This is a genomic window from Streptosporangium sp. NPDC023963 (assembly GCF_040639135.1).
Classification (GTDB): Bacteria; Actinomycetota; Actinomycetes; order Streptosporangiales; family Streptosporangiaceae; genus Streptosporangium.
Genome location: NZ_JBEZZK010000002.1, coordinates 299235 through 356905, shown reverse-complemented (window position 1 = coordinate 356905; position 57671 = coordinate 299235). Strand labels below are relative to the sequence as shown.

The 57671-nt window shown below is 72.0% G+C and carries 46 protein-coding genes (1 of these 46 only partly in view); 16 read left to right on the top strand and 30 right to left on the bottom strand.

What is annotated here, in order from left to right; genetic code table 11:
• Positions 1-9: 9 nt before the first annotated feature.
• A complete protein-coding gene (locus AB0F88_RS07735) occupies positions 10-1137 on the top strand; it encodes a glycosyltransferase (RefSeq protein WP_362678604.1) in 1128 nt (375 codons plus the stop codon).
• A gap of 34 nt (positions 1138-1171) precedes the next feature.
• Here AB0F88_RS07735 and AB0F88_RS07730 read toward each other — a convergent pair whose 3' ends face one another.
• Positions 1172-2623 (bottom strand): hypothetical protein, encoded by a 1452-nt coding sequence (locus tag AB0F88_RS07730; RefSeq protein WP_362678601.1) that lies wholly within the window; start codon positions 2621-2623, stop codon positions 1172-1174.
• Between the two features lie 291 nt (positions 2624-2914).
• Here AB0F88_RS07730 and AB0F88_RS07725 point away from each other — a divergent pair, with 291 nt between their 5' ends.
• Complete coding sequence (locus AB0F88_RS07725) at positions 2915-3751, top strand: polysaccharide deacetylase family protein (RefSeq protein WP_362678598.1); 837 nt, start codon at positions 2915-2917, stop codon at positions 3749-3751.
• Here AB0F88_RS07725 and AB0F88_RS07720 read toward each other — a convergent pair.
• From AB0F88_RS07720 to AB0F88_RS07710, 3 genes are all read right to left on the bottom strand, one after another.
• Entirely contained in the window at positions 3721-4977 is a 1257-nt protein-coding gene (locus AB0F88_RS07720; protein WP_362678595.1) for an acyltransferase, read from the bottom strand. The genes AB0F88_RS07725 and AB0F88_RS07720 overlap by 31 nt on opposite strands.
• A 211-nt stretch (positions 4978-5188) precedes the next feature.
• Positions 5189-6739 carry a glutamine-hydrolyzing GMP synthase gene (gene guaA, locus AB0F88_RS07715; RefSeq protein WP_362678592.1) on the bottom strand — a complete coding sequence of 517 codons (1551 nt, stop codon included), beginning with the start codon at positions 6737-6739 and terminating at the stop codon, positions 5189-5191.
• A 49-nt stretch (positions 6740-6788) separates the two neighbouring features.
• Positions 6789-7673, bottom strand: a complete 885-nt coding sequence (locus AB0F88_RS07710) for an SDR family NAD(P)-dependent oxidoreductase (RefSeq protein WP_362678589.1) — start codon at positions 7671-7673, stop codon at positions 6789-6791.
• A gap of 298 nt (positions 7674-7971) precedes the next feature.
• On the opposite strand from AB0F88_RS07710, the gene AB0F88_RS07705 reads away from it, so the two are divergent.
• Positions 7972-8718, top strand: coding sequence for an SDR family oxidoreductase (locus tag AB0F88_RS07705; RefSeq protein WP_362678585.1), 747 nt, complete (start codon positions 7972-7974; stop codon positions 8716-8718).
• Positions 8719-8963: 245 nt separating this feature from the next.
• On the opposite strand, the gene AB0F88_RS07700 is transcribed toward AB0F88_RS07705, so the two are convergent.
• Positions 8964-10499, bottom strand: coding sequence for a DUF885 family protein (locus tag AB0F88_RS07700; RefSeq protein ID WP_362678582.1), 1536 nt, complete (start codon positions 10497-10499; stop codon positions 8964-8966).
• A gap of 504 nt (positions 10500-11003) precedes the next feature.
• Between AB0F88_RS07700 and lanL the strand changes: the two genes are divergently transcribed.
• Positions 11004-13961 carry a class IV lanthionine synthetase LanL gene (gene lanL, locus AB0F88_RS07695; RefSeq protein ID WP_362678579.1) on the top strand — a complete coding sequence of 986 codons (2958 nt, stop codon included), beginning with the start codon at positions 11004-11006 and terminating at the stop codon, positions 13959-13961.
• 215 nt (positions 13962-14176) lie between these two features.
• Here the strand turns inward: lanL and AB0F88_RS07690 are convergent, their stop codons facing one another.
• A complete protein-coding gene (locus AB0F88_RS07690) occupies positions 14177-15016 on the bottom strand; it encodes an NAD(P)H-binding protein (protein ID WP_362678576.1) in 840 nt (279 codons plus the stop codon).
• An 84-nt stretch (positions 15017-15100) separates the two neighbouring features.
• On the opposite strand from AB0F88_RS07690, the gene AB0F88_RS07685 reads away from it, so the two are divergent.
• Positions 15101-15508, top strand: coding sequence for a helix-turn-helix domain-containing protein (locus AB0F88_RS07685; protein ID WP_362678573.1), 408 nt, complete (start codon positions 15101-15103; stop codon positions 15506-15508).
• Positions 15509-15522: 14 nt separating this feature from the next.
• Here AB0F88_RS07685 and AB0F88_RS07680 read toward each other — a convergent pair whose 3' ends face one another.
• Entirely contained in the window at positions 15523-16917 is a 1395-nt protein-coding gene (locus AB0F88_RS07680; protein WP_362678570.1) for a pyridoxal-dependent decarboxylase, read from the bottom strand.
• A 65-nt stretch (positions 16918-16982) separates the two neighbouring features.
• On the opposite strand from AB0F88_RS07680, the gene AB0F88_RS07675 reads away from it, so the two are divergent.
• The 3 genes from AB0F88_RS07675 (at position 16983) to AB0F88_RS07665 (ending at position 19603) form a co-directional block, all read left to right on the top strand.
• Entirely contained in the window at positions 16983-17450 is a 468-nt protein-coding gene (locus AB0F88_RS07675) for an Lrp/AsnC family transcriptional regulator (protein ID WP_362678567.1), read from the top strand.
• Positions 17451-17839: 389 nt separating this feature from the next.
• Positions 17840-18325 (top strand): hypothetical protein, encoded by a 486-nt coding sequence (locus tag AB0F88_RS07670; RefSeq protein ID WP_362678564.1) that lies wholly within the window; start codon positions 17840-17842, stop codon positions 18323-18325.
• A gap of 534 nt (positions 18326-18859) precedes the next feature.
• Complete coding sequence (locus AB0F88_RS07665; RefSeq protein WP_362678561.1) at positions 18860-19603, top strand: MerR family transcriptional regulator; 744 nt, start codon at positions 18860-18862, stop codon at positions 19601-19603.
• A gap of 107 nt (positions 19604-19710) precedes the next feature.
• Here AB0F88_RS07665 and AB0F88_RS07660 read toward each other — a convergent pair whose 3' ends face one another.
• Positions 19711-21402 (bottom strand): GMC family oxidoreductase, encoded by a 1692-nt coding sequence (locus AB0F88_RS07660; protein WP_362678558.1) that lies wholly within the window; start codon positions 21400-21402, stop codon positions 19711-19713.
• A gap of 122 nt (positions 21403-21524) precedes the next feature.
• Entirely contained in the window at positions 21525-23072 is a 1548-nt protein-coding gene (locus AB0F88_RS07655; RefSeq protein ID WP_362680566.1) for a succinic semialdehyde dehydrogenase, read from the bottom strand.
• Between the two features lie 122 nt (positions 23073-23194).
• On the opposite strand from AB0F88_RS07655, the gene AB0F88_RS07650 reads away from it, so the two are divergent.
• Together AB0F88_RS07650 and AB0F88_RS07645 are read left to right on the top strand one after the other, a co-directional pair.
• On the top strand, positions 23195-25468 hold the full coding sequence (locus tag AB0F88_RS07650; RefSeq protein ID WP_362678555.1) for a beta-propeller domain-containing protein: 2274 nt from the start codon (positions 23195-23197) through the stop codon (positions 25466-25468).
• 210 nt (positions 25469-25678) lie between these two features.
• Positions 25679-28591, top strand: coding sequence for a M36 family metallopeptidase (locus tag AB0F88_RS07645; RefSeq protein WP_362678552.1), 2913 nt, complete (start codon positions 25679-25681; stop codon positions 28589-28591).
• A gap of 168 nt (positions 28592-28759) precedes the next feature.
• Here AB0F88_RS07645 and AB0F88_RS07640 read toward each other — a convergent pair whose 3' ends face one another.
• Positions 28760-30502: a glycerol-3-phosphate dehydrogenase/oxidase gene (locus tag AB0F88_RS07640; protein WP_362678549.1), complete on the bottom strand. Its 1743-nt coding sequence runs from the start codon at positions 30500-30502 to the stop codon at positions 28760-28762.
• A gap of 346 nt (positions 30503-30848) precedes the next feature.
• Between AB0F88_RS07640 and nagA the strand changes: the two genes are divergently transcribed.
• Positions 30849-31985 (top strand): N-acetylglucosamine-6-phosphate deacetylase, encoded by a 1137-nt coding sequence (gene nagA, locus AB0F88_RS07635; RefSeq protein WP_362678546.1) that lies wholly within the window; start codon positions 30849-30851, stop codon positions 31983-31985.
• Between the two features lie 22 nt (positions 31986-32007).
• Here the strand turns inward: nagA and AB0F88_RS07630 are convergent, their stop codons facing one another.
• From AB0F88_RS07630 to guaB, 3 genes are all read right to left on the bottom strand, one after another.
• Positions 32008-32940 carry a hypothetical protein gene (locus AB0F88_RS07630; protein ID WP_362678543.1) on the bottom strand — a complete coding sequence of 311 codons (933 nt, stop codon included), beginning with the start codon at positions 32938-32940 and terminating at the stop codon, positions 32008-32010.
• 97 nt (positions 32941-33037) lie between these two features.
• On the bottom strand, positions 33038-34156 hold the full coding sequence (locus AB0F88_RS07625; protein WP_362678540.1) for a GuaB3 family IMP dehydrogenase-related protein: 1119 nt from the start codon (positions 34154-34156) through the stop codon (positions 33038-33040).
• A gap of 154 nt (positions 34157-34310) precedes the next feature.
• Positions 34311-35792 carry an IMP dehydrogenase gene (gene guaB / locus AB0F88_RS07620; protein WP_362678537.1) on the bottom strand — a complete coding sequence of 494 codons (1482 nt, stop codon included), beginning with the start codon at positions 35790-35792 and terminating at the stop codon, positions 34311-34313.
• Positions 35793-36263: 471 nt separating this feature from the next.
• Here guaB and AB0F88_RS07615 point away from each other — a divergent pair, with 471 nt between their 5' ends.
• Positions 36264-37274 (top strand): helix-turn-helix transcriptional regulator, encoded by a 1011-nt coding sequence (locus AB0F88_RS07615; protein ID WP_362678534.1) that lies wholly within the window; start codon positions 36264-36266, stop codon positions 37272-37274.
• Between the two features lie 117 nt (positions 37275-37391).
• Positions 37392-37769, top strand: a complete 378-nt coding sequence (locus AB0F88_RS07610; protein ID WP_326635634.1) for a DUF5319 family protein — start codon at positions 37392-37394, stop codon at positions 37767-37769.
• On the opposite strand, the gene AB0F88_RS07605 is transcribed toward AB0F88_RS07610, so the two are convergent.
• From AB0F88_RS07605 to groES, 4 genes are all read right to left on the bottom strand, one after another.
• Entirely contained in the window at positions 37730-37933 is a 204-nt protein-coding gene (locus AB0F88_RS07605) for an anti-sigma-D factor RsdA (protein WP_362678531.1), read from the bottom strand. The two genes, AB0F88_RS07610 and AB0F88_RS07605, sit on opposite strands and share 40 nt — an antisense overlap.
• Before the next feature lie 82 nt (positions 37934-38015).
• The gene (locus AB0F88_RS07600) at positions 38016-38654 is read right to left on the bottom strand and encodes a sigma-70 family RNA polymerase sigma factor (protein WP_329090055.1); all 639 of its coding nucleotides are present in this window, start codon (positions 38652-38654) and stop codon (positions 38016-38018) included.
• 314 nt (positions 38655-38968) lie between these two features.
• Entirely contained in the window at positions 38969-40591 is a 1623-nt protein-coding gene (gene groL / locus AB0F88_RS07595; protein WP_362678527.1) for a chaperonin GroEL, read from the bottom strand.
• A gap of 90 nt (positions 40592-40681) precedes the next feature.
• On the bottom strand, positions 40682-40993 hold the full coding sequence (groES, locus tag AB0F88_RS07590) for a co-chaperone GroES (RefSeq protein ID WP_362678524.1): 312 nt from the start codon (positions 40991-40993) through the stop codon (positions 40682-40684).
• 243 nt (positions 40994-41236) lie between these two features.
• On the opposite strand from groES, the gene AB0F88_RS07585 reads away from it, so the two are divergent.
• Both AB0F88_RS07585 and AB0F88_RS07580 read left to right on the top strand, forming a co-directional pair.
• Positions 41237-42403: a class I SAM-dependent methyltransferase gene (locus AB0F88_RS07585; RefSeq protein ID WP_362678521.1), complete on the top strand. Its 1167-nt coding sequence runs from the start codon at positions 41237-41239 to the stop codon at positions 42401-42403.
• Positions 42404-42642: 239 nt separating this feature from the next.
• Positions 42643-43932, top strand: a complete 1290-nt coding sequence (locus tag AB0F88_RS07580; RefSeq protein WP_362678518.1) for a hypothetical protein — start codon at positions 42643-42645, stop codon at positions 43930-43932.
• 69 nt (positions 43933-44001) lie between these two features.
• Here the strand turns inward: AB0F88_RS07580 and AB0F88_RS07575 are convergent, their stop codons facing one another.
• Complete coding sequence (locus AB0F88_RS07575) at positions 44002-44595, bottom strand: MarR family transcriptional regulator (protein ID WP_362678515.1); 594 nt, start codon at positions 44593-44595, stop codon at positions 44002-44004.
• A gap of 106 nt (positions 44596-44701) precedes the next feature.
• On the opposite strand from AB0F88_RS07575, the gene AB0F88_RS07570 reads away from it, so the two are divergent.
• Positions 44702-45760 carry an alkene reductase gene (locus AB0F88_RS07570; protein ID WP_362678512.1) on the top strand — a complete coding sequence of 353 codons (1059 nt, stop codon included), beginning with the start codon at positions 44702-44704 and terminating at the stop codon, positions 45758-45760.
• A gap of 214 nt (positions 45761-45974) precedes the next feature.
• Here AB0F88_RS07570 and tsaD read toward each other — a convergent pair whose 3' ends face one another.
• The 12 genes from tsaD to glmS all read right to left on the bottom strand — a co-directional run.
• A complete protein-coding gene (tsaD, locus tag AB0F88_RS07565) occupies positions 45975-47006 on the bottom strand; it encodes a tRNA (adenosine(37)-N6)-threonylcarbamoyltransferase complex transferase subunit TsaD (RefSeq protein ID WP_362678509.1) in 1032 nt (343 codons plus the stop codon).
• Positions 46999-47451 (bottom strand): ribosomal protein S18-alanine N-acetyltransferase, encoded by a 453-nt coding sequence (gene rimI, locus AB0F88_RS07560; protein WP_362678506.1) that lies wholly within the window; start codon positions 47449-47451, stop codon positions 46999-47001. The genes tsaD and rimI overlap by 8 nt, the downstream gene beginning before the upstream one ends.
• Positions 47448-48131: a tRNA (adenosine(37)-N6)-threonylcarbamoyltransferase complex dimerization subunit type 1 TsaB gene (gene tsaB / locus AB0F88_RS07555; protein WP_362678503.1), complete on the bottom strand. Its 684-nt coding sequence runs from the start codon at positions 48129-48131 to the stop codon at positions 47448-47450. The genes rimI and tsaB overlap by 4 nt, the downstream gene beginning before the upstream one ends.
• Before the next feature lie 77 nt (positions 48132-48208).
• Positions 48209-48769 (bottom strand): class F sortase, encoded by a 561-nt coding sequence (locus tag AB0F88_RS07550; RefSeq protein ID WP_362678500.1) that lies wholly within the window; start codon positions 48767-48769, stop codon positions 48209-48211.
• Positions 48770-48775: 6 nt separating this feature from the next.
• The gene (locus AB0F88_RS07545; protein ID WP_362678497.1) at positions 48776-49441 is read right to left on the bottom strand and encodes a hypothetical protein; all 666 of its coding nucleotides are present in this window, start codon (positions 49439-49441) and stop codon (positions 48776-48778) included.
• 183 nt (positions 49442-49624) lie between these two features.
• The gene (gene tsaE / locus AB0F88_RS07540; RefSeq protein WP_362678494.1) at positions 49625-50077 is read right to left on the bottom strand and encodes a tRNA (adenosine(37)-N6)-threonylcarbamoyltransferase complex ATPase subunit type 1 TsaE; all 453 of its coding nucleotides are present in this window, start codon (positions 50075-50077) and stop codon (positions 49625-49627) included.
• Positions 50078-50249: 172 nt separating this feature from the next.
• Complete coding sequence (locus AB0F88_RS07535; RefSeq protein WP_362678491.1) at positions 50250-51341, bottom strand: alpha/beta hydrolase; 1092 nt, start codon at positions 51339-51341, stop codon at positions 50250-50252.
• Positions 51342-51361: 20 nt separating this feature from the next.
• Positions 51362-52489 (bottom strand): alanine racemase, encoded by a 1128-nt coding sequence (alr, locus tag AB0F88_RS07530; protein WP_362678488.1) that lies wholly within the window; start codon positions 52487-52489, stop codon positions 51362-51364.
• Complete coding sequence (locus tag AB0F88_RS07525) at positions 52486-54006, bottom strand: NAD(P)H-hydrate dehydratase (protein ID WP_362678485.1); 1521 nt, start codon at positions 54004-54006, stop codon at positions 52486-52488. The genes alr and AB0F88_RS07525 overlap by 4 nt, the downstream gene beginning before the upstream one ends.
• Positions 54007-54016: 10 nt before the next feature.
• A complete protein-coding gene (locus tag AB0F88_RS07520) occupies positions 54017-54367 on the bottom strand; it encodes a holo-ACP synthase (RefSeq protein ID WP_362678482.1) in 351 nt (116 codons plus the stop codon).
• A 46-nt stretch (positions 54368-54413) separates the two neighbouring features.
• On the bottom strand, positions 54414-55829 hold the full coding sequence (locus tag AB0F88_RS07515) for an alkaline phosphatase PhoX (protein ID WP_362678479.1): 1416 nt from the start codon (positions 55827-55829) through the stop codon (positions 54414-54416).
• Positions 55830-56018: 189 nt separating this feature from the next.
• Positions 56019-57671, bottom strand: partial view of a glutamine--fructose-6-phosphate transaminase (isomerizing) gene (gene glmS, locus AB0F88_RS07510; RefSeq protein WP_362680563.1) — the 3' portion only. It continues 195 nt past the right edge of the window; 1653 of the gene's 1848 nt are visible here — the last part of the coding sequence; its start codon lies off the right edge, out of view; the stop codon is at positions 56019-56021.

The following is a 57671-nucleotide window of genomic DNA, read 5'->3' as shown; positions in this document are numbered from 1 at the left end:
GGTCACGCGGTGAGATCGCGCAATGTCTTCTTCCTCAGCACCGACGGCGACTCGATGGGCGGGTCCCAGCGGGTCATCCACACCCTCGCCCAGGGCCTCGGCTCGCGCGGGCACAAGGTCACCCTGATCAGCATCAACCCCTCCCGGCAGCCGCAGACCTACGTCGCCGACCCCGTCTACCGGCACACCACGCTGTACGACACGCCCGCCCCCGAGTCCACCACCCGTTCGCTCCCGTGGCGCAGGGCCAGGCAGAGAAGGACCCCGGAGGAGGTCGCCGCCGCCCGGCGGAAGCTGCTGCGGCTGACGGACCGGACCGGCGACGGCTACATGGTCATCGCCTCGCCCTGGGCCGCCCACTGGATCGCCGACCTGCCCATGCCGCACATCGCCAAGGTCGGCCAGTACCACCAGTCGTACGCCGAGGCGGTGGACTCCCCGAACCTCAGGCTGATCAAGAAGCACTACGCGCACCTCGACAAGGCGCTGTTCCTCTGCGACGACTACGCCGCGTCCTTCACCGGACACCGGCTCGCCAACTGCGGGACCATGCTGAACCCGGTCAGCGTCTTCCCCGAGCAGGCTGCCCCGCTGCGCAACCCGCGGATCGTCTCGGCGGGCCGGCTGGTCAGGGTGAAGCGGATCGACCTGCTGATCGACGCCTTCGCCGCCGCGGCCCCGGCCGTCGCCGAGCCGTGGGAGCTGCACATCATCGGCGACGGGCCGCTCCGGGCGGTCCTGGAGGCGCAGGCCGCGCAGACGGGGCTCGGCGACCGGATCGTCTTCCGCGGGCAGGTCGAGAACGTCGAGGCCGAGTACCTGGACGCCTCCATCGTCACCCTGAGCAGCGACTTCGAGGGGTGGGGGCTGGTCCTCGCCGAGGGCGCGGCCTGCGGCCTGCCCGCCGTGGCCTGCGACGCCTCGGCGGGGGTGAGGACCCTGGTCGAGGACGGGGACAACGGCATGCTCACCGAGCCGGGCAACACCGGGAGCTTCGCCGCCGCGCTGGAGCGCCTCATGTCCGACGCCGAGCTGCGCCGGAGGATGGGGGCCAGGGGCAGGGAACGGATGAGGGAGTACCGGCTGCCCCGCGTCCTGGACCGGTGGGAGGCGCTGTTCGACGAGCTCGACCGCTGACGGGCGGGCTCCGGGGCCCGCTCATCGACCCCGCTCATCGACGGGGTGCCAGGGCCCCCGCCTCCCGCAGGAGCAGCGGGACGAACAGGACCCCGACGAAGATCGGTGACACCATGAACCGGAAGTCCGGCGCGGTGTTGGTGAGGATCACCCCGATCTGCTGCCCCGCGACCACGGCCGCCCCGGCGAGCGCCGCCCGGCTCCCCGTCCGCCACCACACGAGCGCGGCGGCGGCGTAGGCGAGGTAACACCAGAAGGGCGCCCGCCAGAGCAGCCATTCGAGCTGCCTGACCGTGCTCGCGTCCAGCGCGAACAGCCCGGCGGCCAGCAGTCCGGCGGAGATCGGCCGCTGCCGCATCACCGAGGCCGCCGGGGTGCCCTGCCAGCCTTCGGGGAGCCGGGGATCCCTCAGCGAGAAGCGGTAGAGCTCACCGCCGGGTTCGTCCGACGTGGAAGCGACCTGCCAGGCGAGCGCGGCGCGGCAGACCCGGGTGCTCAGCATCATGCCGGGGGCGCGGACCAGCAGGTCCCGCCAGAGCTCCAGGACGTCGGAGATCCGCCGCTCGGCCCGCGCGTGGCCGAACCCGGGGTCGAAGAAGACGCCCGCCATGGTCTGGCAGGTCGCCCCCCGACGCCAGGCGTCGAGCGGGGCGATCCCCGCCAAGAGCGCCCGCTGCTCGTGGTCGAAGAGCCGGGGTCTCCGGCCGTACGCCACGGCGAGGTCGCCGAACACCGTCTGGTAGGCGAACGAGCGGGACGGCGGCGCGATGCCCATCGCCGGGTAGCCGACGCCCAGCAGGAGCAGGGGCGCCGCCACCGCTCCGGCCGCCAGCGCCGCGACCCACCGGCGCGCCCCCGGGCGGCCGGGCAGGAGCGCGACCAGCAGGGCGGCGGCGATCGACGCCACGAGGAAGCCGTTGTTGCGGAAGAGCCCCAGCCCGAGCAGTTCCGCCCCGAGGGCGGCGAAGCGCGGGTCCCAGGCCCACCCGCCGCCCCCGCGCCCGCCCCGGGCCGCGAGCCGCACGGCGGTGCCCGCGGCCAGTACGGCGCACACGGTGAACGGCACGTCCTTCCACATCGACACCGTGAAGGCGCCGAGCGGCGGCGACAGCGCCGCGCACCCCACCGCCACGAGCAGCGGGCGCCCCCGTACCCCCAGCGACCGGATCGCGCCCGCGAGGTGGGCCAGCGCGGCGGCCATCGCCGCCGTCTGCAGGAGGGTGACCGGGGACAGGTCGCCGGTCACCCTCAGGGAGAGCCCGAGCAGGGCGTCGTAGGCGACCGACTGCCCGGCCACCCAGGGACCCGTCGTGACGTGCGCGACGTAGGTGACGGAGTCGGGACTCATCAGTCCCGGATGGAAGGCGAGCCACCAGCCGAGCAGCGCGAGCTGGGCGGTCGCGTAACAGGCGAGGGTGAACCACCGGTCGCGGGCCGGCGCCCCGCCGGTCTCCCCCCGCTCCTCCTTGACCGGTTTCGGGCTCACCGTACTGATCATCATGGTTTTCCCAGCGTGCTCCGGCAGGGGGCCGATGCCCATCATCGGGCACGCACGAGGTCGGCCCGGCCCGTTATACGCACCCATGACCTGGGGAAACGTCAAGTTTGCGCGGAGCACGGCAGCACGCGCGACACCGTGGCCCGATCACGGGAGAGCGGATCTCTCACAGCACATTGTGACACTTCAGTCCCGGAAGGCATCAGACACCTCGATAGGATGCCCACTCGACCGACGTCGATTTGACCCGGAGCTCCCCTCATGAAGTCTCCTGTCCGAATGTTGCTGGCCGCATCCTGCGCGCTGGCCATGATTGCCATCCCGACCACCGCGTGGAGTGCGGACCAGCCCAAAACGACGGCCACGACGGCGGGCAAGGCCAAGCCCGCTCCCAAGGCCACGCCCACGCCGAAGCCCGTGCCCGTGGACTGCGCGAAGGTGAAGTGCATCGCGCTCACCTTCGACGACGGCCCCGGCAAGTACGCGGACAAGCTGCTCGACACCTTCAAGAAGTACAAGTCCAAGGCGACGTTCTTCCTCGAGGGCCAGTACGTGAAGTCCCGCCCCGCGTTCGCCAAGCGGATGGTCACCGAGGGCCATGACATCGGTAACCACAGCTACAGCCACCCTCACCTGCGGGAACTGTCGGAAGACAAGATCCGCGAGGAGCTGACCAAGACCCAGGACATCGTCAAGAAGTCCACCGGGAAGTACCCGACGACGATTCGCCCGCCCTACGGCGAGTTCGACGGGCGGGTCGCGGCGATCGCCGCCGAGATGGGCATGCCGATCGTCCTGTGGAACGGCGGCTCGCGGGACTGGGCGACCAAGAACGAGAAGGCCATCTACGACGAGGTGCTCAAGAACGCCAAGCGTGACGGGGTCATCCTCATGCACGACTGGGTGCTGCAGACCGTCACGGTGATGCCGAAGCTGCTGGCCGCCCTGCAGAAGCAGGGATACCACGTGGTGGCGGTCTCCTCGCTGCGCGGCGCCAAGACCGCCAAGGCCGGGGACGTCTACCCGGTCGGCTCCGAGAAGGACGAGGACCTGTCCTCCGATTCGCCGACCGGCGACCCGGACACCTACGCCCAGTCCCCCGAGGACGGCCTCTGAGCCGCAGCCTCACGGGAGGAAGCGGCTGGGGAGGCGCCCGGCCCGCGGGCCAGCCGCCTGCCCAGCCGCTGCATGGGAAGCTCGACGTAGCGGTGGGTGAGCAGGCTCAGGCCGAGCACCACCAGCACGAACGCTGCCGACAGTGACAGCTGCACCACCTGCCCCGCGTCCCGTACGTCGCCGACGACGGCGTGCATGAGCCGCAGCAGCGGGTGGTGCAGCAGGTAGATCGAGTAGCTGACCAGGCCCAGCCAGACGAGGAACCGGGGCAGCCGGCGCTCGCGCAGGGCCATCGCGACCGCGAACGTCACCCCGGCCAGCGCCATGGTCGCGAACCACGGCCCCGGTCGCACCCACCACCAGCCCGCCTGCTCCGACCAGACCGGGGCCAGTGCCACCAGCACGGTCGCCGCCGCCACCGGCCAGAGCCCGCCCGTGCCCTGCTCCCAGCGGCGGATCGCGGTCCCGGCGAACATCACCGCGAGGATCGCCGCCCCCAGCCACGGCACGAAGCCCGAGAAGATCAGCAGCACCAGCGCCATCGCGCCGAGGACGTACGCGGCGGCCTTCCGGAACCGGCCGCCGATCAGGCACGCCAGGCCCGCGAAGAACACCACGCCGGACACGTACGCGGGCCAGGGCCCCTGCAGCAGCGGTCCCGTCAGCAGCAGCCCCGCCACGACCGCGACGGCGCCGAAGCCCACCGCGTAGGTCCCGCTCGCGCGGTGCGCCCCGCCGACGAACAGCGCGGTGACGACCAGGTAGAAGACCATCTCGTAGGAGAGCGTCCACATGGTGTCGGCCAGGCCGCCCAGGTGCACCACGTCCAGCAGCATCGTGGCGTGCGCGGACACCGACGACAGATCCCTGGGCACCTGCTCGCGGACGGGCATCCAGATCGCCATGACCAGGACGGCCGCCGCGACCAGCAGGTAGATCGGGTAGAGCCGGAACACGCGGCTGATCCAGAAGGCCCTGACGTCACCGCGCCTCTCCAGCGAGACCGGGATGATGTAGCCGCTGACCAGGAAGAACACCAGGACGCCGTACATCCCGAGGTTGAACCAGTACGGTCTCAGCGCGGGCATGAACCAGGGCAGCAGGTGCTCCAGCAACACGGCGACCGCGCCGATGCCGCGCAGCGCGTCGAGCCACGCCAGGCGGGCGCCGGAGGTCGGGGGGGAGTCTGCGCCGCCGGGGATGCCGATGGGGGTGGTGGAGGACACCCGCCCCAACTTACCGCCCGGCACCTCGCGAAACCGCGCTGTCGGCGCCAACCGGCCTGAGCGACCCGCCCCCGCGGATCACTTCTCGCGGATCGCTTCCGCGGTTCGGCCCTCGCGGCTCACCCCCGTGGCTCATCCTCGGGCGGCTCGCTCTCCGGTCGCGACCTCCCGCGGGATCCCGGGACGCCCCCGCCCCCGCCTCCCGGGGCGCCTACTCCCACTCGATGGTGCCCGGGGGCTTGCTGGTCACGTCGAGCACCACCCTGTTGACCTCGCGGACCTCGTTGGTGATGCGGGTGGAGATGCGGGCGAGCACGTCGTACGGGACGCGCGACCAGTCGGCGGTCATGGCGTCCTCGCTGGAGACCGGGCGCAGCACGACCGGGTGGCCGTAGGTGCGGCCGTCGCCCTGGACGCCCACCGAACGGACGTCGGCGAGCAGGACGACCGGGCACTGCCAGATCTCCCGGTCGAGACCGGCGCGGGAGAGCTCCTCGCGGGCGATGGCGTCGGCCTCGCGGAGGATCTCCAGGCGCTCGCGGCTGACCGCGCCGACGATGCGGATGCCCAGCCCGGGGCCGGGGAACGGCTGGCGCCAGACCATGGCGGCGGGCAGGCCCAGCTCCTCACCGGCCCGGCGCACCTCGTCCTTGAACAGCGCGCGGAGCGGCTCCACCAGCGAGAACTGGAGATCGTCGGGGAGGCCGCCGACGTTGTGGTGGGACTTGATGTTGGCGGTGCCGGTGCCGCCGCCCGACTCGACCACGTCCGGGTAAAGGGTGCCCTGGACGAGGAAGTCGACGGGGCCGTCGGCGATGATGGCGCGCTGCTCGTCCTCGAAGACCCTGATGAACTCACGGCCGATGATCTTGCGCTTCTCCTCGGGGTCGGTGACCCCGTCGAGCGCCTTCAGGAAGCGCTCCTGGGCGTCGACCACGCGGAGCTTGACGCCGGTGACGGCCACGAAGTCGCGCTCGACCTGCTCGGCCTCGCCCTTGCGCAGCAGCCCGTGGTCGACGAAGACGCAGGTCAGCCGGTCACCGATGGCCCGCTGGACCATGGCGGCGGCCACCGCGGAGTCGACTCCCCCGGACAGGCCGCAGATGGCGCGGCCCTCGGGGCCGATCTGGGCGCGGATCGCCTCGACCGCGTCCTCGACGATGTTGAGCATCGTCCAGGAGGGGCGGCAGCCCGCGGCGTCGAGGAAGTGCTTCAGTACGGCCTGGCCGTGCTCGGAGTGCAGGACCTCGGGGTGGAACTGGACGCCGTACAGGCCCCGATCGGGGTGCTCGAAGGCGGCGACGGGCGTCTCGGCGGTCGCGGCGGTGACGGTGAAGCCCTCGGGGGCGGCGGAGACGCTGTCGCCGTGGGACATCCAGACCGACTGCGTGGCGGGCAGCCCCGCGAAGAGCACGCCCTGCTGCCCGACGTCGAGGTGGGTGCCGCCGTACTCGGCGGTGCCGGTCCTGGCCACCTCCCCGCCGAGCTCCTGGGCCATGATCTGGAAGCCGTAGCAGATGCCGAAGGTCGGCACACCGGTCTGGAACAGGCCCGCGGGGGCGGCGGGGGCGCCCTCGGCGTACACCGACGAGGGGCCGCCGGACAGGATGATCGCCTTGGGCTTCTTGGCCATCATCTCCTCGACCGGCATCGTCGAGGGGACGATCTCGGAGTAGACGTGGCATTCACGCACCCTTCGCGCGATCAGCTGCGCGTACTGCGCGCCGAAGTCGACGACCAGGACCGTGTCGAACTCAGACACCAAGACCCCCAAAAGGAACAGAGCGGTGGCCCCAGTCTATCGGCGCCCGTCAGCGCGCCTGGTCGTAGCCGGGAAACGAGGGCAGCGCGCCCGAGATCAGGGCCTCGGTCTGCTCGCGCAGGGCGTCCGCGTGGCCGGGGTGGGTGAGGACCAGGAAACGCTCCTCGCGGATGGCGGCCACCGCGGCGAGCGCCACCTCGGCCGGGTCGATGCCCCCCTCCACCAGGCCGTCGATGATCGCGGAGGAGACCGCCTCGTCCTCGGTGCGCTCGGCGGCCACGTGGTTCTCCGGCCGGTGGCGGCTGGAGCGGTTGAGGCCGGTGCGCACCCCGCCGGGGCACAGCGCGCTCACCCGGAGCTTGGAACCGGCCGTCGCGAGGTCCTGGGCGAGGGACTGCGAGGCGGCGAGCGCGGCGTACTTCGAGACCGTGTAGGGGCCGAGGTAGGGGACGGCGAACAGTCCCGCGGCGGAGACGGTGTTGAGGATGTGGCCCTCGGTGTCCTGGTCGATCATGCGGGGCACGAAGGCCCGGATCCCGTGGAGCACGCCCCACAGGTTCACCCCGAGCATCCAGGCGAAGTCCTCCGGCTCCCGCGTCCACATCCGGCCGCCCTGGAAGACCCCCGCGTTGTTGCACAGGACGTGGACCGCGCCCAGCTCGCCGAACGTACGGTCGGCGAGGTGATCCACGGCCACCGGGTCGGAGACGTCGGTGATCTCGGTGAGCACCTTGCCCCCGAGGATCCTGCCCTCCGCCGCGCTTCCCCTCGCCGCGCTCCCCTCGACCAGCGAGGCGGTCTCCGCGAGGTCTCCCGGATCGACGTCGGCGAGCATGAGGGACATCCCCTCCGCGGCCAGTCCCAGCGCGAGTGCCCTCCCGATCCCGCTGCCCGCCCCCGTGACGACCGCGATCTTGCCCGACAGTTCACGCATGGCGCTTCCTCCAGCATCGTGGTTCACGCATCGTGTTACCTCCGGACCGGCGGTTCACACCTCGCGCCGCCTCCGGTTCGCGCCGTACCCGCCGCCCGCCCGGCCACAGAGCCATCCTGCCCGGCGACCGGTCGGCCGCGAAACCGCTCTGAAACCGCCCTGCCCGGCGACCGGTCGGCCGCGAAACCGCTCTGAAACCGCCCTGCCCGGCGACCGGTCGGCCGCGAAACCGCCGTACCTGGCGACCGATCGGGCTTGAGGCTAACGTGAGGCCCTCCACCAGTCGAGGAGGTAACCGATGACCGGCACCGGAGTCGTCGTCACCGGAGGGGCGTCGGGGATCGGCCGGGCCTGCGCGCTGGCGCTCGCCGAGGCCGGGCGCCCGGTGGCGGTCTGGGACCTGGACGAGGCGGGCGCCAAGGAGACCGCCTCGCTCGCCGCCGTGCACGGCGTCGCCGCGATCGCCGTCCCCGTCGACGTCACCGACTCCTCGGCCTTCCCCGCGGCGATCGCCACCGGCCGCGACGCCCTCACCTCGATCGGCGGCCTCGTGCACGCGGCCGGGATCGCGGCCCCCATGGCCCTCGGCGACCTGACCGAGGCCTCGTGGAACGCGGTGCTCAACGTCAACCTGCGCGCCCACGCCCTGCTGGTCAAGGCGCTGCTGGAGGACCTGCGCGGCCAGGAGGGTTCCGCGATCGTCGGCATCTCCTCGATCGAGGGCCTGGTCGGGCAGGCCTTCATCCCGGCCTACTGCTCGTCCAAGGCGGGCATGCTCGGCCTGACCCGCTCGATGGCCCACGAGCTGGCCCCGATCCGGGTCAACGCCGTCTGCCCCGGCTACGTCGACACCCCGCTGCTCACCGCCGCCACGGGCGGTGACGCGGGCTATCTGGAGTCCTTCTCCCGCAGGTCGCTCTTCGGCCGCCTGGGCCGGCCCGCCGAGATCGCGGCGGCCGTACGGTTCCTGCTGAGCGACGAGGCGTCCTTCATCACCGGCACCCACCTGGTCGTCGACGGCGGCGCCACGGCCGTCGACCGCTGAGCCCGTCCCGGACCGTGATCGCCGTACCGCCGTATCAACCGGAGATCTGGACAGGCTGTGCGGCCGGGTGCGCGCCGGCGGTCTCGCCGGCTCCCCTGTCGGCCACCTGGGCGACCAGGAGAGCGAAAAAGGCCAGCGTCGCCATCGCGGTCCGGACCGTGCGCGAGTGCCAAGACTGGCTGGCCCGGATCCTGAGCGAGACCCTGCTCGAACCGACCGGCCACGCTCGATGAGGTCGGATGGGGCTATCGGGCGTCGGGACGGGCCTGAAGGGCGTGGCCGAGCAGGCCGAGGGGCGGGGAACCGAGGCCGAGCATGGCGGTGTGGAAGCGGTTGAGGCCGAAGCCGGGGCCCCATTCGGCCCTGGCGCGGTCGCGGAGGTCGAGGATCTCCAGCTTGCCCCAGGTGTAGCGGCCGTAGGTGGGGTCGAAGGTGGCCCGCGCGGCCTCCGAGAGCGCGGCGGGGCCGGCGAGGTGGGTGTCGGCGGCGAAGCGGCGGGCGCCCTCCTCGACGGTCATCGCGCCGGAGTGCACGCCGATCGCGCAGGCCAGCCGGGTCACCCTGATGAGCGCCTCCAGCCACACGCCGATCTCGAAACGCGGGTCGTCGGGGGCGAAGCCCTCCTCGACGCAGAGCTCCTCCGCGTAGTGGGCCCAGCCCTCCGCGAAGGCCAGCGACATCAGCGTCCGCCGCACGTCGGAGCGGACGTGGCGCAGGGCGCGGCCGTGGGAGAAGTGCCCGGGGGCGACCTCGTGCACGTTGATCGCGGGAAGCGTGGTCTCGCTGAAGACCTCCAGCCACTCCTCGGCGTCGCGCTCGGGCCACGAGGGGTCGGGCGGGGTGACGTGGTACCAGGAGGGGCCGTCGGGCTCGCCGGGCGCCGACCAGCTCATCATGGCCATCGCCCACCGGCGCGACTCGGGCGCGATGCCGACCCGGCACTCCCCGTCGTGGTAGGGCACCAGGTCCTTCTCCCTGGTGAAGGCGATCGCCCTCTCGGTGCCGATCCTGGCCGCCTCGATCACGCCGTCGGGGCCGGGGTGCTGCCTGACGAGTTCGCGCGCGACCTCCAGCGGCGGCCGTCCGGCGAACCCCAGCGCGGCGCACGACTCCGCCAGCCGGGCCATCAGGCGGTCACGCTCTGCGTCGGCGCGCTCGGCGAGCCGTCCCAGGTCGACCGGGAGGCCGTCGCCCGCGCCCATCAGCCTGGCGAGCCCCCCGGCGCCGAGAGAGGCGTCCGGGTCGCCGGTGTGCGCGGCCTTCTCGACGTGCTCCACCAGCCGGGCGTGCGCCCTGAACGCGGCCTCGCGCACGCTCTCCTCGGCGTCCCCGGGCACCCCGGAGGCCAGGCCGCGCACCGCGCCGAGCAGGGCGGTCGCGACGGGGGCGCTGAGCAGGTCGAGCGAGGCGACCGCGTTGTCCACCGCCTCGGGCCAGCGGGCCAGGTGCGCGAGCTTGGCGGCGTGCCGCTCGGCCTCGGGGGCGTACTCGCGGTCGTAGGTGGCCAGGTCGAGGCTGCCCAGGTGCTCCAGCGGGCTGCGGCGGTGCAGCTCCAGCTCGCCGAGCTGCACCCGGGCGGCCTCCTCGAAGATCTGCAGGTGCGCCGCGTCGTACGGGTCGGCGGGCAGCGGTCCCCGGCCCAGCGCGGCCAGCCCGGCGCGCACCCCCTCGGGCGACAGGTCCTGGATCAGGCCGTCGTACTCGTGCCGCCCGGCCATTTCCCGGACGCCGGAGACGGCGAGGTCGCACACCGCGCGCAGGCGGCCGTCGAGTTCGGTCATGGACGCGACGCTATATCAGGAGGAGTCTCCCGAGCCCGGGAACGACACCCGCGCATCCGGGGGCGGGCCTCGCTCGATTCCCCCCGGACGTCCAGGTGAAGCACTCCACGGCGGACCGGAATCAATATATGGGAATATGAAATAAGCGCATTGAATACTCGGCGGATCCACGTGCCGGACGAGAAGTGCGTACTTTTACATGGCACACCCGTATCCACCGTGTTTTCGTATTGCCAGCGCCGGCAGGCGGAAAAGAATGCGGCGGCTCCGCCGATCTCACATATGCGCGATCACCACGACGCGGTCCCGGTGACGGGAGCGACGGCGGCGGCCGCGCCCCGGCGGGATCCACGCCATCGGCGCGGCTCCCGGGCGTGAACACCTCACGCGCTCCCCGCGTCCCTCCCACCCGTGTGACGCATTTCCCATGTGACGCGTTTCCCGTTCGACGTCGGACCGATTCCCGCATGACGTCGAACCGCGACAGCCGAAGGATGAGCTCCCGTGAAAAGCCCACCGGGCGACAGCGCCCTCCTGCGTGACATCGCGATCGCCGAGATCGGACGGGTCCCGGCCCGCGACTGGTCGGTCACCGAGGGGGAATTCTGGTGCCTGGTCGTTCCCGGCGGATACGCGATGCCCGCGCAGGGCTGGAAACTCCACGTCTCCGCGACGATGCTCTCCGCTCCGATCGTGCTTTCCCGGGTTGTGCGAGTGCTGGCCGCCGAGGGATGCGCCTTCAAGTTCCCCGCGCGGCTGGGCGACTACTGGGAGCTGCTCGCCCCCCACTGCGCCCGCGCCCAGGCGGGGAAGTTCGTCACCGCCTACCCTGCGGGCGGCGCCGAGGCGGCCCGGCTGGCGCCGCTGCTCGACGAGGCCACCCGGGGGCTTCCCGGCCCGGCGATCCTGTCGGACCGCCCCTACCGGCCCGGCGGGATCGTCCACTACCGCTACGGCGCCTTCGGCGGGCACCGGGTGCTCGGCAACGACGGTTTCTACGAGGTCCGGCTCCGCACGCCGGAGGGGACGACGATCCATGACGAGCGGCTGCCGCGGTTCTCGCCGCCCTCCTTCGCCGTCTCACCCTTCACCACGTCCAGCGCCCCCGAGAGGCCGGAACGGCGCGCCGTGATGCTGAACGGCCGTTTCGTGGTCCGCGAGGCGGTGCGACACGCCAACAGGGGCGGCGTGTACATCGCGGAGGACACCGAGAGCGGCGCCGAAGTCGTGATCAAGGAGGGCCGGCCGCACGCCTCGTCCGATCTCGGGGGCCGGGACGCGCGCGACCGGCTGGCGACGGAGAGGTCCCGGATGGAGGCCCTGGCGTCCAGCGGGGTCGTCCCGGCCGTGGTCGACTTCTTCGAACAGGGCGGGCACGCGTTCCTCGTCGAGGAACGCGTGCCGGGGACGACGCTGCGGCGCTGGTCCGAGGGGAACGCCGGGCCCCTCGGGCACGACGGCTTCGGGAACGGCGCCGCCGAGGTCCGGCCGATCCTGCGGCGCCTCGTCGACGCGCTGCGGGCCGTCCACGACCTCGGCCACGTCTTCCGTGACCTCTCGCCGGACAACGTGATGCTCCTGCCCGGCGGTGACCTCCGGCTCGTCGACCTGGAGTACGCGACGGTGCCTGGCGACATCGTCATGATCGGTGGAACCCCCGGCTACCTCGCTCCGGAACTGGTGCCGCACACCGGTGAGCTCCGGCCGGCGCCGGGAGAGACGGCCGACCTGTTCGGCCTCGGCGGGCTGGCGTACTTCCTCGCGACCGGCGCCGGGCTGGAACTCCCCGAGGACGGCACGACGGGCCCGGCCCGCGGCCGGCGCCTCCTCGACCACGTCGCCGCGGTGTCCGCGGCCAACCCCACCCTCGCCCTCCTCCGCCCGCTGGTGGAGGGACTGGTCACCGAGCCGGAGGAGCGCTGGTCGCTGAACCGCTGCGCGAGGTATCTGGACGCGCTCGCCCCGGCGGCCTCCTCCACCGGCCTCCCCGGCTCCCTCGCCGCGGCTCCCGCCGCCGACCTCGCGACGGCGCGGGAGACGGGGAAGACCGGCCCCGTCCTCGCGGGCGCGAGGGCGGGCGGGGCGCGACGGGCGGACCTCCTGGTGGCGGACGGGCTGGCGCGGCTGGTGGAGACCATGGACCCCCGGCGGGACAGCCCGTCGCCGTGGCCCAACGCGGTCGCCGGGGCCGGCGGGGCCGAGGCGGACCCGTGCTCGGTGAACGGGGGCGTACCGGGCATCCTGGCCGTCCTGACGCTCGCCTCCCGCGCGGCCGTCACCGACAACGCCATCACGGACAACGCCGTCACGGACAACGCCGTCACAGACAACGCCGTCACAGACAACGCCGTCACAGACGACACGGCCGGCGCAAGAGGCGCGGCGGTCGCCGCGGCCGGGTGGCTCCGCCGCCGTCTCTCCGACGAGGACGTCTGGCCCCCCGGCCTGTACTTCGGGCGCGCAGGAGCCGTCTGGGCCCTTCACGACGCGGCGGAGGCCGCGGGCGACGACAAAATGCGGGAGTTCGCGCTGCGGGCGGCGGCCCGGCTCCCGGTGGACCACCCGAGTCCCGACGTGACGCACGGGCTGGCCGGGTCCGGCATGACGGTGCTGCGCCTCGCCCTGCGCTCGGGCGACCCCGTGCTCCGCAGGCGGGCCGTGGAGACGTTCGAGAACCTGCACGGCGCGCGGTCCTACCGGACGGGGCACCCGCGGTGGCCGACGCCGGAGTCGTTCGACTCCGGTCTCGCGGGCGCCGACCATCTCGGCTTCGCGCACGGGATCGCCGGGGTCGGCACGGCGCTGCTCTACGCCGCCGTCACCCTCGGCCGCCCGGAGTGGATGGCGACCGTGCGCGAGGTCGCCCGCGCCCTGTACGAGCACGCCGACGTCGACGGCGACACCGCCTGGTGGCCGGCCCTCGCGGGGGATCCGCGGACGGTCCTGCCGCGCCGGCCGCACTGGTGCAGCGGCTCGTCGGGGGTCGGCTCCTTCCTCGTCCGGTACTGGCGCGCCACCGGCGACCCGGACGCCCTGCGGCTCGCCGGTCAGGCGGCGGTCGCGGTGCACAGGACCCGCTGGCAGTCGGGGGCGGTGCCGTGCCACGGCCTGCCCGGCGACGGCGAGTTCCTCCTCGACATGGCCGGGTTCACGGGCGACGACCGGTACCTGCGCTGGGCCGGGGACCTGGCCGGGTGCCTGGAGGCCAGAGCCGTGACCCGCTCCGGCAGGCTGCTCGTGCCGGACCCCTTCTCGAAGGTCGTCCCGACGTTCCTCGGCGGCACGGCCGGGATCGTCGCCTTCCTCGTCCGGCTGCGCCACCGGCACGCGCGCCCGTGGATGCTCGACGACGTCGTGGGGGACGCCTGGCGTCCTCCCGTCCCAGGCTCGCCGCCCGCTCCGGGGCGGCGGAAGGAGAAGCGGTCCGCGCCCGGCGCGGCCACGAGATCGGCGAGGAGGTGAAATCGATGTCGTTCGACGTTCAGGACCTTCAGGGTCTTCAGGAGCGCGAGCCGACCGCCGTCGAGGCGGGCCGCGTCACGAACTGCCGTATCCACATGTTCTGCACCGACAACTGATCACACGGGCCCCCTGCCCTCTCCGCGGCCGGGCAGGGGGCCCCTCGGCCGGCGCGGCCGGCGCGGCCGCCGAGCGCTCTGCCCCTTGTTCACCCCTGTTCACCCCTGTTCGCGAAGTCCTGCGGCGATGACCTCCAGGGCGGACCGGGGAGCCCTGCCGAGCAGAGCCCGCAGGTCGCCGCCCGTCGCGTCCATGAACCCGTTCGCGATCGAGGAGTAGGTGCTCACCAGCATCGGGACCTGGAAGGACGCCAGGCCGAGGGAGGTGAACGCCTCGCGGGCCCCGGCGAGGGTGCCGGGCTCGTACGAGACGGTGCCTCCCGTGGCCCCGGTGAGGGCCGCGGCCAGCTCCGCGCCGCCGACCGCCTCCTCCCCGACCAGCTCGTAGGTCCGGCCCGCGTGCGCGGAGGCGTCGGTCACCACCAGGGCGGCCACGTCGGCCAGGTCCTCGCGGGCCACCGCGGCCAGCCGTCCCGCTCCCAGCGGCGCGGTGATCCTGCCGTCCACGGCGGGCGCGAGCGTCGCCAGCAGCTCGGCGTAGAGGCCGTTGCGCAGGACCGTCCAGTTCGCGGCCCCCTCGCGGAGCCTGTGCTCGGTCCAGCGGTGGGCGAGCGCGTAGGCCAGGTGGTCCCCGGCGGCGCTGAGGCCGGTGTAGACGATGTGCGAGACCCCGGCCTTCTCCGCCGCCTCGATCGCCGCGCCGTGCCTGGCGATCACCACGTCGTCCTCGCCGTAGCCCGCGGAGATCAGCAGCAGCGTGTCCACCCCGGCGAGGCCCTCCGCCAGCGAGGCGGGGTCGTCGAAGTCGACCAGGCGGGCCGGTGTACCGGCGGGGACCGCCTCCGGGGTGCGGCTGCCGATCACCACGTCGTCCCGCCCGGCCAGCCGAACGGCGACGAGCCGCCCCAGTGCGCCCGTCGCCCCCGTCATGAGAATCATGGAATCTCCCCCGTGTGAGTGGTTCTCTTCGGTAACCGGGTCCATCATCGACAGTCAGGACACGTGGCATAAGGAGGCACTTCGATGTCAGTGGGGCACACCGCGGTAACCACGGAGCCGGTCGTCTCCTGCGGAGGCGAGGACTGCGGCATCCGTGAGGTCCTCGACCGGATCGGCGACAAGTGGTCGGTGCTGGTGGTCGTGGAACTGGCCCAGGGGGTGCGCCGGTTCCGCGAGCTCCAGCGGGCCTTGCCCGGCATCTCGCAGCGGATGCTCACCCTGACCGTGCGCCGCCTGGAGCGCGACGGCCTGATCTCCAGGACCGTCCACCCCGTCGTCCCGCCGCAGGTCGACTACGAGCTGACCCCGTCCGGGCACAGCCTCACCCACCTGTTGCGGACCCTCGTCGACTGGTCGGCCGAGCACCGCGACGGCATCGCCGAGTCGCGCCGCCGCTGGGACGCCGCCCACCCGGACTCCGGGATCCGCTGAGGCCCGGTGGGGGCTCAGCGGGGACCGGCCACGACCTCCGGTCCGGCGATGCGGTCGAGCAGCGCCTCCAGCGTCTTGTCGTCCGTGGCGGGGGCCATCACGGTGGCCCGCAGGTGGCGGACCCCGCCGACCTCGACCGAGGTCAGCTGGAAGGCCCCGTCCTCCATCAGGCGCTCGCGGATGTCCGCCTGGTCGCCGGTGCCGTACCGGAAGCAGACGATGTTGCTCTCCGGCTCGTACGGGCACTCGAAGCCCGGCCGCTCGCGGGCCAGTTCCCAGAAGCGGTGCGCGGTGGCGTAGCGACTCGCGACGTACTCGCCCAGGCCCCGCTCGCCCCGCCAGGCCAGGTTGAGGAATATCTTCAGGCCCAGCTCGGCCTTGCTGCACTCCACGGTCCTGCCGATGAGGTCGAAGCCCTGCTCCCCGTAGAACAGGTAGCTGGCCCGCTGCCGGAAGGCCGCGTCCAGGTCGCCCTCGCGCCGGGTCAGCACCGCCGCGGCCAGGCTGGAGGTGCGCAGCATCTTGTGCGCGTCCCAGATCAGCGAGTCGGCGAGCTCGATCCCGTCGAGCAGGTGGCGGTGCCCGTCGGACAGCAGCGCGGAGGCGCCGTGGGCGCCGTCCACGTGGAACCAGACGCCGTTGGCGGCGCAGAACTCCCCGATCCCGCGCAGGTCGTCGTAGAGGCCGGTCCCGGTCGCGCAGGCGTTCGCCACCAGCGCCATCGGCCGCCGCCTCGCCCGGCGCACCCGTTCCAGGGCGTCGGGCAGGCGGGCGACGTCGATCCTGCCGAGCCCGTCCACGTCCAGCGGCATGACCGCGCGCTCCCCCAGGCCGAGGATCGCGGCGGCGCGGGTGAGCGAGTAGTGCGACGACGCCGGAGCGAGCAGCGCGAGGTCGCCGGGAACGCCCTCGGTCCACGCGTCGGGAGCGGCCACGGCCCGCGCGGCGAGCAGCGCGGTGAGGTTGGCCAGCGATCCCCCGTGGGTCAGCACCCCGCCGCCCGCCTCGCCGAAGCCGACCTTGCCGAGCATCCAGCGCAGGACCTCGAACTCGACCGTCGCCGCCGAGGCGCCCATCTCGTAGATCGCCATCGGGTTGTTGTGCGCGCCGTGCACGAAGTCGGCGAGGGCCGTGGGGAAGTCGGGGGTGGCGACCTGATGCCCGAGGTAGGCGGGATGGTGCAGCCGCGTGCCCTCGGCGAGGTAGGTGCGCAGGAACTCCCGGTACCCCTCCGGGGTCATCCCGCCCTCGCGGATCCACCGGACGAGCCCGAGCCGCTCGGCCAGCTCACCGGGGGGTCGGCGGCCGACGACGCGCGGCACGCCCCGCTGGCTCTCGTCGACGTAGGCGGCCAGCTCATCGACGGTCACGCCCGCCGCGTTCACGAATTCCTCAACGTTCCATGTCACACGGGGATACTGGTGGAATTCACGGCGGCTCGCCATGTGAGCCGAATTCGACGGAGGTGAACCCGGTGAGCGTCGAACTGGATTCGGTGGACCGGCGAATTCTGGCCGAGCTGCAGAAGGATGCGCGGCTCCCCAACAAGGACCTGGCCGAACGGGTGGGCGTCGCACCCTCCACGGCGCTGGAGCGGGTGCGCTCCCTGCGGAGGCGCGGGGTGATCGGCGCCTTCCGCGCCGAGGTCGACCCGGCGACGCTGGGCCGTCCCCTGCAGGCGCTGCTCGCCCTGCGGGTCCGGCCGCACACCAGCCAGCTCGTCGACCCGCTGCGGGCCTTCGTCCTGGGCCTGCCCGAGACGATCGCCCTGTTCCACGTGGCCGGGCCGCAGGACTTCCTGGTCCACGTGGCGGTCGCCGACGCCGACCGCCTGCACCGCCTGCTGCTGGAGAAGTTCCTGATCAGGCCCGAGATCGTGCACGTCGAGACGACCCTCATCTACCGGACCGAGACCCAGCCCATCCAGCGGCCCACCGGCTGACCCCCTGGAAAGAGAACCTCTTCCGCCTGGCCGACTTACGCGTTCTGTAGAATTAACTCTACGTCAGGTATCATCATCTCCGCATGGATCGGCACCCCAACAAGGAGATTACGAGCGGCGATCGATCACATGATCGCCGCGGGCTGGATCATCGAGAAGTCAGAAGGCCACGCGTGGGGACGCGCGTCATGTCCCGGGGGGCATCGGGGGTGCAGGCCTCCCACGTCCATCTGGTCGACACCGCGCTCACCGGAGGGGCATGCCAAGCGGCTGCGGCGTCTCGTCGACCAGTGCCCACATGGGTTCGAGAACGACCTATCAGAGGGAGCGTGAGCCCCGTGACCGTCTACAGTTTCGAGCTTCACTTCACGGCTCCGAGCGGTGAAACGGTGATCGACACCTTGTACGAGGCCGGATGGGACGACGCCACGGTGTCGTTCGACCCCGTCGCGGGAGGACCTGGCGTCGCGGCGTTCGATCGCGAGGCCGGCGGGGCGGTGGAGGCGATCGCGTCCGCGATCGTCCAGGGGCGCTCGGCGGGAATCGAGGTGACCGGGGTGAGCGAGGATCTCGTGACGCTCGCCGAGATCGCCGACCGTACCGGCCGGACCTTCGCCACAGCCGATCACTGGGCCGTCGGACGCCGCGGGCCGGGAGGCTTTCCCGAACCGAAGGTGCGGCGTCCCCGCGTGAGCCTGTGGTCGTGGGCGGAGGTGGCGACCTGGCTTCACAGGAATCGCCTCGCCGAGGTCTCGCCCATGGAGGTAGAGCTCGCCGAGGTGTGCGAGATCGCGGATTCACTCATCCGCGCCCGACGCCTACAGCAACGACTTCCGGAGAAGGATCGCGAGCGCCTCCACCATGCGGTGGCCTGACATCGGCCCTTGATCGTCGGCTCGCCACCCGCCTTCGCGTACCGTGTCAGGCGAAGTACTTCCACGTGATGCCGACGACGGGAAGCCGCCGGTCGAATTCACGAACCCGGCCAACCGGGACACGACCGCTGTGACCGTTCACCGCCCGGCTCCCGGGCTCAGGACGACGGCCGGGAAGTCGTTCCGAGGGGAATCCACCAGCGGGCCCAGACGGTTTTGCCGGGGTGGTCGAGGAGCGGGGTCATGACACCGAGGCCCCGGAGAAGGCGCCGTTCGTGGTGAGTGCCGGGGTCTGGGACGCGTTCGTCGACGGGGCCAAGAAGGGCGAGTTCGACTTCTAGCCCTGCCGGAAGGCGCGAGAGCTCCCGGTCGCCGGCTGGGAGCTCGTCGCGTGAGACAAGAAACCGCCGTCCACTCGTACGCGCCCGTCGGACGGGATCTCGTCGTTTCCGAGGCCCTATGACCGATGTCGGCTCGTACGGCGGCCCCAGCGGGCTTGACCTTGTCGCAAGGAGAGGGGTTCTACTGTTCGCCATGTTGCTGATAAGCGAGATCGCCAAGCTCGCGGGCGTGACTCCGCGGACCGTACGTCACTATCACCGGATCGGGCTGCTCGCCGAGCCGGAGCGTACCGCCGGCGGTTACCGAAGTTACGGCATGAGCGCGTTGAGCCGCCTGCTCCAGATCCGCAAGCTCACCGCGCTCGGCATGGGACTCGGCGAGGTCGCCGACGTCCTGGCGGACACGGGCGGGGTGGACGTGAGGGAGATACTGACCGAGCTGGACACGGAGCTGGCCGGCAGGGAGTCGGAGATCCAGCGCCGCCGTGCCGTGATAGCACGCCTCCTCGAACACGGGGACGATCCGACGCTATCCCCCGAGCTCGCCGCGGCCGTCCGCGGCCTCGATCTGCCCCAGGACGACATCGGCATCCTCCGGGCGGCGGAGGCGGCGCTGCCCGAACTCGTGGACTCCTACCTCGCCGAGATCGGGCAGGACTCGCCGTGGCGGGCGTGGGACCTGAGAATGGCCGCGCTGGCGGACGCCGGCGCGAACGACCCCCTCGTCGAGGAGATCGCGGGTGAGCTCTACGCGATGCTGCCGGACCTGCTGCCCACGGACATGCCCGCCGAGCTCACCGCGGACCAGACGGCCGCCGTCGCCGGCACGGCACGGTTCGGGCAGATGATGCTGACCGATATGAGCCCCGGCCAGCGGCGGGCTCTGGAACTCCTCGTCGAGTACGGGCGACGAGAGCCGGAGAAATGGGGACAGTGACCTCTTCCGCGACGGACCGGACCCGCTGGTGAGCACCCCGCGACCGGCGGACGTACCCGCTCACCGGCGGCCGCCACGAGGAGATCGGCGGAACCCGGCGCCTCCCGTCAGGTGATCTCCACGATGGGCAGCCGCAGGGCCCCGGGGGCGGCGGCCGGGACGGCGGGGTTCCGGGGGGCGACGGGCGCGAGGCGGGCGTACGGGGAGCCCGGGGCGGGGCGCGGGTCCGGCTCGCCCCGGTTGGGCCACAGCGCCATCGCCCGCTCGGCCTGGGCGGTGATGGTGAGGGAGGGGTTGACGCCCGGGTTGGCGGAGACCGCGGAGCCGTCGACGACGTGCAGTCCCTCGTGGCCGTGGACGCGGTGGTAGGGGTCGATCACCCCGGTGTCGCGCCCGGTGCCGATGGCGCAGCCGCCCAGGAAGTGGGCGGTGGCCGGGATGTCGAACAGGTCCAGCCAGGAGCCCGCGGGGATGCCGCCGACCTCCTCGGCCGCGTGCCGGACGAACTCGTGACCGGCGGGCAACCAGGTGGGATTGGGCTCGCCGTGACCCCGTCCCGAGCGCAGTCTCAGGCCGAACGGTCCCCTGCGCGCGGACAGGGTGATCGAGTTGTCCTTCGCCTGCATGACCAGCGCGATGATGCCGCGCTCGGACCACCGGCGGTGGTTGAACAGCCTCACCACCCGCTGGGGCGCGCGCAGGGCCTCGCCGAGGAACCTCAGCCAGCGCGGGGCGCCGCCGCCGTCGACGAGCAGGGTGCGGAGCATGCCCATCGCGTTGGAACCGTCCCCGTAGCGGACCGGCTCGATGTGCGTGTGGGCGTCGGGGTGGATCGAGGAGGTGATCGCCACCCCCCGGTTGAGCTTCTCCCCCTCCACCGAGAGGCGCTCGAACCCGAGCAGCGCCTCGGAGTTGGTCCTGGTGAGGGTGCCCAGGCGGTCGGAGAGCCGGGGCAGCGTGCCGGCGGCCTTGAGCCGGTGCAGCAGGCGCTGGGTGCCGTACGTCCCCGCCGCGAAGACCACGTGCTCGGCGGTGAGCGCGCGGCGGCGCCAGGGCGTTCCCGTCCGGCGCGTCTCGACCCGGTAGCCGCCGTCCACCGGGACGACCGAGGTGACCGTGGTCTCGGGAAAGACCTTCGCCCCGGCCCGCTCCGCCAGGTGCAGGTAGTTCTTGACCAGCGTGTTCTTGGCCCCGTGGCGGCAGCCCGTCATGCACTCGCCGCACTCGGTGCAGCCGCTGCGGCGCGGCCCCGCGCCGCCGAAGTAGGGGTCGTCCACCTCCACGCCCGGGGTGCCGAAGAAGACGCCGACCGGCGCCAGGTGGAAGGTGTCGCCCACGCCCATCCGCTCGGCGACCGCGCGCACCACCTCGTCGGCCGGGGTGACCGTCGGGTTGAGTGTCACGCCCAGCATGCGCGAGGCCTGGTCGTAGTACGGGGCCAGCTCGGCCTTCCAGTCGGTGATGGACGACCACTGGGCGTCCCTGAAGAACGCGTCCGGCGGCTCGTAGAGGGTGTTGGCGTAGACCAGGGAGCCCCCGCCGACCCCGGCGCCCGCCATGACCATCACGCCGGTGCCCTTCTCGCCCCGGAGCACGTGGATGCGCTGGATGCCCTTCAGGCCCAGCGCCGGGGCCCACAGGAAGTCACGGACCCGCCAGGAGGTCCTGGGGAACGTGGTCTCGTCGAAGCGGCGCCCGGCCTCCAGCACGGCGACCCGGTAGCCCTTCTCCGTCAGCCGCAGCGCCGAGACGCTCCCGCCGAACCCCGATCCGATCACCAGCACGTCGTGGTCGAACACCGCGCTCCCCTGCTCCCCTCACACGACCTTCGAAAGACCCTCAGTCGACCTTCGAAAAACCCTCGAAAGACCTTCGAACGCCTCTCGTACGCCCCTCGTGCGACCCCGGCGGCCCGGAGCCCTCACTTCAGGTGGAGCGTCTTCATGGCCTTGAAGGCGGCCGCGAGGGTGTCGGCGTACTTCTCGTACGCCATGCCGAGGATCGGCTCGAAGCCCAGCCAGGACGCCTGGCTGGAGACGGTCTGCCCCTCGGTGTACCTCAGCAGCCCCTCGGCCCCGTGACGCCGGCCCAGGCCCGAGGCCTTCATGCCGCCCATGGGCGCGTCGTAGGAGGCGTAGGCCGAGCCGTACCCCTCGTTGATGTTGACCGAGCCCGCCCTGATCCGGGAGGCCAGCGCCCGCCCGCGCGGCACGTCGCGGGTCCACACGGAGGCGTTGAGGCCGTACGCGGTGTCGTTGGCCCGCTCGACCGCCTCGTCGTCGTCGCCGAAGCGGTAGATCGCGACGACGGGGCCGAAGGTCTCGGCCCGGCACATGTCCATGCTCTCGTCGACGTCGGCCAGGACGGTGGGCTCGTAGAACAGCGGGCCGAGGTCGGGGCGGGCCCGCCCCCCGGCGAGGACCCGGGCGCCCTTCGCGACGGCGTCATCCACGTGGGCGGCGACCGCCTCCAGCTGCCTCTGGGAGGAGAGCGAGCCCATCTGCACGTTCCAGTCGAGCCCGGCGCCGAGCCTCATGTTCCCGACCTGCCGGACGAACCGCTCCAGGAAGGCGTCGTGCACGGAGTCGTGGACGTAGAGGCGCTCGACGGACAGGCACAGCTGCCCGGCGTTGGTGAAGCAGGCGCGCAGCGCGCCCTGGGTCGCCGCGTCCAGGTCGGCGTCGTCGAGCACGAGCATCGGGTTCTTGCCGCCGAGCTCCAGCGAGCAGCCGATCAGCCGCCGGGCCGCCTCCTCGGCGATCTTCCGGCCGGCCCGGGTGGAGCCGGTGAACGCCACGTAGTCGGCGCCGTCGAGCAGCGGTTCGCCCACCTCCGCGGGGTCGCCGAGGACCACCTGCCAGATCTCCCTGGGCATGCCGAGGGAGACCAGCAGGTCGATCGTCCACAGCGTGGACAGCGCGGTCTGGGTGTCGGGCTTGTGGACCACGGCGTTCCCGGCGAGCAGCGCGGGAACGGCGTCGGTGACGCCGAGCGAGAGCGGGTAGTTCCACGGCGAGATCAGGGCCACCGTCCCCCGGGGCTGGCGCGTCTCGACCGTCCTGGTGGCGACGGGCAGGATCCCGGCGCGCCTCCTCGGCTCCAGCAGGCCGGGGGCCCGCCGCGCGTGGTAGAGGGTGCAGCCGGCGACGTCGAGGACCTCCTCGAAGGCGTGCCTGCGGGCCTTGCCGGTCTCCCACTGGACCACGTCGAGGATCTCCTCGCGGCGGTCGAGGATGGCGTCGTGCAGGCGCAGGAAGGGCTCGGCACGCTCCCTCGCGGGCCGGGCCGCCCACGCCCGCTGTGCCTCCCGCGCCACGGCGTGGGCGGAGCGGACGTCGTCGGCGGTGGAGACGGGCATCTCGGCGAGGACCTCGCCGGTGAACGGCGCCGTGATCTCCCGCGTCTTGCCGTCGGAGGTCACGTGCCGCACGACGCGTTCGATCATGCGGGGAGCGAGGACCCGTGTCATCTCGGCCCGTGTCATTTCAGGGGGAACGGCCATGTTCGCAGCGTAATCGTGGGAGGCGTGCCGTGGCTACCGGCGGGTAGCGAGGTGTTGAACCGCTCGTCCTCCCGATCCGTCGTAGGGGCATGAGGACATCGATTCGTACGGCCGGCGCGGTCACCCTCGCCGCCGCGCTGCTCGCCACGGCGTGCACTTCGACGGGCACTTCGACGGAGACGAGGACCGCCGCGGGCCGTACGACGGCGCCGGTCGATCTGGGGAACGTCAAGCTCGTCTCCTACGGCGGCTGCGACGACATGCTGGCCGGCCTGCGCGCGGCGACGGCGAGGAACGTCGGCCCCTGGGGCATCGGCGGCCCGGTCGTCATGTACGCGGAGACGACGGCGGACGCCGGCTCCGCCAAGCGCGCGTCCGGCGCGCCCGAGCACTCCACCACGAACACGCACGAGGCCGGGGTCGACGAGCCCGACCTGGTCAAGACCGACGGCAACCGGGTGATCACCGTGAACCGCGGCGTGCTGCGGGTGGTGGACACCGCGACCAGGAAGGTCACCGGCACGCTCAGGCTCGTGGACGCCGAGCAGGCGTGGGCCCCGGCCGACCTGCTGGTCAGCGGCGACCGGGCGCTGGTGCTGTTCTCCGGCGGCGGGATCATCCCGTACGGCGCGACGGCCAAGCGCGCGGCGAGCCCGGGACCGCGCTACGTCCTCGTCGACCTGTCGGGGAAGCCGGAGGTGATCGGCGCGCTCACCCCCGAAGGCGCCCACGTGGACGCCAGGATGGTCGGCTCGACCGTGCGGATCGTGGTCCGCAGCCAGCCGCGGATCGAGTTCCCCGACACCGGGACCCAAGGACTGTCGGACGACGAGCGCACCCGGCGCAACGCGGAGGTCGTCGCCAGGGCGCCGATCGGGGCGTGGCTGCCGAAGTACGAGCTCACGACCGCGGACGGCGCGACCTCGGACCGCACGGTCGACTGCGGGCAGGTCAGCCACCCCGCGCAGTACAGCGGGACGTCGATGCTGACCGTGCACAGCCTCGACCTGTCGCAGGCGCTCGCCGAGACGGCACCGATCGCCGTCGCGGCCGACGGCGACACCGTCTACGGGACGGGCACCAGCCTGTACGTGACCAGCAACCCGAGCTGGTGGTGGCCCCGGCCGATCGACCGGGTGATCGTCGAGGACGCCCCGGCTCCCACCCTCACCGCCACCACCACTCCCACTCCGGCGGCGCCCTCGCCGTCCGGGCCCGCGACCGTCACGCCCGCCCCCGGGACCTTGACGCCCACCCCCGCGGTCACCCCGGCGTCCGCCTCGGGGGCGGACCCGGCACCGAGCCTGCTCCCGGAGCCGCCCGCCTCGCCGGTCCCGGACCCCACGACGACCGGCACCCCCGCCCCGACCTCCCCGACCGACACCCCCCTCCCGATGGAGACCGTCTCGCCGAGCGACACGACCTCACCGGCCCCGACGACCGTCCCGCCGACGGCCGCCTCGGAGCCGCCGCCGGAGGAGACCGAGATCCACCGGTTCGACATCACCGCGGCCGGGGCACCCCGCTACGTCGCCTCGGGCAAGGTCTCCGGCAGGCTGCTCAACCAGTACTCCCTGTCGGAGCACGAGGGGCACCTGCGGGTCGCCACCACCTCGACCGCCGCGCAGAACGCCCCCTCGACCCTCCCCCCGACCGCCGCCCCGGACACCTCCAGCGCCGTCTACGTGCTCGACGCCGGCACCCTGGCCAAGACCGGCGAGGTCGGCGGGCTCGGACGGGGCGAGCGGATCTACTCGGTCCGCTTCATCGGCCCCGTCGGCTACGTGGTGACGTTCAGGCAGGTGGACCCGCTCTACACCCTCGACCTGCGCGACCCGGCGGCGCCCAGGAAGACGGGCGAGCTGAAGATCACCGGCTACTCGGCGTACCTGCACCCGGCGGGCGACGGGCGGCTGATCGGCGTGGGCCAGGAGGCCAGCGAGAAGGGCCGCACGCTCGGCACCCAGGTCTCCCTGTTCGACGTCGGCGACCCGGCCAACCCCCGCCGCCTGTCCCAGATGTTCCAGAAGGACTCGGGGTCGGAGGCCGAGTGGGACCCGCACGCCTTCCTGTACTGGGCCAGGACGGGGATGGCGGTCATCCCGGTGAGCTCGTGGACGGGGACCGAGCAGAGCAACGGGACCGCCCTGGTCCTCAAGATCGATGATTCCGCGGTCACCAGGACCGGCACGATCGTCCACCCCAGGCCCAAGCCGATGAAGCACGCCCGGCTGGCCTCGTACGACCCGGGCATCCGCCGCTCGGTCGTCGTCGGCGACAGCCTGTGGACGGTCTCCGACCTCGGCCTCAAGGTCAGCGACATGAAGGACCTGGCCGACCAGGCCTGGATCCCCTTCTCCTGACCCCCTCGCGACCTGGCGAACCCCAGAGCCCGCGCCCCCGGCCCGACCACCGGGGGCGCACCCGTTTGCACGGTCCAAACCGCCCTATAACACTGACATATACACCTTTACAAGATCTTGTCATGACACTTGAATCGGTGTTACCTCTTGCGCAACACACGTGATCCGCGTGTGCATGGCCGGCGACGGCCATCTTTCGCAGGAGGATCGGTGTCGACCAAACCCTGGTCACGCGTTACCGTCATCGCCGCCGCCACCGCGGCGCTCGTCATTCCCCTGCCGGGGGTCGCCCAGGGCGAACCCGGCGGGCAGCCCCCCAAGGTCCACGACTTCCAGGCCGAACACGGCGCCAAGCCCGACCTGGACAACCGGCGCGGCATCGTCGCACCCCCCACCTCGCTCTCCAGGTCGACGGCGGCGAGCGCCGCGACGATCCGGTGGAACGCCCTCGGCACCCCGGCCGTCGTCACCGGCTCCGCCCCCCTCGCCGAGGGCCTGGACGCCGACCCCGAGCGGGCCGCGCGGGCCTACCTCAAGGCGAACGAGAGCCTCTTCGGCCTCTCCGGCGAGGCCGTGGACGCGCTGGAGAAGATCGCCGCCAACCCCATCGGCGACGGGTACGCCGTGCTCCTGCGGCAGAAATTCGGCGACCTGCCCGCGGGCGTGGACGGCCAGGTCGTGGTCGGCGTGAAGGGCGGCAAGGTCCTCCACGTCACCTCGACCCTCTCGCGCTCCTCCGAGGCGCCTCCCGCCGCCAGGCTCACCGAGCGGCAGGCGCTGGAGATCGCGGCCAGGGACGGCGGGATCGACCTGGCCACGGCCACCGTCAAGAAGGCCACCGCCACAGCGGTGCCCGCGCCCGACGGGACGCACAACGCGTTCCAGATCACCCTGATCGGCGGCGGCGAGGGCGAGCCCGCCGCGTACACGACGCACGTGGACGCGGTCAGCGGCGAGATCCTGACCCGCGAGAACCTGGTGGACCACCACAGCGCGCCGGACGACCCGCGCTGGGAGGCGTTCCCGGCCAATCCCCCGGCCGACTACTCCTCCACCGACACCCGCGCGACGTGGTGCGCCACGGCCGGGCCCGGCTGCGACCTGGTCGGGGCCGACCCGGCCACCGGCAAGGCGTGGGACGTCGACCACGCCACGGACACCCCGACGAACACGAGCGTCGGCAACGCCGCCAAGACCGTGGAGAACCGCGCCAGCGGCGACGCGTTCTCCGTCGGCACCCGCAGCAACGTGGCCACGCCGAACCGCGAGTACGTCTACCCGTGGACCAACAAGTGGTACACGGCCAAGTGCGACCCGGCCGTCCTCGACCAGCCCGGTGAGGCCGACCTCGAGGCCGCCATCTCCAACCTGCACGTCATGCACAACCGCATGCACGACTGGTCCTACCGGCTCGGCTTCACTGAGACCGCCTGGAACATGCAGAACGACAACGGCGAGCGCGGCGGCCTCGGCGGCGACCCCGAGCAGGGCAACGCCCAGGCGGGCGCCCGGGTGCTCAGCGTGCGCGACAACGCCAACCAGATCACCGGCCCCGACGGGGTCGCGCCCATCACCAACATGTACATGTGGCAGCCGATCGCGGGCTCGTTCTACTCGCCCTGCGTGGACGGCGACTACGACATGTCGGTGATCGGGCACGAGTACACCCACGCGATCTCCGGCCGCATGATCGGCGGCCCGAACGCCGGGTGGAGCGGCGCCCAGGCCGGGGCGATGAACGAGAGCACCTCCGACCTGTTCGCGATGGAGTACCTCGCCGAGTACGGCTTCCGCCCCGCGGGCGACACCCCGTCCGTCACCGGCGGCTACGTCACCGGCGACAAGAAGGCGGGCATCCGCAACTACGACATGTCCAACTCCCCGCTGAACTACAGCGACATCGCGTACGACATCGTCGGCCAGCAGGTGCACGCCGACGGTGAGATCTGGTCGGCGACCCAGTACGACGTGCGCAAGGCCTTCGTGCAGAAGTACGGCCAGGGCACCCCCGCGAAGCAGAAGGCGTGCGCCGACGGCAAGACCCCGCTCGGGGAGTGCCCCGGCAACCGCCGCTGGGCGCAGGTCTCCTTCGACGCGCTGCTGCTGATGGCCTCCGGCGCGGTCAGCTACGTCGACCACCGCGACGCGCTGCTCGCGGCCGACGCCATCCGCTTCGGCGGCGCGAACCAGGCCATCATGTGGCGCGCGTTCGCCGAGCACGGCCTCGGCCAGGGCGCGGCGAGCGTCGGGGCAGGCGACCCCGACCCGACGCCGAGCTTCGTCGACCCGGCCGGCAAGAACGGGAAGATCCAGCTCAAGCCGCTGCTCGAGGCCAAGGACGCCGCGCTGCGGCTGTACGTCGGCGACTACGAGGGCCGCGTCGTGCCGGTGGCCGACACCGACCCGGCGACCGAGCTCGGCGACACCGTCGAGATGACCCCGGGGATCTACGACTTCGTGGTCGCGGGCAACGGGTTCGGGCACACCCGGGTGAAGTTCGCGGTGCTGCCCGGCCTGAAGCTGCCGCTGCCGCTCGCGATCCCGAAGAACCTCGCCTCGGCGGCCCTGGGCGCCACCGCGACCGGCGACGGCGTCAACCACGCCAAGCTGATCGACGAGACGGAGGCCACGAACTGGGCCTCGCTCACCGGGCCGGTCAAGGGCAAGGCCGTCACCGTGGACCTGGCCGGGACCAAGCCGGAGAAGATCCGCCGCGTGCAGGTCAGCGCCATGCTCAGGCCCCCCGCCGCCACCGACCCGGCCGACCCCGGCACCCAGAACCGCTTCAGCGCCCTGCGCGCCTTCGAGGTCCTGGCCTGCGACGCGACCAGGAAGGACTGCTCCTCGCCCGCGTCCTTCTCGGTCGTCTACACCAGCCCGTCCAACGCCTTCGAGACGCGCCGGCCGCGTCCTCGCGGCGCCGACCTGGTCATCGAGTCCTTCAAGATCCCCACGACCACCGCGACCCACCTGACCCTGCGGGCCGTCTCCACCCAGTGCACCGGCAACCCGGTCTACGCCGGTGAGCAGGACGCCGACCCCAACTCCGCCACCGACTGCGCCACCGCCAGCCCCGCCAGGGACCACCTGCGCGCGGCCGAGTTCCAGGCCTTCACCCGCTAGTCCCTCCGGAGTCCCGTCAGTCCCTCCGGAGGAGTCCCCGGGTCCCGAGTCTCTCGGGGCCCGGGGACCTTCCGCGTCCGGCCCCGTACTCCGCATCCGGCCCCGTACGGCGTGGAACGTCCGCGCGGCGTGAGGACACGACCCGCACCGGCTCCGCCGGCGGGCGGGCTACACCGGGTTGGTCTCGGGACTGGCCACCGGCACGATCTCCGGGGCGCCGAGGCGGATGGCGTCGGCCTCCTGGTCGGTGTCCTGCTCCTGGGAGAGGCGCTCGGACTCGACGCGCTTGGTGTAGTACTCCACCTCGCGCTTGATCTGCTCGGCGTCCCAGCCCAGCGGCTCGGCGAGCAGCCGGGCCGTCTCCTCGACCACGCCCACACCTCGGTGGAAGGTCTCGATCGAGATGTGCGTACGCCGGGTCAGCACGTCGTTCACGTGCCGGGCGCCCTCGTGGGTCGCCGCGTAGACCACCTCCGCCCGGAGGTAGTCGTCGGCCCCCGTCAGCGGCTTGGCCAGCGACGGATCCCGCTCGATCAGCGCCAGAACCTCGTCGATCATCGACCCGTACCGCTGGAGCAGGTGCTCGATCCTGGCCACGTGCAGCCCGGAGGACTGAGCCAGCCGCTGCCGGGAGTTCCACATCGCCTGGTAGCCCTCGGCTCCGACCAGCGGGACCCGGTCGGTGCAGGAGGGCGGGACCCGCTGGTCCAGGCCGTGCGCCACGGCGTCGACCGCATCCTTCGCCATAACGCGATATGTCGTGTACTTTCCCCCGGCCACCATGACCAGACCCGGGACCGGGTGGGCCACCACGTGCTCGCGGGAGAGCTTGGACGTCTCCTCCGACTCCCCCGACAGCAGCGGGCGGAGCCCGGCGTAGACGCCCTCGACGTCCTCGCGGGTGAGCGGGACCGAGAGCACCTCGTTCACGTGGTCGAGGACGTAGTCGATGTCCGACCGTGACGCCGCCGGGTGGGCCCGGTCCAGCTTCCACGCGGTGTCGGTGGTGCCGATGATCCAGTGACGGCCCCAGGGGATGACGAACAGCACCGACTTCTCGGTGCGCAGGATGATCCCGGTGAGCGAGTGGATCCTGTCGCGCGGCACCACCAGGTGGATCCCCTTGGAGGCGCGCACGTGGATCTGCCCGCGCCCGCCGACCATCTCCTGGATGTCGTCCGTCCACACCCCGGTGGCGTTCACCACCTGGCGGGCCCGCACCTCCAGCTCCCTGCCGCCCTCCAGGTCGCGCACCCGGACGCCGGTGACCCGCTCCCCCTCGCGCAGGAAACCCACCACCTGCGCCCGCGAGGCGACGTTGGCCCCGTACATGGCCGCCGTCCGCAGCGTGGTCATCACGTGGCGGGCGTCGTCGACCTGGGCGTCCCAGTACTGCACCGCGCCGGAGAACGCCGTCTTGCGCAGCGCGGGGGCGAGCCGCAGCGCCCTCGTGCGCGACAGGTGCCTGTGGCCCGGCACGCCCCGGGCGAGCCCGGTGGAGAAGCCCATCGTGTCGTACAGCACCAGACCCGCGCCGACGTAGGGCCGCTCCCAGCCGACGTGCGTCAGCGGGAACAGGAACGGCACCGGCCTGACCAGGTGCGGGGCGATCCGCTGCAGCAGCAGGGCCCGTTCCTGGAGCGCCTCCCTGACCAGCTCGAAGTTGAGCTGTTCCAGATAGCGCAGGCCGCCGTGGATCAGCTTGGACGACCTGGACGAGGTGCCCGAGGCGAAGTCGCGCGCCTCCAGCAGCCCGACGGACAGGCCTCGGGTCACCGCGTCCAGCGCGACTCCCGCTCCGACGACCCCGCCTCCGATCACCACCACGTCGAGTTCCTCGGCGCTCATCTGCGCCAGTGCGGCGGACCGCTCGGCAGGACCGAGCCGTCCGGTGCCCATTCGCGCCGTCATGTGCAACCCCCTGGGGTGCGGCTTGTCGCCTTACGTGAGGTATCTACCCATCTACCCTAGGCACCATTACCGACCAGTAGGAAACGGCGGCGGTGATTCACGCCATACCCCGGTGAACAGCGTGAAGACAACGAGAGGCCAAAGGGAGGGCAACACCCGGGAATGCCCCGGAACCGGGTGAGTTTCGAGGCCGGCGTCCGGCCGGGCCACTCTCCGGGAGGATCAACAGGACGAGGAACGGCCCGTCCCGGTTCGCGACGTCGTTCCCGTCGCGTTCTCGTCGTGAGAACCCGATCACGGGAGTGCCGGGAACCGGTTCTCCCGGGGACCCGCGAGGATGGGGAGCATGAGCATCACACTCGCCGACGCCCGCGTCGTGACCCCCGAAGGTGTCCACGAAGGCTGGCTCACCATCGAAGACGGCCGCATCACCCACGTGGGCCAGGGCTCGGCCCCCGGCGCCGGGCTCGGTCTCGGCGGCCGGTACGTCGTGCCGGGCTTCGTCGACATCCACAACCACGGCGGGGCGGGCGGTTCCTTCCCCACCGGCGACCCGGACCAGGCGAGGCGGGCCGTCGACCTGCACGCCCGCCACGGCACCACCACGCTCATGGCCAGCCTGGTCACCGCGTCCCCGGACGACCTGGCCAGGGCCGCCTCCGCCCTCGCCGACCTGTGCGAGGACGGCCTGCTGGCCGGGATCCACTTCGAGGGCCCCTACATCTCCGCCGCCCGGTGCGGCGCGCACAACCCGGCACTGCTGCGCGACCCCTCACCGGGGGAGTTCTCCGGGCTGCTCAAGGCCGGACGCGGCCACGTACGGATGATCACCATCGCCGCCGAGCTGCCCGGCGCGCTGGACACCGTACGGGAGGCGACGGCCAACGGCGTGATCGCCGCCCTCGGCCACAGCGACGCCACCTACGAGCAGACGATCTCCGGCATCGAGGCGGGCGGCAGCGTCGCGACTCACCTCTACAACGCGATGCCGCCGCTGCACCACCGCGACCCCGGGCCGATCGCCGCGCTGCTCCAGGACGAGCGCGTCACGGTCGAGCTGATCAACGACGGCGTGCACCTGCACCCGGCCATGACGCGCCTGGCCTTCGAGGTCGCGGGTCCCGGCAGGACCGCGCTGATCACCGACGCCATGGCGGCCGCGGGCATGGGCGACGGCGTCTACGGGCTCGGCGCGATGTCGGTGAACGTCGTGGACGGGGTGGCCAGGCTGGCCGAGGGCGGCAGCATCGCGGGCAGCACCCTGACCATGGACGTCGCGTTCCGGCGCGCCGTGCGCGAGGTGGGCCTGTCGCTGGCCGAGGCGTCCGAGATCGCCTCCCTGACCCCCGCGCGGGTGCTCGGTCTCGCCGACCGCCTGGGGTCCGTCTCGGTCGGCAAGCGGGCCGACCTGGTGGTGCTCACCGACGACCTGGAGGTCTCCGGCGTCATGCGCGGCGGCACCTGGATCACCGAACCGCGCTGACGCGGAAACGGACGCGGGCGGCTCAGAACCAGTCCCAGCGGATGCCGACCAGGCCGGGTTCCAGCGACCCGGCCACCAGGTGCACGGCGTTGTGGGCGTTGAGGGAGAGCTCGCCGAGGTCCTGCTCGCCGGTGCCGGAGCCCTGCCGGGCGAACCGCCGGACGCGCGCGGGGAGGGCTTCCGGCGCGAAGTTCACCCGGAGCACGTACTGCCCGGCCGGGTGCCGGAAGCCCCGCTCGTACTCGACGGCCTCCACGCCGCTCGGGTCGGCCAGCTCGTAGCGGATGATCTGCGTCTCGCCGGGCCGCAGCACCTGGTCGAACAGCAGTTCCGCCACGACCAGGGCGGTCGGCCCGTCGCGGCGGACCCGGCCGACCCGGCAGTCCTCCAGTGCCCGGACGCGCACGCGCTCCACGTCGCATCCCAGGTCGCCCCGGTAGACCATGATGTAGCGGTCGGTGGCCTCCTCGTGCGCCTGCACCACCTGGAGCGTCTCGCGCCGCACGGTGCTGCGGTCGGGACCGATCTGCAGCGTCTCGTACATCCCGGCGATGTGCAGGCGCCGATCGTCGGCCACCCCGTTCAGGTCGTGGATCATCGCCGACAGCGTCTGCGAGGACTCCATGATCGCGGAGTAGGGCAGGGCACCCACCGGCAGCTTCCCCGCGTCCCGCCCGCGCGGCCGGGGCGGGCCGAGAAGGGCCATGAGGGAGCGCGGCGGCAGGACGAGGATCTCCTCCAGGGCGCGCACGGCGCGCAGCGACTCGGGGCGCTCAGGGCGGCGCAGCCCCTGTTGCCAGTAGCTCAGGCTCGTCATCCCGACCCGGAGACCGCGTTCCCCGAGATGCCGGTGAAGCCCGTTCAGGGTCAGCCCGCGAGTCTCCACCGCGGCACGCAGCGCGACGTGGAAGGGCCCTTTCTTGAGGGCGACCCGGAGCTCCCGATCAGTTGGCACGTACGAATGCTCACAGATTTCTTCAAGCACGTCATTTCAGTTAACGGCCTCACGGGGGGGCGGCCCGGGTCGAGGTTCCGCCCCGCCCCGCGAGATGTCAGCCGATCTGCGGAGCGACGACGACCTCGACCCGCTGGAACTCCTTGAGGTCGGAGTATCCGGCGGTGGCCATCGTGCGCCTGAGCGCGCCCATCAGGTTCATCGAGCCGTCGGCGACCGAGGAGGGGCCGTGCAGGATCTGCTCCAGCGTGCCGACCGTGCCGAACTCGACCCGCTTGCCCCTGGGCAGCTCGGGGTGCTGCGCCTCGGAGCCCCAGTGGAAGCCCTGGCCGGGAGCCTCGACGGCCCGCGCCAGCGGCGAGCCGACCATGACCGCGTCCGCGCCCACGGCGATCGCCTTGGCGATGTCGCCGGAGGTGCCCATGCCGCCGTCGGCGATGACGTGGACGTAACGGCCGCCGGACTCGTCCATGTAGTCGCGGCGGGCGGCGGCCACGTCGGAGATCGCGGTGGCCATCGGCACCACCACGCCCAGCACCGTGCGGGTAGTGTGCGAGGCGCCGCCGCCGAAGCCGACGAGCACCCCGGCCGCGCCGGTCCGCATCAGGTGCAGCGCCGCGGTGTAGGTGGCGCACCCCCCGACGACCACGGGGACGTCGAGCTCGTAGATGAACTGCTTGAGGTTGAGCGGCTCGGCCCTGCCGGAGACGTGCTCGGCGGAGACCGTGGTGCCGCGGATCACGAAGATGTCCACGCCCGCGTCGATGACGGCCTTGTGGTACTGGACCGTGCGCTGGGGGGACAGCCGCACGGCCGTCGCCACCCCGGCGGCGCGGATCTCCTCGATGCGGCGGCCGATCAGCTCCTCCTTGATCGGCGCGTCGTAGATCTCCTGCAGCCGCCTCGTGGCGGGCTCGCCCTTGAGCTCGGCCACCTCCTCCAGCAGCGGCATCGGGTCGTCGTACCGGGTCCACAGTCCTTCGAGGTCGAGCACGGCGAGACCGCCGAGCCTGCCGACCTCGATGGCGGTCTTCGGCGAGACCACGCTGTCCATCGGGCTCACCACGACGGGCAGCTCGAAGCGGTAGGCGTCGATCTGCCAGGCGATCGAGACCTCCTCCGGGTCGCGGGTGCGACGGGAGGGAACGATGCCGATCTCGTCGAGCGCGTAGGCACGACGGCCGTTCTTGCCGCGGCCGATCTCCACCTGAGTCATATGTCTGTCTTTCCCGTTCCGTGCGTGCACAGCGCACGCCGCGTTCCATGCGTGCGCCATGCACGCCGCGTTCCATGCGGCACGGCCGTGCGCGCGGCGTCTCGCGCGTGCACGGTGCACGCCACGTTCGCCCGCGCGCCCGGCGCGGGCCGCCCTAGCGACCGTGGTAGTTGGGAGCCTCGACCGTCATCTGGATGTCGTGCGGGTGGCTCTCCTTGAGGCCCGCCGCCGTGATCGGCATCAGCTCGCACCGCACGTGCATGTCGGCGACCGTGCGGCACCCGGCGTACCACATGCCCTGGCGCAGGCCGCCGATGAGCTGGTGGGCCACCGCGGCGACCGGGCCGCGGTAGGGGACCTGCCCCTCGATGCCCTCGGGGATGAACTTGTCCTCGTTGCCGACGTCGCCCTGGGCGTAGCGGTCCTTGCTGAAGGAGGCGCCGCCGCGCTCGCGGTTGCGGACCGCGCCGAGCGAGCCCATGCCCCGGTACGACTTGAACTGCTTGCCGTTGATGAAGATCAGCTCACCCGGGGACTCCTCGCAGCCCGCCAGGAGGGAACCGAGCATGACCGTGTCGGCCCCGGCCGCGATGGCCTTGACGATGTCGCCCGAATACTGCAGGCCGCCGTCGCCGATCACCGGGACCCCGGCGGGGCCGGCGGCCAGCGAGGCCTCGTGGATCGCCGTCACCTGCGGGGCGCCGACACCGGCGACCACGCGGGTGGTGCAGATGGAGCCGGGCCCGACACCGACCTTGACCGCGTCGACCCCGGCGTCGACCAGCATCTGGGCGCCCGCGCGGGTGGCGATGTTGCCGCCGATCACGTCGACCCGGCTGTTGGACTTGATCTTGGCGATCATGTCGGCGAGGCCCTTGGAGTGGCCGTGCGCGACGTCCACCACGATCACGTCGACCCCGGCCTCGATCAGCGCGATCGCCCGCTTCTCCGCGTCGCCGCCGACGCCGACGGCCGCCCCCACGACGAGCCGGCCGTCGGCGTCCTTGGTGGCGAGGGGATACTGCTCGCTCTTGGTGAAGTCCTTGACGGTGATGAGCCCGCGCAGCCGCCCCCCGGCGTCGACCAGCGGAAGCTTCTCGATCTTGTTCTGCTTGAGCAGGGCGAACGCGTCGTCGGTGGAGACCCCGACCGGCGCGGTGACCAGCGGCATCGGGGTCATGACCTCGCGCACCGGACGGTTCTCGTCGGTCTCGAAGCGCATGTCGCGGTTGGTGACGATGCCGACGAGCACGCCGGTCTCGTCGGTCACCGGGACGCCGGAGATCCGGTACGTCGCGCAGAGGCGCTCGACGTCGGCCAGCGTCTCGTCCGGGGAGCAGGTGACCGGGTTGGTGACCATCCCGGCCTCGGAGCGCTTGACGAGGTCGGCCTGCTGGGCCTGGTCCTCGATCGACAGGTTGCGGTGCAGGACGCCGATGCCGCCCTGGCGGGCCATCGCCACCGCCATGCGGGCCTCGGTCACCGTGTCCATCGCCGCGGAGACCAGCGGGATCCGCAGGGTGATGCCCCGCGACAGCCGCGTGGTGGTGTCGGCCTGCCCCGGCTGCAGGTCCGAATACGCGGGAACCAGCAACACGTCGTCGAACGTGAGCCCCGGCTCGGTGAACTTGGCCATCTGCGATCCTCCTGCCGCGGCGCTCTCATGACGGGGAAAGGCGCCGACCCCCGGGTCACAGTTTAGAGTCTGGCGCCGAAGCCGGTGGACCCGGGGGAAAAGGCGGGGCGCAGAACCCGGGGAGAGGCGGGCCCCGGGGGGCCCGGAGGAAGGACGGGCCCCCGGAGGACCCGGGAAAAGCGGGGGACCGAGCGGTCGGTGACCCGCTCGGTCCCCCGGATCACCGGCATCGGCGCGGAGATGCCTTGACGCCAACCGGACCCCCCTCCGCATCCGGCTGGCGGCGTGATCCGCGCCTTCGCCGACGCTGCGTCAAGAGTGCGTCACGATGCGTTCGTCTCGCAATGTCCAAACGTGCAATTGCACGAAGCTGCACACGGCGGCATACCGGTAGGAGCAACGCCCGGACAGGGACGATTCGCCGGGTTATTCTCGCCAGACCCTCGTGTCACTTGCAGGAGTCCCTCGCCGATGAGTACCGACACACCCACACTGCCCGACCCGCTGGAGAGCCTGGGGCTCACTCCGGCCCAGACGGCCCTGTACAACGCGGTCCTGCGCCTGCACCGCGCCACCTGCGCCGAGCTCGCCCAGGCCACCAACCGCTCGCCCGAGCCTCTCGGCCACGAGCTGGCCACCCTGGTGCGGCTGGGCGTGGTCGACGAGCAGGGGGGCGAATACCTGGCCCGCCACCCGGCCGCGGCCCTCGGCCATCTGATCGCGGAGCGGCTGGACCGGCTGGCCGCCGAGAGCCGCCGGATCGACACCGTGCTCGGCTCGATCCGCGGCTTCATCCACCAGTACGACGCCGGCCGCGACTACCAGACCGGCCAGTTCCCGGTGGACCTGGTCGGAGGCGCCGACGAGCTCTACGAGAGCGTGATCGGCATGGCGGTCCAGGCCCCGCCGCTGAGGCTGCTGTCGAGCATCCCCGACCGGCGGACGATGAGCGACTTCGCGCACCGCTACGCCGACCAGTGGATCGGCGCCCAGCGCGCCGGCCTGCTCGCCTGCCGGGTCACCATCCCGGTGCACACCCTGGAGATCCCCGGCCTGCGCGACAAGCTGGACCAGTTCGAGCGGGCGGGGGCCGAGGTGCGCACCCTCGACACGGTGCCCAGCTGGTTCCTCGTCGCGGGGGGCGACGCCGCGGGCATGCCCGCCCAGTGGGGCGGCGCGCTCGCCGAGAACGCCTACAACTTCCACCTGGTCAGGGCTCCGGTCGTGGTGGCCGCGCTGCGCTCGCTCTTCGAGGAGCTGTGGGCCCGCGGGGCCCGCCTGCCCGGGACCCACCGCGACGACGGGGTGGTCCGGGTGCTGCGGCTGGCCGGTCAGGGTGTCCCCGACGAGATGATCGCCCGGCAGCTGGGCGTCTCGGTCCGCACGGTGCGCGCCAGGTTCGCCGACGCCATGGCCGAACTGGGGGCGCAGTCCCGGTTCCAGGCGGGGGTGGAGGCCTCCCGGCGCGGCTGGCTCGTCTAGGCCCTCTCGCCCCGGGGTGCCGAGGGCCCGAGCCTCTGACCTGCCCGTACCGCCCCGGAGCGTCCTACTCGTGCAGTTCGGAACCTGTCTGTCACATCCAGGCCATAAGGTGGGATCGTGCTCGACGATGTCCCTCGCGATCCGTTCGCGGATGACCCCGACGACCCGGCGGCGGCGCTGGGCGATCCCGACGATCCCGAGCCGCTGACGACGGACGAGCGCGACGAGGCCATGACCGACCTCGCCGACGTGGAGGTCTTCCGCTCGTTGCTGGAGCCCCAGGGCGTGCTCGGCCTGGTGCTCGACTGCCCCGAATGCGGGGAGCAGCACTACTTCGACTGGGAGCTGCTGCGCGGCAACCTGCGCCAGATGATCGAGAACGGCCAGCCCCAGGTGCACGAGCCCGCCTACCAGCCCAACCCCACCGACTACGTGAGCTGGGAATACGCCCGTGGTTACGTGGACGGCGTGATCGACACCGAGGAACACCGCTGATCCACGTCGTCGATCAGGGCCGCCAGCAGGGCGACCGCGGCGTCTGAGCCGGAGACGGGCCTCCTGCCGGAGAGCGCCTCCAGGAGTTCGTCGGTCTCGGCGACCGCCGGGTCCTCGTCCGGCCCGTATCTCCGAGCCGGACGTCGCGGATGAACCGTTGTCATGATCGTTCTCGCTCCGGGTCGTCGCGAGCCCCGCCCCGCGGTTCGGGCCTTCGCTCGCGCCCCCTGCTCGACGGCTCCGCGATCAAGCTATCGACTCCAGCTCCGCCATCGCTCGTAGCCGGGCCAGCGCCCTGTGCTGGGCCACACGAACCGCACCTGGTGACATGCCAAGTACATTACCGGTCTCCTCGGCGGAAAGGCCCGACACCACTCGAAGCATGAGCAGCTCGCGCTGGTTGTCCGGCAGCCTCGACAGCAGCCGGCGGGCGTGTTCGGCCTCGATGTAACGCACCACGGTCTCCTCCGGCCCCGGACCCTCGTCGGGCCCGTCAGGAAGGTCCTGGGTGGGCACGGCGGATCGTACGGAGCTGCGCAGCGCGTCGGCCACCTTGTGAGACGCGATGCCGAAGACGAAGGACGCGAACGGGCGTCCCATGTCGCGGTAGCGGGGCAGTGCGGACAGCACCGCTATGCATACTTCCTGGGCCACGTCGTCCGCGATGTGATACTGACCGGAAACCCGGCCCAGACGACCACGGCAATATCGGACGACCATCGGCCGCAGTTGCGCGATCAGAGATTCGATCGCGGTGCGATCCCCCTGAACGGCGAGGCTCGTCAGATCCTTGAGATCATCCCTGTGGGCGACCCCATCAGACCTCGTCGCAAGCCTCACCCCATTTTTGGCGTCGGCGACGCATCCCTCGGTCACGTTAGGCATGATGCCCGCCCTGGTAGTGACTGTCGTCATCGCAAACGGCTACGGATTGGTCACATTGAGGCGGAGATAACGGCGCGTAATCGAACGGCGACCGCAACGACTACAGAATGTGCAAATATTCCATTCGATTGCCAAATACGTCGGCTATTCGCTAGAACCGCGTTTGGTCTTCTGTCCGGCACGACGCTTGAGATCGTTTTTCGGTTTACCGCGAAACGCGAACGGCTCGCGCCTCCGGGGAGACGCGAGCCGTTCGGAACCGATGATCGGCCGAGGGCCGACCGGGGGTCGTCCAGTGACCGATCAGTGACCGATCAGTGGCCGTGACCGTGGCCGTGACCCTGGCCGGCGGCGGCCGGGGCCTCCTCCTCGGGCTTGTCCACCACGAGGGCCTCGGTCGTCAGCAGCATGCCGGCGATGGAGGCGGCGTTCTGGACGGCCGAGCGGGTGACCTTGACCGGGTCGATGACGCCCTGGGCGATCAGGTCGCCGTACTCGCCGGTGGCGGCGTTGAAGCCCTGGCCGACGGGCAGCTCGGTGACCTTCGCCGTCACGACGTAGCCCTCGAGACCGGCGTTCTCCGCGATCCAGCGGGCCGGCTCGACGAGCGCCTTGCGGACGATGGAGACACCGGTCGCCTCGTCGCCGGTCAGGCCCAGGTCGTCGAGGACCTTGGAGACGTGGATGAGCGCGGAGCCACCGCCGGAGACGATGCCCTCCTCGATCGCCGCGCGCGTCGCCGAGATGGCGTCCTCCAGGCGGTGCTTCTTCTCCTTGAGCTCCACCTCGGTGGCCGCGCCGACCTTGAGCACGCAGACGCCGCCGGAGAGCTTGGCGAGGCGCTCCTGGAGCTTCTCGCGGTCCCAGTCGGAGTCGGACTGCTCGATGGCGAGCTTGATCTCCTTGACGCGGTCGGCGATCGCCGCGGCCTCACCGGCACCGTCGACGACGGTGGTGGAGTCCTTGGTGATGACGACGCGCCGGGCGGTGCCCAGCACCTCCAGGCCGACGTGCTCCAGCTTGAGGCCGATCTCCTCGCTGACGACCTGGCCACCGGTGAGGATGGCGATGTCCTGCAGCATGGCCTTGCGGCGGTCGCCGAAGCCCGGAGCCTTGACGGCGACGGAGGTGAAGGTGCCACGGATCTTGTTCGTGACGAGGACCGCGAGAGCCTCGCCCTCGACGTCCTCGGCGATGACCAGCAGGGCCTTCTTCGTCTGCGCGATCTTCTCGAGCAGCGGCAGGAAGTCCGAGACCGAGCCGATCTTGCCCTGGGTGATCAGGATGTAGGGGTCCTCCAGGATCGCCTCCATGCGCTCCTGGTCGGTCACCATGTAGGGCGACAGGTAACCCTTGTCGAACTGGAGGCCCTCGGTGAACTCGAGCTCCAGGCCCATGCTGTTGGACTCTTCGACGGTGATGACACCGTCCTTGCCCACCTTGTCGAACGCCTCGGCGATCAGCTCGCCGATCCTGGCGTCCTGCGCGGAGATCGTCGCGACGTTCGCGATCTCCTTCTTGTCCTCGACCGGGCGGGCCGACTCGATCAGCCGGTCGCTGACGGCCTTGGCCGCGATGTCGATGCCGCGCTTGAGGGAGAGCGGCTGCGCTCCGGCGGCCACGTTGCGCAGGCCCTCGCGGACCATGGCCTGGGCCAGGACGGTCGCGGTGGTGGTGCCGTCACCGGCGACGTCGTTGGTCTTGGTCGCCACTTCCTTGGCCAGCTGGGCGCCCAGGTTCTCGTACGGCGTCTCCAGCTCGACCTCGCGGGCGATGGTGACACCGTCGTTGGTGATGGTGGGCGCACCGAACTTCTTGTCGATGACGACATTGCGGCCACGCGGGCCCAGCGTCACCTTGACCGCGTCCGCGAGAGCGTTCACGCCGCGCTCGAGAGCTCGGCGCGCGTCCTCCTCGAACGACAGGATCTTCGGCATGACAATCCTCTCTATAAGTACGTCGGCGCATCAAAGCCCCGGGCGCTCTCGCGACCCGGGGCTCGATACGTCATCTTTGTGAAGCGAGAACTACTTCTCGATGATGGCGAGCACGTCACGAGCGGAGAGCACGAGATACTCCTCGCCGTTGTACTTCACCTCGGTGCCGCCGTACTTGCTGTAGAGGACCACGTCGCCCTCCTTGACGTCGAGCGGAATCCGCTTCTCGCCGTCCTCATCCCAGTTGCCGGGGCCCACCGCGAGGACCTTGCCCTCTTGCGGCTTCTCCTTGGCGGTGTCCGGGATGACCAGACCGGAAGCGGTGGTCTGCTCGGCCTCAAGCGGCTGGACCACAATGCGGTCGCCGAGCGGCTTAACGGGAACCTTGGTGGCGGTCGTCACGTCGGACCTCCCCTTCAGATTTGAATGATCTAGAAGAGGCGACCAGCGGTCTGCCGTCGCGGGTGTCAGACCTGCCTCGTCGCATGTATTTGGCACTCTCACCGGGAGAGTGCCAATACGGAACAGTATGCAAGGTGGCCTTGACAGTCAACACGAAGCACCTCTTCTGCGCTTCACGCGAACGTCAAGCCAGGTGGAAGCCCCTCGCGAAGCCCTACGGCCGAGGCGGTAGCGTCGGCTGGTGTGAATCTCGACGCATTCCGGGAACTCCTGACCCCGCGCGGCCAGGAGGCCCTGGGCGCGGCGGCCGGGATCGCCGGCGACGACCCGGTGGCGGCGGTGACCAGGCTGAGGAAGACCTACGACGCGGACCTGACCTCGGCGGCGTTCACGCAGGCCACGCTCCGGCTGCGCGCCAGGGAGAAGTTCGGGGCCGACGCCGATCTCATGTACTTCACCCGGACGGGCCTGGAGCAGGCCACCCGCCGGGAGGTCGCCGACCATCGGGCGCGGCGCGTCCCCGCGGGCTCGCGGGTCGCCGACGTCTGCTGCGGCATCGGCGGCGACCTCCTCGCCCTGGCCAGGGCCGGGTGCTCGGTCGAGGCCGTCGACGCCGACCCGCTCACCGCGGCGATCGCCCAGGCCAACGCGGACGCCCTGGGCTTCGGCGACCGGGTCTCGGTCCGCGCCGCCGACGCCTCCACCCTGGACCCGGCCGCCTTCGACGTCCTGTTCGCCGACCCGGCGCGCCGTACGGCGCGGGGCAGGACCTTCGACCCGATGGGCTACTCGCCGCCCTGGCCCGCCGTGCTGGAGATGGTGGCCCGGGCCGGGGCCGCCTGCCTGAAGGTCGCCCCCGGGATCCCGTACGAGTTCGTCCCCGAGGGCGCGGAGGCCGAGTGGGTCTCGTACAAGGGCGACGTCAAGGAGGCCGTGATCTGGTGCGGCGCGCTGGCGGGCGGGACGGCGCGCAGGGCGACGATCCTGCCGTCGGGCGACACGATGACGCCCGATCCCGCCCTCGGCGATCCCGCCACCGGCCCCGCCGGCCGCTACATCTACGAGCCGGACGGCGCGGCGATCCGCGCCCACCTGGTGGCGGAGATCGCCGCGTCGGTCGGCGGGCGCCTGCTCGACCCGCAGATCGCCTACATCACCGGCGACGCCGCGACGCCGACGCCGTGGGCGTCCCGGTACGAGGTCCACGAGACGCTGCCGTTCTCGCTCAAGCGGCTGCGGGCGGCGCTCCGCGAGCGCGGCGCGGGCAATGTGACGATCAAGAAGCGCGGCTCCGCGGTGGACGTCGACCGCCTCAGGAAAGAGCTCCGGCTTTCCGGTGAGGAATCCGCGGTCGTCATTCTCACCCGAATCGGCGACCGGCCATTCGCCTTCGTGTGCGGCCCCGGCTGACCGGCCGGATCGAACCCGTTCGACCAGCCGCAGTAAGCACTGTTTGACCAGCCAAAATAGTCAATTCTTCCAGCCAACCGGCAATTCCTCTCTTTTAATCTCGCTGCCGGAAAACCTTGATCCAGAGGCTAAGGTTGCCAGGCGGGAGTTCTCTCTCGCCTGCGGTTTCATATCGTTCATCGGCAAATCCCATCAAATCCAACCGCGCGGCTGAGCGTCGGCGAGTGAAGGAGCTCTCGGTGGATCACTCCGACCACACCCTGCTCCAGGCAGGCAGCCAGACCGCCATCTCCGACCGGATGCGCGAGCTCCTCGCCCGCGCGGCGCAGGACCACGTCTACGAGCAGCGGACCCAGGGCGCGGTGCTCGACGAGATCCGGCAGCGCCTGGAGGGCATGGAGTGGCTGCTGCGCGAGGTCAGGGAGCGCGAGATCGGCGGGCTGAACGGCACGCTGGAGTCCGTCCACGGGCGCCTGGACGACATCGCCGCCAAACCGCCCTCCTGGGCCGAGGGCCTGGCCCAGCACGTCGAGGCGGTGCGTGACCACGTCGACGCCGTCGGCGAGCGGGTCGACTCCCTCGGCCGCCGGGTCGAGACCGTCCGCGACCGGGTCACCCCCCTCGGCGAGCTGCCGAGCCTGTGGACCGACCTCGGCACCGTGGGCGAGAGCGTGGACGAGGCGCTCACCCGCCTGCGGGCGATCTCGGAGGGCACCCTGGGCCTCGACGAGCAGGTGCGGCAGCTGGCCGAGCACCTCGGCAGGCTCCAGGCCGACATGGGCATCGCGGCGCACCGGTTCGGCCGCCTGGACAGGGCCCTGGCCGACCTCTCCCAGCGCACCGGGCGTATCGAGGCGGGGATGCTCGACCTGTCGGCGAGCCTCCAGCAGGCCGTCGGCACCGCCGCCGACCGGATGCTGGCCGCCGTCGAGCAGGTCAACGGCAAGGTGGACCTGGTGAGCGGCAGGGTCGAGCAGGTGGGTGCCAGGGTCGACCTGGTCGTGCCCAGGATCGACGAGCGCGCCGCCGCCGTCGAGAACCGCATCGACAGCCGCATCGACCGGCTGGACGGCCATCGCATGGCGGCCGGTGGCCGCTTCGACACCCTCGACGAGCGCCTCGACGACATCGAGGGCCGCCTCACCGGCCGGATGGACGTCATCGACTCCCGGCTGTCCACGCTGGACGGGCACGCGGAGAAGTCCGCCGAGCGCCTGGAGAGCCTGGACGAGCGCCTGGAGGTCCTGCCCGCCGTCCTCGGCGTCGGCGCGCTCATCGGCGTTCAGACCGACGAGCAGCGCGAGCGCTTCGACTCCCTGGACGAGCGCGTCATCCGGGCCGAGGCCGCGCTGGCCCCGCTGGCCGAGACGCTTCGCGCCCTGCCCGACCGCGACCAGCTCTCCGAGGCGCTGAGCGAGACCGTGGAGCCCGCGCACACCGACCTCACCCGCCGCCTGGGCGCCCTGGAGGAGACCATGCTGGCCCTCGCCGAGGCGCTGCTCCGCCCCACCAGGGCCGACCAGGACTGACCTGCGGGCGGGCCTCGCCTCGGTCGCGCCCCGCCCCCACCGGCCGGCCCGGGTCCCGTACGGACGCCGTCAGCCGTCGCGCGCGACATCGGCCGGGTGACCCTCCAGGCCCTCCACGACCCTCGCCTCGGGGCACAGGTTGTTCCTGACCACGGAGAGCAGGGTCAACAGCTCGTCGGTCTGCTCGGCCGTCAGCCCCTGGGTCATCCGGCGGTGCATCTCGGCGAGGACCCGGTCCACCTCGGGGCGGAGCGCGTGCCCCCTGGGCGTGACGTCGACGATGCTGATCCGCCGGTTGGCGGGATCGGGCCTGCGGCTGACGAACCCGCTGCGCTCCAGACGCTGCAGGGTCTTGGTCATGGTGGAGACGTCGATGCCGACGATTCTCGCCAGGCCGTTCTGCGACTGGGGGCCGTTGTCCCACAGGGCGCCCATCACACGCTCCTGGCCCGGGTAGAGGTCGATCTCCCCGAGGAGGCTGGCCAGCAGCACGCGGTGGCCGCGAGTCGCGTTGGCCATCAGGCAGTTGAGATCGCTGTCGTACTCACCGCAGCCCGGGGCGGCGCCGCGCGCCCCGGCCGGGTCCCCGTCCGCGGCGCTCTCACGGGCCGCGGCGCGCTCGCCGGTCGCGTCGCGCTCTTCGTCGATCAGCGGCTCCGCCATGTCAGGTCCTTCCGTTCCCCCCGACACTACCGCTTGCATGTTGGCCGACCAAGTTGTAGAACTGCTTATTGGCTAGCCAAGTTGGCCAGCCAACAAAGGAGTCGTCATGCCTTTCTCACCGTTCTCGCTCGCCGGTCTCCAGCTGCCCAACCGGCTGGTGATGGCGCCCATGACCCGGTCACGGTCCTACGTCGACGGGATCCCCTCGTCGCTGACCGCCCTCTACTACGCGCAGCGGGCCTCCGCGGGCTTGATCATCACCGAGGGGGTGCAACCCAGCCAGGCGGGGAAGGGCTACATGAACACCCCCGGGCTGCACAGCGACGAGCAGGTGGCCGGGTGGCGCGAGGTCACCGACTCCGTCCACGCGGCGGGCGGCAGGATCTTCGCCCAGATCATGCACTCCGGCCGGATCGGCCACCCCGACAACACCGGCGCGCTGCCCGTCGGGCCGTCCGCCGTGCGACCGGCGGGCCAGATCTTCACGCCGTCGGGCCTGCAGGACTACCAGATCCCGATCGAGCTGACGACCGCCCAGGTGGAGGCGACCGTCCAGGACTTCGCCGACGCCGCCGAGCGCGCCGTGGACGCGGGCTTCGACGGGATCGAGCTGCACGGCGCCAACGGCTATCTCATCCACCAGTTCCTGTCGCGGAACGCCAACCTGCGCGAGGACCACTTCGGCGGTTCGGTGGCCAACAGGATCCGCTTCGGCGTGGAGGTCGCGCGGGCGGCCGCCGACCGGATCGGCGCCTCCCGGGTCGGCATCCGGCTCTCGCCCGGCAACGGCGCGGGGGACCTGGTCGAGGACGACCTGCACGAGGTCTACCCGGCGCTGGTCTCCGAGCTCGCCGGGCTCGACCTCGCCTACCTGCACCTGGTGGCCGGTCCCTCCGACGACGTCAACCAGGAGATCCTCAAGTCCTGGCCGAACGCCCTGATCGTCAACGACCCGTCGATCGGCGACCCGTCGGCCCGGACCGCGCACTGGCTGGAGCGCGGCGCCCACCTGGTCTCGCTGGGCCAGTCGTTCCTCGCCAACCCCGACCTGCCGCTCCGCCTGCGCCTCGGCGCCGAGCTCAACCAGGCCGACCTCAGCTCGGCCTTCGGGGGCGACCACCGCGGCTACACCGACTACCCGGTGCTGGCCCTGCACTCCGCCTAGGACACCCGCAGGGAAGGACCCGCACAGGCACTCCGCCTGGGGCACTCCGCCTGGGGCACCCCGCGGGGAAGGGCCGCACAGCCGCCGCCCGACGGCCGGGCGGGCACGCGCGAACGGCGCACCCCCCCCGGCCCGGCGACACCCGCGGGCGTGGACCGTGGAAGTCATCGGCTCCACGCGCGACGGCGACACCCGCGGGCGCGGGCCGGGCCCGTCAGACGTGGACGGTCGTGATGGGCATCGAGGAGTCGGCGGGGATGTCCAGCCGCGACGGCGCGATGCCGGCCGCCACCAGGTCGGACCCCAGGGCCGCCACCATGGCGCCGTTGTCCGTGCACAGCCCGGGGCTGGGAACCCGCAGCCGGACCCCGGCCGCGTCACAGCGCTCCTGGGCCATCGCGCGCAGCCGGGAGTTGGCCGCCACCCCGCCGCCGATCAGCAGGTCCTGGACGTCGTACTTGGCGCACGCGCGCAGCGCCTTGCGGGTCAGCACGTCGACGACGGCCTCCTGGAACGAGGCCGCCACGTCGGGCACGTGGACCCGCCCGCCCTCCTTCTCCCTGGCCTCCACCCACCGGGCCACGGCCGTCTTCAGACCGGAGAAGGAGAAGTCGAGCGTCCCGTCGTCGTACTTGCCGCGCGGGAACGCGATGGCCGCGCCGGAACCCTCACGGGCCGCCCTGTCGATGTGCGGCCCGCCGGGGAACGGCAGGCCGAGCACCCTGGCCACCTTGTCGAACGCCTCGCCCGCGGCGTCGTCCACCGTGGACCCCAGCGAGACGACGTCCCTGGCGACGTCGGGCACCAGCAGCAGGGACGAGTGCCCGCCGGAGACCAGCAGGGCGATGCAGGGCTTGGGCAGGGCCCCGTGCTCCAGCTGGTCGACCGCGACGTGGGCGGCCAGGTGGTTGACGCCGTACAGCGGCACGCCCAGGCCCAGCGAGTACGCCTTGGCCGCGGCGACGCCGACCAGCAGCGCCCCGGACAGGCCGGGCCCGGCCGTGACCGCGATCGCGTCGACGTCGGCGAGGCGCAGCCCCGCCCGCCCCAGTGCCAGCTCGACGGTCGGGGTCATCGCCTCCAGGTGCGCCCTGGAGGCGACCTCGGGCACCACCCCGCCGAAGCGGGCGTGCTGCTCGACGCTGGAGGCGATGGCGTTGGCCAGCATGGTGTGCCCCCTGACGATGCCGATCCCCGTCTCGTCGCAGGAGGTCTCGATTCCCAGGACCACCGGTTCGTCACGCATGGAGATCCTTCCTCATCATGATCGCGTCAGTGCCGTCCTCGTAGTAGCGGCGGCGCAGGCCGATCCGCTCGAACCCGAACCTGTCGTAGACGGCCTGCGCGTCCGGGTTGTCGGCGCGCACCTCGAGGAAGACCGACACGGCGCCCCGGCGGGCGGCCTCGGCCAGCAGCTCGGTCAGCATGGCGCCGCCGACGCCGGTCCTGCGCCACTCGGCCAGCACGGCGATGGTCTGCACGTCGGCCTGGTCCCCCGCCGCGGCGAGGCCCGCGTAGCCGACGATCACACCGTCGACCAGGGCCACCACGTAGTGCCTCGTCCTCGGCTGGTCGTCGAGCTCGCCGCGGAGCATGCCCTCGCTCCAGGCGTCGGCGGGAAAGGTCTTCCGCTCCACCTCCATGACCGAGGGCAGGTCGTCGACGGTCATCCGGCGCAGCACGGCGGTCATGCCGTGACCCTCTTGGGCGCCGAGGGTTCCTTGGCGTCGGGGCGGCGCAGGTAGATCGGGCGGGGCGGGCCGAGCACGGGGTGGGTGCCGCTCTCCACGGCCTCGCGGACGCCCGGCTCGCCGAGCAGTCCGGCGGCGAGCGCCGCCATCGCGCCCGCGTGGGGGTACTCCGGCACGTCGAGGAGCCGGGAGGCGCCGACGACCTCGGCGTACATCCGCGCGCCCGCGCCGGCCAGCGGGAGCTCCCCGGGCAGATCCTGGGGCCGGTCCACGGCGGGGCCCGACAGCCGGGTGCGCGCGTCCCGGTAGTGGCCCCAGAACACCTCCTTGCGCCGGGCGTCGGTGGCCACCAGGAACGGCTCGGCCAGCTCACTGCCGTACGCGAGCGCGTCGAGGGTGCACACGCCGTACGCCGGGACGCCCAGCGTCGTGGCGAGGGCCTGGGCGGTCACCAGACCGACCCTGAGCCCGGTGTAGGGGCCAGGGCCCGAGCCCGCGACGACGGCGGTGACGTCGCCGAGCGAGGCTCCGGCCTCCCGGAGGACCGTCTCGATCGTGGGGACGAGCAGCTCGCCGTGACGGCGCGCGTCGACCGTCGTCGACTCGGCGAGGACCCTCTCACCGTCGTGCAGAGCTGCGGTGACGGCGGGGGTGGCGGTGTCAAAGGCCAGGACCAGCACGAACAGTTAGCCTATCCCGTCCCGCGAGGGCTCAGGGGCACTCCCCCCGAGTGAGCCGCGCGGACAGGCGTAACGACTCAGGTCTTGACCAGGGTGGCGTAGACGATGAGGTTGTCCTCGTACTCGTTGCTGTCCCAGTCGAAGTCCCCGCCGCAGGTGATCAGCCGCAGGCCGTCCTCGAGATAGACCTTGTCGGCGGGGAACCGGTGCTTGCTGATCTGCTCGATCGTGTCCACCCGGTACTGGGCCACCTTGCCGTCGCTGCGCACGACCTTGATGACCTGCCCCTCCCGCATGTCCTTGAGCTTGTAGAAGACCGCGGGCGCGGTCTTGGTGTCCACGTGCCCGAGGATCACCGCGGAACCCTCGTCGCCGGGGACCGCGCTGTCCTTGACCCACCCCGCGACGTTCGGCTTCTCGTACGGCGGCAGATCGACCCGGCCGTCCGTCACGCCGAGCTTCATCAGGGGCGCCTTGATCCCCAGGGACGGGATGTCGATGCGGCTGGGCACGATCGAGGTGCGGGCGGGCGCCTTCTCCTCCTCGACGTCGCCGCCCCTGTTGCCGAACGCGACCATGACGACACCGGTGATCACTCCGGCCAGGACGATCCTGGACCAGCGGGTGGAATCGGCCATCGGGGACTACGAACGGCGGCGACGCACGACCGCGATGCCGATGCCGCCCGCCAGGGCGAGGGCGAGCAGGACACCGGTCGTGCCGATCGGGGCACCCGAGTCGCCGGGACCTCCGGCCGCGGTGCCGCCACCGCCCGTACCCGGCGCCTCGGTGCTGATGATCGTCCGGGTCGGCCTGGAGGTGGGGTCGGTGGGGGTGGGGCTCGGCTCGGTGTCGGGCACGATCCTGAGGTTGGCGCTGCCGGTGTCGTTGGTCCCCTCGCACCTGGCGTTGACCTCGTGGACCCCGGCGGCGGTGCCCACGGCGACGGTGGCCTGGCCACGGACCCACGGGCGCGGCGTCGGGGTCGCGGTCGAGGCGGGGTCGGGCGTGGGCGTCGCGAGGATCGGGTCGAGGGTCACCGGGGTGCGGAAGATCCGGGAGGACGCGGTACCGCGATGCTCGGGACCGCCCTGCGGGATCGGGCAGTTCGCGAGGACCCACACCTTCTGCCCGGCCTTGGCGCGGGCCGGCTGGAGCTGGACCTCGATGTCCTGCCGGCTGATGCCGGAATCAGGCAGGGTTGGAGTGGGAGTGCCCGTGGGGCTGGCCGATTCGGCGCCCGCCGAGCACCCGACCAGTCCGAAAAGGACGATGGCTCCCAGAACCGCGACACGCTTGACGCTTGGCACCGTCGAACTCCACTTCGCCCTCCGGCCGACGACCCTCGCCCGGCACGATTTCCCACCTGTTCCCCATTAAACATGGGCAAACCCGCCAGAGTCGATCATCAGGCCTGACGATCTAGACCAATGGTGCGTAGTGCCAGCGTGCCAGGATTTCCCCGGCTTCGTAGGCACATCAGTGGACACCGTTCAGATGACGCCGTGCCAACGCGGCCCGACCCCCCGGAGGGTCACGGTCCGTTCCTCGCCCGGCTCGCCGGACGCGCCCCTGCCGATGAGGATCTCCAGCCGGTCGTCGGCGAGCCCTTCCACCAGGCCCTCGCCCCACTCCACGACCGTCACCGACTCCTCCAGCGAGGCGTCCAGGTCCAGGTCGTCGACCTCCAGGTCGCCCCCGAGGCGGTAGGCGTCGACGTGGACCAGGGGCGGGCCTCCCGCGAGCGAGGGATGCACCCGGGCGATGACGAAGGTCGGCGAGGTGATCGGGCCGCGCACCTTGAGCCCCTCGGCCATCCCCTGCACCAGGGTCGTCTTGCCCGCGCCGAGCGGGCCCGACAGCACCGCCAGGTCTCCGGGGCGCAGCAGCGCCGCCAGCTCCTCGCCCAGCTCCCGCATCTCCTCGGCGGTCGCCACGATTCTCACCGCTTCGTCACTCCTGTCGATGCCTCTCGGTGTCCCACCGCGTTTTTCGGGTGTCCCACCGCGCTTCTCGGGGTCCGTCGACCCCCGTGGCGCCGTGCGGCGCCCTCTCGAACCCCGGGGCCCGGTTCGGCCGGACCTCGGGCTCACCGTACGCCGTGCGCGTGCCCCCGGCTCACCGGCCCATGTCACCGGCGTCGGCGGCGTCGGCGTCGTCGCCCGCGTCCACCCGCTTGAGCAGCTCGTGCAGGGCTTCGTTGACCACGGTAGGCCGCTCCAGCTGGACCAGGTGCGAACTTTCCGCGATCTCGGTGAACCGGGCGCTCGGCAGTGCCGCCGCCATCGCCCTGCTGTGCTCGACGGGCGTCAGCCAGTCCTTGTCACCGACCATGATGGAGGTCGGGACCTGGTCCAGCACGCGCAGCGCGCTCAGCTTGTCGTGCGACATCAGCGCCGGGTAGAACTCGGCGATCACCTCGAAGGGGGTGGATCGGATCATCGACTCGGCGAAGTCGACGACCGTGGGGCTGACGTTCCTGGAGTCGCCGAAACCCAGGTGGCGCAGGGCGAGGAAGGCCACGTCGTTGCCGACCTGGCGGCTCTTGTCGACCAGCGAGCCGCCGCGCCTCAGGATCGACACCGTGCCCGGCGTGACCCTGTGCACCGCCTTCGACAGCAGCGCGGGCAGGCCCAGGGAGATCTCGCCGAGCTTGCCGGTGGAGGTGGAGATCAGCGCGACGCCCCTGATCTTGTCGCCGAACAGCTCCGGATGCCGGTCGGCCAGCGCCATGACCGTCATGCCGCCCATGGAGTGGCCGACGAGCACGCACGGGCCGGGCACCAGCGCCTCGATGACCTCGGCCAGGTCGTCGCCGAGCCGGTCGATCGAGCAGTCCTTCATCGGGATGCGCGGCGAGCGGCCGTGGGAGCGCTGGTCCCACAGGACCAGGCGGTGCGTGCCGCCCAGGTCGCGCCGCTGGTAGTGCCAGGAGTCGAGGTTGAGCGTGTAGCCGTGGCAGAACACCACGGTCAGCGGGGCCTCCTCCTGCCCGTCGACCTCGGCGTACAGGGGAACACCGTCGGAGGTGGTGACCGTGGTGGGGCGGCCGCGCAGCTCTCCGAGCGGCTCGCTCGCCTCCAGGTCCGGGCGGAGCCTGATGCGTCCGACGGCGTACCGCTTGGCGAGGGCGCCGGCGGCCACTCCCGCCGACGCGACACCGACGATCGCGCCCGCGATACCGACCCTGCGCCGTCTGGTACTACTCATGCGACCCCCTGAGCTGCCTTTCACCGGTAAACGCGCGGGACCCGCGAACCGATCCTGGTCACGATCTCATGCGTGATCGTGCCGAGGGAATCCGCCCACTCCTGAGCGGTGGGCTCACCTCGCGAGCCGTCACCGAACAGGATCACCTCGTCACCTTCCGCCAACGGGTCGTCCCCTACGTCGATCATGAACTGGTCCATGCAGACCCTGCCCGCGATCCGCCGCCTGCGGCCACCGGCCAGCACCTCCGCCAGGTTGGTGGCGTGCCGCAGAACCCCGTCCGCATACCCGAGCGGGACGAGGCCAAGCGTCGTTTCCCGATCCGTGACGTACAGGTGCCCGTAGGACACGCCCGTTCCGGCGGGAACCCGCTTGACCAGCGCGATCCGCGCGGTGAGCGTCATCGCCGGGCGCAGCCCGAAGTCTCCGAGCCCGGGCACCGGGCTCAGCCCGAAGGCCGCGATCCCCGGGCGGACCAGGTCGTAGCGCGCCTGCGGCAGCGTCAGGATGGCCGCCGAGTTGGCGATGTGCCTGATGACGTGGGAGCCGCCCGCGCCCGCCTTCTCCGCGATGAGCAGCGCCTCCTCGAAGGCGGCCAGCTGGGCGGCGATGGACGGGTCTCCCGGGATGTCGGCGCAGGCGAAGTGGGACCAGAGCCCGACGATCTCGATCGTGCCCTCGGCCCGGTGCCGCAGCGCCCGCTCGACCAGGGCCGACCAGTCCGCCGCCGCCGCGCCGCCGCGCGACATGCCGGTGTCGGCCTTCAGGTGCACCCCGGCCGTGCGGCCGGCCCCGGCGGCGGCGCCGGCGATCGCGTCGACCGTCGCGACGGAGCCCGCCGACAGCTCGACGCCGTGCCCGACGGCCTGCTCCAGCGGCTCGCCCGGCGGGATGATCCACGCCAGGATCGGCGCGGTGATCCCGGCGGCCCGCAGCTCCAGGGCCTCGCGGACGTAGGCGGTGCCCAGCCGTCCCGCCCCGGCCTCCAGGCAGGCGCGCGCGACGGGGACCAGCCCGTGCCCGTAGGCGTCGGCCTTGACCGCGACCATCATCTCGGCGCCGGGCGCGTGGCTCGCGAGCAGCGCCAGGTTCTCACGGATCGCCGAGAGGTCCACCCGTGCCTCGGCGGGAGTCATCGGGAAACTCATGACCCCAGTTTGGCAGGTGAGCCGATGTGCCGGGGGCCGTTGACCAGGGAACGAACCGTCTCCGGCAGTGCCTCGGCGACGTCCCAGGCGGTGAGAGGGCCTTCCCGACCGGCGATCCCGTGCAGGTAGGCGGCGCAGGAGGCCGCGTCGTACCCGCTCAGCCCGGCGGCCAGCAGCGCGCCCGCCAGGCCGGCCAGCACGTCGCCGGTGCCGCCGGTCGCGAGCCAGGGGCTGCCGGTGGGGTTGATCCTGACCGGCCGCCCGTCCTCGGCGACCAGCGTGGTCGAGCCCTTGAGCAGCACCGTCACGCCCAGCTCCGCCGCCGCCCTGCGCACGTTCTCCAGGCGCCGCGCCTCGATCCGCTCCCTCGGCACGCCGATCAGGCGGGAGAGCTCGCCCGCGTGCGGGGTGATCAGCACCGGCGCGCCCCGGCGGAGCAGGGACCTGTCCTGGGCCGCCAGGGTCAGCGCGTCGGCGTCGACGAGCACGGGTACCTCGCTCGACAGCACCGAGCGGGCGATGGCGCGCGCCTCGTCGCCGGTGCCGAGGCCGGGGCCGAGCACCCACGCCTGTACGCGGCCCACCTCCCCGACCCCCTCGCCCGGCGCGAGCGTGGTGATCACGGCCTCGGGCCAGCGGGCCCGCACCTGGGCCACCGGCTCCGCCACCCCCGCGTAGCGGACCATGCCCACCCCGGCCCGCAGCGCCCCGCCCACGGCCAGCACCGCGGCGCCGGTGTAGCGCTCGCTGCCGGCCGCGATCCCGACGACGCCCCTGCGGTACTTGTCGGACGACGCGCCGGGCCTGGGCAGCAGCGCGGCCACGTCGGCGTCCGTCGGCACGGCCGCGTCGGGGTCGGGCAGGTGGGGGCCGAGGCCGATGTCGACGAGTTCCGTCCGGCCCGCGTGCCCGGAGCCGGGATCGACGAGCAGCCCGATCTTCCACGCCCCGAACGTGACGGTGGCGTCCGCGAGGACCGCGGGGCCCTCCACCCGGCCGCTGCTCGCGTCCACGCCGCTCGGCACGTCCACCGCGAGGACCTCGCCGGGCGCGTCGTTCGCGAGCCCGGCCAGGGTCGCGTACGGCTCCCTGAGCGCCCCGGTCCCGCCGATCCCGAGCATCCCGTCCACGATCAGGTCCGCCGCGCCGAGCAGATCGCGGACGCGCGCTCCCGCCGGGTCTTCCGCGGGGCCGTGATCGGGGTGCGGGCCGGTCACCCGGCCGCCCGCGCGGCGCAGGGCCGCCAGGCCCGCGGCGTGGACGCGCGTCCCTGCGAGGATCGCGTCGACCCTGGCCCCCCTGGCCGCCAGGCGGGCCCCGGCGTACAGGGCGTCGCCGCCGTTGTCGCCGCCGCCGACGAGCAGCACGACGCGGGAGCCGTACACACCGCCGAGCATCCTGGCGCAGACCACCGCGAGCCCGGTGGCGGCCCGCTCCATCAGGGCGCCCTCGGGCAGCGTCGCCATCAGCGCCGCCTCGGCCGCCCTGATCTGGTCGGAGGTGTACGCGATCCGCATTCCACCGAATCTATCCCTCGGCGATCACATAGGCGATGGCGACGCCCCCGTCATGGCTCAGGGAGATGTGCCACCGGGTCACGCCCAGCGCCCCGGCGACCTCCGCCGCCCGCCCGGTCACCCGCAGTTCGGGCCGCCCGTGCTCCCCGCCGATCACCTCGGCGTCCAGGTGCCGCAGCCCGGGAGGCGCGCCCAGGGCCTTGGCGACGGCCTCCTTGGCCGCGAACCTGGCGGCCAGGGAGGCCGTGCCCAGCGCGCTCTCCCCCTCGGTGAACAGCCGGCCCCGCAGCGCGGGCGTCCGCGCCAGCGTCGCCTCGAACCTGGCCGTGTCCACGACGTCGACGCCGATACCAACGATCACTTTCCCAGGCTAGCGGCGTCACACCACCGGCCCGCGATCCCGCGGGTCAGAAGCCGCCGCGCTGCCAGGGGCCCCAGATGGCGAAGCTCATCCCCTTGGCCGACTGGACGTTGACGTAGAGGGTGTGGCCGCCGGGGCCGAACGTCGAGCCGGCGAACTCGGCGCCGGAGTCGCCGTCGACGGGGACCAGCCGGGAGAAGTCGAAGATCTCGCCCCGACGGGTGAGGCCGCGCAGGTAGTTGTCGCCCGAGCCGTCCTCGCAGAGGACCAGGGTGCCCCGGGGGCTGGCGGTGACGTTGTCGGGCAGGTCGAGGGTGACCGCGCCCGGCGACTCGTAGACGAGCCTGAGCCGCCCGCTCCACGTCTCGTACGCCCACACCTGGCCGCGCCCCTTGCCGAAGCCGCTGGGCGGGGTGTCGCCGGACGCGGTCGCGCCGCCCTGGGTGGAGACGAAGTAGATCGTGCCGTGGTGGTTGATCGCCCCCTCCAGCCGGGAGAAGAGCGCCGCCCCCTTGGCCCTGCCCTGGTTGCCGACGGCCTGGACGGCGACGTCGTTGGCGGGGGTGCCGATGAAGGCGGGGTCGGGGTCGTCGATGTCCACCCAGGTGGTCGCGTACGAGGCTCCCCTGGGCTGGCCGAGCGAGAGGTCCTTGCCCGGGGCGCCGCGCACGGCCAGCATCTGGAGCCTGCCGCCGTCGAGGATGCGGCGGGCCTCCAGCGGGTTCTTCGGGGGCAGGTAGCGGTAGAAGCCGGAGGCGAAACCGAAGTTGTCCTCGGTGAGGTAGATCGCGCCGGTGAAGCCGTCGAACGCGGCCGACTCGTGGGCGAACCGCCCGGCGTTCCTGATCGGCCCTCCGGCCTTGCCGTCGAGCGGGACCTCGAAGATGTAGCCGTGCTTCTGCGTGAGCTTGCCGTTGTCCTGGCCGGTGAAGTCGTTGCCCACGTCCGGCCCGTTCACGGTCTCCTCGCAGGTCACCCAGGCGCCCCAGGGCATCGGGCCGCCGGAGCAGTTCATCTGGGTGCCGGTCAGGCTGGGGGCGGACTTGAGCACCTTGCCGTAGCGGGTGACCCGGAGGGTCGAGGTGCCGCCGCCCGCCGCCGGGTCGTAGGCCCTGTCCGGGTCGCCGAACGCGCCGACCGGGCCGTTGACCTCGTGGTTGCGGATGAGGATCGCGCTGCCGGCCGGTCCCCGGAACGCGGCCATGCCGTCGTGCCGGGAGGGGACGACGGACCCGTCGCTGAACTTGTCGCCGGCGGCGTTGAAGGACCGGTAGTGGAATCCTGCGGGCAGGTGGAGCCGCACCACGCCGTCCCGCTCGTCCTTGACCGGCTTCAGCGGCCCGTACCCGGCGCCCGGGAGGATCTCCCCGTTCGCTCCCGCCCGTGCGACACCGGCGAACGGCCCGGCCACCCCCAGGGCGGCCAGCGCACCACCTCGGGCGAGGAAACGACGACGATCCATCTTGCGGCTCCCTTGGGTCCGGTGGATTGTCCGGTGGATTCACGCCACGTTAATCCGTCCCAGTAAACCGCTATATGGCATATATCGACAATTAATCTGGCAAGGAGGCGGGCAGCCCCCATACCCACTTCCGGCCGTGGATAATCCATAGACTTTGTCCACAGGCTGTGGAGAACCCCCTGGCCGGGCTTACTCCACCGTGACCGACTTGGCGAGGTTGCGGGGCTGGTCGACGTCGTGGCCCTTGGCCGTGGCCAGCTCGCAGGCGAAGACCTGGAGCGGCACCGTGGCGACCAGCGGCTGCAGCAGGGTCGGCACGGCCGGGATGTGGATCAACGTGTCGGCGTACCGCGCGACCGCGACGTCCCCCTCCTCGGCGATGACGAGGGTCCTCGCGCCCCTGGCCCGGATCTCCTGGATGTTGGACACGATCTTGTCGTGGATCACCCGCTGGCCGGACGGCGAGGGGACGACGACCACCACCGGAAGCCCCTTGTCGATCAGCGCGATCGGGCCGTGCTTCAACTCCCCCGCCGCGAAGCCCTCGGCGTGCATGTACGCCAGCTCCTTGAGCTTCAGCGCCCCTTCGAGCGCGACGGGGAAGCCCACGTGCCGCCCCAGGAAGAGCACGCACCGCTCGCCGGCCAGCGACCTGGCCAGCGCGCGGACCGGCTCGACGGTCGCGAGGACCTCGCTCACCTTGGACGGCATCTGCGCCAGCCGCTCGACGATCTGGGTGATCTCGTCGCCGAACTTCACCCCCCTGACCTGGGCGAGATAGAGCGCCACCAGATAGCACGCCACCAGCTGGGTGAGGAACGCCTTGGTGGAGGCCACCGCGACCTCGGGGCCCGCGTGCGTGTAGAGGACGGCGTCGGACTCGCGGGAGATCGTGGAACCGTTGACGTTGCAGACCGCCAGCACCCGGGACCGCTGCCCGCGCGCGTGCCGTACCGCCATGAGGGTGTCCATGGTCTCGCCCGACTGGCTGATCACGATCACCAGCGTGTCGCGGTTGAGGATCGGGTCGCGGTAGCGGAACTCGCTGGCCAGCTCGACCTCGCAGGGCAGCTGGGCCCAGTGCTCGATGGCGTACTTGGCGATGAGCCCGGCGTGGTACGAGGTCCCGCAGGCGACCAGAATGATCTTGCTGATGTCGCGCATCTCCTGGTCGGACAGCCGCATCTCGTCCAGTGCCAGCCGCCCGTCCTGGCCGATCCTGCCGAGCAGCGTGTCGGCGACGGCCCGGGGCTGCTCGGCGATCTCCTTGAGCATGAAGTGGTCGTAGCCGTCCTTCTCGGCGGCGGAGGCGTCCCAGTCGACGTGGTAGTCACGCGTCACGGCCGGCAGGCCCTGGAAGTCGATGACCGTGATCTTCGAGGGACGCAGCTCCACCACCTGGTCCTGGCCCAGCTCCACCGCCTCGCGCGTGTACGCGATGAACGCCGCCACGTCCGAGCCGAGGAAGTTCTCCCCGTCCCCCCTGCCGACCACCAGCGGCGAGTTGCGCCGCGCCCCCACCACCACGTCGGGCTCGTCGGCCGAGACCGCGAGCAGGGTGAACGCCCCCTCCAGCCGCAGGCATACCCGGCGCATCGCCTCCATGAGCCCCCCGGCGGCGAACTCCTCCAGCAGGTGCGCCACCACCTCCGTGTCGGTCTCGGAGACGATCCGGTGCCCCGTGCCCTCCAGCTCGGTCCTGAGCGCGGCGAAGTTCTCGATGATCCCGTTGTGGATGACCGCGATCCGCCCGTCGCAGTCGGTGTGCGGGTGGGCGTTGCGGTCGGTCGGGGCCCCGTGGGTGGCCCACCGGGTGTGCCCGATCCCCGTCGTCGCGCCGGA

Excerpts from the sequence above, each read along its gene's own strand:
- AB0F88_RS07515 (WP_362678479.1), bottom strand. The coding sequence starts at position 55,829 with ATGGATCGTCGTCGTTTCCTCGCCCGAGGTGGTGCGCTGGCCGCCCTG.
- guaB (WP_362678537.1), bottom strand. The coding sequence starts at position 35,792 with ATGGCCAAGTTCACCGAGCCGGGGCTCACGTTCGACGACGTGTTGCTG.
- rimI (WP_362678506.1), bottom strand. The coding sequence starts at position 47,451 with ATGACCGCCGTGCTGCGCCGGATGACCGTCGACGACCTGCCCTCGGTC.
- AB0F88_RS07655 (WP_362680566.1), bottom strand. The coding sequence starts at position 23,072 with ATGACACGGGTCCTCGCTCCCCGCATGATCGAACGCGTCGTGCGGCAC.
- AB0F88_RS07550 (WP_362678500.1), bottom strand. The coding sequence starts at position 48,769 with ATGGCCGATTCCACCCGCTGGTCCAGGATCGTCCTGGCCGGAGTGATC.
- AB0F88_RS07615 (WP_362678534.1), top strand. The coding sequence starts at position 36,264 with ATGAGTACCGACACACCCACACTGCCCGACCCGCTGGAGAGCCTGGGG.
- groL (WP_362678527.1), bottom strand. The coding sequence starts at position 40,591 with ATGCCGAAGATCCTGTCGTTCGAGGAGGACGCGCGCCGAGCTCTCGAG.
- AB0F88_RS07605 (WP_362678531.1), bottom strand. The coding sequence starts at position 37,933 with ATGACAACGGTTCATCCGCGACGTCCGGCTCGGAGATACGGGCCGGAC.
- AB0F88_RS07640 (WP_362678549.1), bottom strand. The coding sequence starts at position 30,502 with ATGACGGCGCGAATGGGCACCGGACGGCTCGGTCCTGCCGAGCGGTCC.
- AB0F88_RS07665 (WP_362678561.1), top strand. The coding sequence starts at position 18,860 with ATGTTGCTGATAAGCGAGATCGCCAAGCTCGCGGGCGTGACTCCGCGG.
- AB0F88_RS07710 (WP_362678589.1), bottom strand. The coding sequence starts at position 7,673 with ATGCGTGAACTGTCGGGCAAGATCGCGGTCGTCACGGGGGCGGGCAGC.
- AB0F88_RS07625 (WP_362678540.1), bottom strand. The coding sequence starts at position 34,156 with ATGACTCAGGTGGAGATCGGCCGCGGCAAGAACGGCCGTCGTGCCTAC.
- AB0F88_RS07700 (WP_362678582.1), bottom strand. The coding sequence starts at position 10,499 with ATGACCGAACTCGACGGCCGCCTGCGCGCGGTGTGCGACCTCGCCGTC.
- AB0F88_RS07575 (WP_362678515.1), bottom strand. The coding sequence starts at position 44,595 with ATGGCGGAGCCGCTGATCGACGAAGAGCGCGACGCGACCGGCGAGCGC.
- AB0F88_RS07570 (WP_362678512.1), top strand. The coding sequence starts at position 44,702 with ATGCCTTTCTCACCGTTCTCGCTCGCCGGTCTCCAGCTGCCCAACCGG.
- tsaD (WP_362678509.1), bottom strand. The coding sequence starts at position 47,006 with ATGCGTGACGAACCGGTGGTCCTGGGAATCGAGACCTCCTGCGACGAG.
- AB0F88_RS07690 (WP_362678576.1), bottom strand. The coding sequence starts at position 15,016 with ATGATTCTCATGACGGGGGCGACGGGCGCACTGGGGCGGCTCGTCGCC.
- nagA (WP_362678546.1), top strand. The coding sequence starts at position 30,849 with ATGAGCATCACACTCGCCGACGCCCGCGTCGTGACCCCCGAAGGTGTC.
- AB0F88_RS07685 (WP_362678573.1), top strand. The coding sequence starts at position 15,101 with ATGTCAGTGGGGCACACCGCGGTAACCACGGAGCCGGTCGTCTCCTGC.
- AB0F88_RS07705 (WP_362678585.1), top strand. The coding sequence starts at position 7,972 with ATGACCGGCACCGGAGTCGTCGTCACCGGAGGGGCGTCGGGGATCGGC.
- AB0F88_RS07650 (WP_362678555.1), top strand. The coding sequence starts at position 23,195 with ATGAGGACATCGATTCGTACGGCCGGCGCGGTCACCCTCGCCGCCGCG.
- AB0F88_RS07725 (WP_362678598.1), top strand. The coding sequence starts at position 2,915 with ATGTTGCTGGCCGCATCCTGCGCGCTGGCCATGATTGCCATCCCGACC.
- AB0F88_RS07535 (WP_362678491.1), bottom strand. The coding sequence starts at position 51,341 with ATGAGTAGTACCAGACGGCGCAGGGTCGGTATCGCGGGCGCGATCGTC.
- alr (WP_362678488.1), bottom strand. The coding sequence starts at position 52,489 with ATGAGTTTCCCGATGACTCCCGCCGAGGCACGGGTGGACCTCTCGGCG.
- AB0F88_RS07525 (WP_362678485.1), bottom strand. The coding sequence starts at position 54,006 with ATGCGGATCGCGTACACCTCCGACCAGATCAGGGCGGCCGAGGCGGCG.
- AB0F88_RS07600 (WP_329090055.1), bottom strand. The coding sequence starts at position 38,654 with ATGCCTAACGTGACCGAGGGATGCGTCGCCGACGCCAAAAATGGGGTG.